Below are 57,671 nucleotides of genomic sequence, written 5' to 3' on the forward strand. Positions count from 1 at the left end.
CTCATGAACGGCATCTCAATGTCGAGTAGGCAAACATCAGGTTGTAACTGACTTATGAGAGAGAGTGCCTCCTTGCCGTCTCCGGCTTGACCGACAACCTCGATATCTTTTTCAAAATCTAGCAACAGGGCTAGCGCACCTCTTAACATTCGCTGGTCCTCAGCAATGATCACTCGGATGCTCAACTAAGCTTCACGCTCCTTTCGGTTCGTAATGACAATGGGCACACGAACGGTGAGTAGAGTACCCCTCTCAGCCGTAATTCTCATCATCCCACCAACTAAGGCAAGTCGCTCAGCCATGCCTTTCAATCCATTCTTTTCCCTTGTATATCCATGATTATCGTTTGGAACTCCAACACCGTTATCCTTAACCAACAGCCGCCATTCTCCCTCAGACTGCTCAAAGCTGACGTGACATTGTGAAGCCCGGCTGTGCTTCACGATATTCGTTACCGCTTCCCGCAAGCATAGACTGAGAATATTATGTGCAGTGTCAGGGATGCCATCAAATCGCGGATTTCCCTCGTGAGTGAGCTCGATATCTGCACTTTGCAGAATAATCTTAGCTTCGTTCAATTCTTCAGTGAGAGTGGCGGTCCGCATATCAGAGACCAATTCACGTACTTGGCGAAGGGCAGCGCGAGAGGTATTCTGAATCTCCCGAGCTTCATGCCGGGCTTGTTCAATATTGACATCAACGAGCTTCTCTACGAGCTGACTCTTTAATGTAATAAGAGACAGCGTATGACCAAGCGTATCATGTAAATCTCGTGCGATTCGCATACGTTCTTCGCCTTTGATCAGATTGTGAATCTGCTCATTGGCCTGTGCGAGCTCCTTCTCGAGCTTCTGCCGGCTGATCATGGAACGTATGCCGAATGGAGATAGAAGCATGATGATCATGAAAGGAAGTGTATATAAAAGATTGATATTCCAGATCTCATCCATATGGTAAATAAGTGGAATGGTCTCAACCAATACAAATAGTATATATGCTGTTCTAAATTTCTGTTTATCTGTGTACCAGCCGATAAAGTTAGCTGTAAAAAAGCCCATTAATAGATAAGAGCTGCTGTAACCTATGCAGAAGATAAGAATGATTAGCATTTGAAGGAGGAGCCACGGGAAGAAAGATCGTTTCCCCTCTGCAAAGTAAAGCTGCCTATAGGTCACAAAAAACAATCCTACCATGACATACCCTATATATAGCTTCCAACCTGTTTCATAAGAAATCAGATTATAGATCGGCAAACTAAGATAGACGAGCCATAAATAAGGGAAGAACCCTAAATGACGCGGAAACATATGAAATGAGTGCCTCTTCATCCACCATCATCCTTACGCAGCTTGCTGCTTTTTTCGAATATAGGTGGATATTACCATAAACAACACCAAATATCCTGCCAAAAGTAAAATGGATTTCAACTGTGGCAGGTTCCCACGGATGATCTCCCAGCCTCCGCTGGCAAAATGATAAGAGGGCAGCCATTCCCCGACCACTCGAAGGAATGAGGGCAGAATTTCCATCGGCATCCACATGCCCCCCATGATTGCAAGAGCTAAATAGATACCATTGCTAACCCCGCTCGCCGTTTCCACACGCTTCATCGCTCCTACGAGTGTTCCTACCGCAAGAAATGGGGCAGAGGCAAGCATGATCCATAGCCCGCTTGTGATCCATTGCCATGCAGGCATATGAACACCATTAATCAGGTAGCCCGCAGCAAAAATCACGATAATAGAGAGCAGATGCATGACGGATTGCCCGAACATTTTGCCGAGGAAATACACACTTCCAGGTAGAGGCGTTACTCTCATATAGACAGACCAGCCCAGAGTTCGTTCCTGTACAAGCCTAATGCCCATCGACATAATAGCTGAACCCATGACACTGAAGGTTGTCATTGATATCAAATAATGTGCTTGCCATACTGCAGCATCGGGCATGCCGCTATCGACCACCCGAGTAAAGATGAAATAGAAGAGGATCGGCATCGCGAGGGACCAAAATATAAAATACGGATTGCGTGCAATACGCAGTAGCTCCATCTTGCATTGTAATATGATCAATCGTCCTGTCATCGTTATACAGCCTCCTCTTGTCTTTGGGTCAGTTGATCAAACGCCTCATCCAGACTGCCCATCTCTACCCTTACATCACGTACAGCCATCTCCTCACGGAAAATAACACCTAAAGCCTGATCTGTATTCTCTGTCACAACATGCAGCCTGCCTTCGAGCTCAAATATCTCCAATACACCCGGGACCTGATAGAGACGCTCCATAACCAAGTTCTGACCTGCCTCCACTACAAAAGATACCGAGCGCCGCGTGAGCTTCGCTTTGATACTTTCCGGATTGCCGTCTGCGGCGACGCTACCGTTATTGAACAGAATGATTCGGTCTGCCATATCGTCCGCTTCCTGCAGATAGTGGGTGGTGAATAGGATTGTCTTGCCTTGATTAGCTAATTGCTTGACGGTTCGCCAGAACAGGCGACGAGCAGTCGTATCCAAACCAACCGTAGGTTCATCGAAGAATAACAACTCGGGATTCCCGGCTAGTGCCAGCGCGAAGCTTAGCTTCCTTTTCTGTCCACCGGACATTTTGGTAGCTCGCTTGTTCAGCTCTTCATCGGTAAGACCCGTTAGCTGAATTAGCTGCGCCATCTCCATCGGATTCGGGTAGTAGCCTCGAATGAGTGAGATAATCTCTCTGGCCTTTAGACCATCCATAACACTAACCTCTTGCAGCATGGCACCGATCTTTTCCTTCACCTGACGATCCTTCGGATCGCTGCCGAATAGCCGGATTTCACCCTCTGTAGGGTCACTGAGTCCGAGCATCATCGATATGGCTGTTGTCTTTCCTGCACCGTTGGGACCGAGAATCGCTGTAATGGAGCCTTTCTCAATGTTGAATGAGATATGATCGACTGCCTTCTTGGCTCCGTATGTTTTTGTTACGTTCACAAGCTCCGCTATATAGTCATTCCTATGTTTTGTCATGCTTTTCGCACCTCCGATTTATTCCTTGGTTCTATCTTATCGAGTGCGGCATTTCGAGATTAGTAAATGTTGTCATGAATTCGAGGTGACAATTGTCATGAAAGCGTATTGTGCCAAATGATGTTTACCAGCATGAATTACGCTTCGCTGGAGCATACTAAATTGCTGTACCAATCAGATCTTTTCTCGTTTACCATCTGTCAGATGGTGTAAGTAATAAATATGTGTATTTAGATGTCCGGTATATATCCTGATATATCACCGGGCATTTTTATAGAAACAGGGGCCGGGGATAGTAGGGGATTGGAATAGGAAAGGGGCATACAGATGAAAAAAACATGGTGGAAAGAAAGCGTAGTGTATCAGATTTACCCGAATAGCTTCAAAGATTCGAATGGTGATGGTATAGGTGATCTACGAGGTGTCATCTCCAAGTTGGATTACTTAGAATACTTGGGCGTCAATGTGATATGGATATGCCCAATTTACGAGTCACCAGGTCACGATAACGGCTATGACATCAGCGATTATTATGCGATTAAGGGTCAGTATGGGACGATGGAGGATTTCGATGAGCTGCTTGAAGAAGCGCATAAACGGGGCATGAAGATTATGATGGATCTCGTGCTGAACCATACATCAGATGAGCACCCGTGGTTCCTCGAATCACGCTCATCTAAAGACAATCCGAAGCGGGATTACTATATATGGCGCAAAGGAAAAAATGGTTTGTATCCGAACAACTGGGAATCGTATTTCAGTGGCTCGGTATGGGAATATGACGACAAGACAGACGAATTCTATATGCACCTCTATGCGAAACAACAGCCGGATTTGAACTGGGAGAACGAGGCGATGATCGAGGAATTGTACGAAATGGTTCGCTGGTGGCTCGCCAAAGGTGTGGATGGATTTCGCTTTGATGCGATTGCACATATCGTTAAGGCTGTGGGCTTGCCCGATGCGGATAACCCAGATAACCTCCCCGTTGTTCAGGCTTACCAGTTGTTCTCTAACCTCGATAAGGTACATGATATGCTCAAAAAATTGAATGAGCAGGTCTTGTTCGAATTTGACATCATGACCGTTGGAGAGACGTCAGGTCTTGGACCAGAACAGGCTCTGGATTATGTCGGTGAGGATCGCAATGAGCTGGATATGGTGTTCCAGTTCGAGCATATGTACCTTGATGCTGCCTCAGGTGGTACAGGGAAATGGGACATTCGTTCTTGGACACTGTTAGAACTGAAGAAGATCATGAGCAGCTGGCAGACTATTTTGCACGAACGAGGGTGGAATGCTAACTATTTGAGCAATCATGACCAGCCCCGTCCGGTATCCAGGTTCGGTGATGATGGAGAATACCGAGTGGAATCAGCCAAAATGCTAGCTACCTTTATGCACATGCTGCAAGGGACGCCCTATATTTATCAAGGTGAAGAGATCGGAATGACCAACGTAACATTTGACTCCATGGATGACTACCGAGATGTAGAGACACTGAACTATTATGAGCAGTCGAGACTCAGGGGCCAGTCGGAGGAAGTTACGATGAATGCCATTCACAAGAAGAGCCGAGATAATGCGCGTACACCAATGCAGTGGGATGATACACCGCATGCTGGCTTTACAGAGGGTGAACCGTGGATCAAGGTGAACAAGAACTATAAGGATATTAACGTGAAGCAGGCGCTGGCTGATCCGAACTCTATTTTTCACTATTATCGGAAATTGATCTCAATTAGGAAGCAGTGCCAAGCAATCGTGTATGGTGACTATAAACTGTTGCATCCACTAGATACGGAGATTTATGCTTTTGTTCGGTCTATAGAGAATGAGAAGCTGCTAGTCATCTTGAACTTTTTTGACAAGAGTCCCGTATTTGAGTGGCCGGAGGATTTAAGAACAGATGAGAAGAAGCTAATGATCTCGAATTATGAGCCAGCTGAGGGTGAGGATCTATACCATCTAACTTTAAGACCGTATGAGGCGAGAGTATATCTGCTAGAAGGTGACTGTATAGAGCTGTAAATGTACGGCAAAACAAAAGTTCTTAATTGTCATAAAATACACAAATATTGTAGAACAACTAAAATACTGATCATCAACTAGCTTCGTTTCTCTTTGGGGAGCGGGGCTTTTGACATATATTAATAGTAACTGCAATAGATTAGGGTTATGTGATAGTCGATGGATGCGCTATCAATCATAGGCGATTCAGAGAATGAGATGCTTTATTTATAAGGTTTTTTTGCCCCTGATCGGGTGCCCAATCCCCCTCTACCTTCTCTTGACCGATAGGGTACCTTCAATTATAGTGGGTACAGTAGGAGCATTCTATTTTAGAGGGAAAAAGGTGGCTTGTAACATGTCTGAGAACATCTACGTTGGTGTCGATTTAGGTGGTACCGCGATTAAAGTCGGAATATGCAATCAAGAGGGTCAACTACTTCAAACGTATGAAGGACCGACTGAAACATCCAAAGGCGTGGACACGGTAATCGGCAACATTGAGAAGTATGTACGTCATATTGTGGAACAATCGCCATACAGTTGGGACCAGCTTGCAGGTATAGGAGCCGGGGTTGCAGGCTTTACGAACATTCGCGAAGGAATCATTATCTTTGCACCTAACGTAGGTTTTAAGGATGTTCCAATTCGTGCGCTGCTTGAGGAACGACTTGGCAAGCCAGTCAAAATAGATAACGATGCGAACGTAGCAGCTCTAGGTGAGGCTTGGAGCGGTGCAGGACGCGGTGTTGATAATTGTGTCTGCTATACACTTGGTACAGGTGTTGGTGGCGGCATTATCGTGAACGGAAAGATATATCAAGGTTCTAATGGTATGGCTGGAGAGCTCGGACATATCACGGTTGTACCTGATTTAGAAGCTATTCAGTGTGGCTGTGGCAAAATGGGATGTCTTGAGACCGTTTCTTCGGCAACAGGCATTATTCGTATGGCCAAAGACGCTGTTGAACGTGGCGATCGTACTTCCCTAGCTCTTGTTGATAACATCGCAGCAAAAGAAGTGTTCGATGCAGCAAAAGCAGGAGATGAAGTGGCTCTACGTATCATCAAACGTGCAGCATATTACCTTGGTAAATCGATGGCATCTGTTGCGGCAGTTCTCAATCCAGAAGCTTTCATTGTTGGAGGCGGTGTCTCCAAGGCTGGCGAAATTCTGTTTAACGAAGTTCGCGCTGTGTTTAATCAACTGACCCCAGAGCCTTTGCAGCGTGGAGTGAGAATCGTACCTGCAGAACTTGGCAATGATGCTGGAGTTGTAGGTGCAGCAGGTCTACATCTACGTTCATAATATTATAATTAGTATTCGCCGCTCTTTGTATAATGAGCGGCGAAAAGATCAACCGAATGGCTATGACTTAAACTTATAAGGGAGGGGAAGCTGATGCTGGAAGCAGCGGATCGCAGCACCACAACATCAATGGCCACCCTAATCATCATTACCGGCATGTCGGGAGCCGGGAAGACCTTAGCTGTACAAAGTCTGGAAGATCTCGGCTTTTTCTGTGTCGACAATCTGCCCCCTGTACTCATTCCCAAATTCGCGGAACTGATTGAACAATCAAAGGGTAAGATTGGTAAGGTTGCATTGGTAATCGACTTGCGTGGCCGTGAATTCTTCACTGCACTATCGGAATCACTTAATTATATGAAGGATCATTTCACGATTCATAGTGAAATTCTATTCCTGGATGCGACCGATTCCGTACTCGTTCAGCGCTATAAAGAGAGTCGGCGTCGTCATCCACTCGCACCTGAAGGCATGCCACTTGATGGGATTCGTCTGGAGCGCAAAATGCTGGATGAACTCAAAAATTCGGCAACACAGGTTATTGATACGAGCAATATGAAGCCAGCTAGGCTCAAGGAAAAAATCATTTCTCGATTCACTCATTTGGAGACCAATACATTGTCAGTGAATATTACGTCTTTCGGATTTAAGTATGGCATTCCGATTGATGCTGACCTGGTATTTGATGTCCGCTTTTTGCCTAATCCTCACTATGTTGAGAATCTGCGTCCCAACACAGGACAGAACAGCGATGTGTATGAGTACGTAATGAAATGGCCTGAGACGCAGTCGTTTCTAACCAAACTGCTGGATATGCTTCATTTTCTTATTCCGCAATACCGGAAAGAAGGGAAAAGCCAAGTCATCATTGCAATCGGCTGCACCGGGGGCAAACACCGTTCCGTTGCCATTGCAGAATATCTCGGTAAGATGCTTGGTGTGAGTGAGACAGAATCGGTAACGGTCAGCCACCGTGATTCTGATCGGGATCGGCATTAATAGAGGGAAGTGATGAACGTGGCTGAGCAAGCTAGGAAGCGCCCTCGCATTGTTGTGATGGGTGGAGGAACAGGGCTGTCTGTCATGCTGCGTGGCCTGAAGGAGAAGCCCCTAGATATTACGGCAATTGTAACTGTTGCAGACGACGGGGGCAGTTCAGGGATTTTAAGAAGTGAACTGCAAATGCCTCCACCGGGAGATATTCGAAATGTACTAACAGCGCTCGCAGATGTCGAGCCGCTGTTATCTGATATATTGAAGTACCGCTTCAGCACCGGCTCAGGACTGGCGGGGCATAGCCTCGGCAATTTAATCCTGGCTGCCATGACGGATATGCACGGTGATTTTGTCACGGCGGTTAAGGAAATGAGCCGGGTTTTTGTTGTTCGCGGACAGGTGCTACCTGCCGCAGGTGAGGCGGTTATTTTACATGCTGAAATGGAAGACGGCAGCATTGTGACAGGCGAATCTAAAATTCCGGAGGCCGGGCGACGCATCAAACGGATATTCCTTGAACCTAAGAATGTGGAACCATTGCCGGAAGCTCTCGAGGCCATTCAGCAAGCCGATGCCATATTGATTGGTCCGGGTAGTCTGTATACAAGTATATTGCCCAATTTGTTAGTTCCTAAGCTTGCAGAGGCCATTGTGGCCTCGGATGCAATCAAAATGTTTGTGTGTAACGTCATGACACAACCAGGTGAAACCGATAATTACACGGTTAGCGATCATTTGCAGGCGGTATACGATCATATTGGTCTTCATTTGTTTGATTATGTCATTGTGAATGATGGTGAAATTCCGTCACAGGTTCAGGATAAGTACGCTGAAAAAGGTTCAAAACCTGTACTCCTTGATCGGGATGAAGTAGAGAGCCGCGGATACAAGCTGATTGCAGATAAGCTAGTGCTATTCCGTACGTACTTGCGGCATGATGCCGATAAGTTAAGCAATCATATTTTCCAATTGGTGCAAGATTGGATTTTACGAAAGAGGTGAGACCCTTGTCCTTTGCGGCACAAACTAAAAAAGAATTAACTATGGTTGAAGGCCAGAGCTGTTGCGAGAAAGCTGAGCTATCCGCGCTTATCCGAATGAATGGATCGGTTCAGGTTTCGAGTAAAAAAATAGTGCTGGATATTTCGACGGAAAATGCCGCGATCGCAAGGCGCATTTATTCCTTAATCAAGAAGCATTTCCAGGCACATACTGAACTTTTGGTGCGTAAAAAAATGCGTTTGAAGAAGAATAACGTATATATCGTTCGCATTCCCGCCCGCGTTCAAGAGATATTAAAGGAGCTGCGGATTGTATCCGAAGGTTTCTTGTTTCAGTCCCGGATTGATGAGGAAATTGTACGTAAGAACTGTTGTAAAAGAGCTTATCTGCGCGGAGCCTTCATGGCAGGGGGATCGGTCAATAATCCGGAGGGATCATCGTACCATCTGGAGATTGCCTCCATGTATGAGGAGCATTGCCAAGCCTTGGTGGAACTTGCAAATGAATTTCATCTGAACGCTCGCTGTATTGAGCGGAAGAAGGGATTTATTTTCTACATCAAGGAAGGGGAGAAGATCATTGAGTTCCTCAATCTGATCGGTGCGCACCAAGCGCTGTTCAAGTTCGAGGATGTTCGCATCATGCGGGATATGCGTAACTCCGTTAACCGTATTGTTAACTGTGAAACCGCCAACTTGAATAAGACGATTGGCGCTGCTGTGCGGCAGATTGAGAACATCAAGCTACTCCAGCGCGAAGTCGGTCTTGAAAGTCTACCCGATAAACTTCGTGAGGTTGCCGAGATTCGTCTTGCCCATCCGGACATGAATTTGAAGGAAGTTGGCGAAATGTTGAAGGGAACGGTTAGCAAATCAGGGGTCAATCACCGTCTTCGCAAAATTGATGAGCTTGCTGAAAAGGTCAGAAATAGGTAAGTTTTTTTTAATCTAGTGTCCTGTATGTTAAAATGGTATAATATTATAAAATAGCATCGATTTTAAAGTTTTTTGAGATTCGATAATAGGGGGTAAACTTTACATGACAAAGCACCCAGTAGTCGTTCGGTTAAAAACCGGTTTGCATGCGAGACCGGCCGCGCTTTTTGTTCAAGAAGCGAATAAATACTCATCTGAAATTTTCGTGGAAAAAGATGATAAAAAAGTTAACGCAAAAAGTATCATGGGAATTATGAGCCTTGCCATTAGTTCAGGTACCGAAGTTCACATTAGCGCTGAAGGTGCTGATGCAGAGCAAGCGGTTACTTCTTTAGTGAACTTGGTAAGCAAAGAAGAATTAGAGAACCAATAATCGCATCCAAAAAAAGTCTTGTCGTGTGCAAGGCTTTTTTTAGTTTGTCATCATTACCCACGCAAAAAGGCTCACATGGGAAGCAAATCCCGTGTGAGCCTTTTGTACGCAAAATGCGCTTCATTTCGCCTACAAAACCTTCTCTAAGAAGCTGATGGTACGCTCGTTCTTCGGATTTCCGAACAACTCTTCTGGAGGACCTTCTTCTACGATGTACCCACCATCCATAAAGATAACCCGGTCGGCCACCTCACGGGCAAAGCCCATCTCATGGGTAACGATCATCATCGTCATGCCTTCACTCGCCAGCTTCTTGATTACGCCGAGTACCTCACCGACCATTTCGGGGTCCAGTGCGGATGTTGGTTCGTCGAAGAGCATGATATCCGGATTCATCGCTAGTGCACGGGCGATAGCAACCCGCTGCTTTTGACCACCGGAGAGCTGGCTTGGGTGTGCATCGGCTTTGTCGGATAAATCGACCTGTTCTAGTAGCCGAAGTGCGGTTTGACGTGCCTCTTTTGAGGTTTGCTTCCCGAGTTCAACGGGAGCGAACATAATGTTCTTTAACACATTGAAGTGAGGGAAGAGATTGAAATGCTGAAACACCATGCCGATGTTCTCACGCACCTTGTTGATATCCGTCTTCGGATCGTTAATATCGCGATCACGAACGATAACCTTGCCTGCTGTAATGTCATCCAGTCGGTTCACGCAGCGAAGGAATGTACTCTTCCCCGATCCGGAAGGGCCGATGACACAGACGACTTCACCTTCCATGACCTGCATATCAATGCCTTTCAGTACATGATTATGACCAAAGCTCTTCTTCAGTCCCTCGATCCGAATTTTACCCATGGCTTATCTTCCTTTCCATACGGTTCGCAATTTTGGTTAGAATCGTGATCACGATCAGATACATAAGGGCAACTACGAGCCAAATATCGAAAGATGCAAATGTTCTGGCAATGACAATTTTCCCGGATTGTGTCAATTCTACCAGACCGATAACCGACAGAATCGATGTATCTTTCAGTGTGATGACGAATTGATTGATGAACGAAGGGATCATGATCCGAATGGCCTGCGGGATAATAATTTTGATCATGGCTTTACGATAAGGCACCCCTAGTGAGCGAGCAGCCTCCATCTGGCCATGGTCAACAGACTGGATCCCGCCGCGGATAATCTCCGTTACATACGCACCCGCATTGAGCGTGAGTGTCAGGACGGCTCCTAGGAATAGCGGCATCGTGAAATCAAATGCTTGTGGAATTCCGAAATAGATGAAGAAGGCCAGTACGATTAACGGGATGCCACGGAACACATCCACGAACACCGTGGCGATGCCTCGAAGCCATTTATTTCGTCCAACCTTCATGAACCCGAAGATGAGTCCTACAATACATGCAAAGAATAAAGATATGATGGTGTAGAGCAACGTTTTTCCAAGACCCGATAATAGGGATGGTAGTGAATCTATAATGAGTTCCAAGCGGCCTTGTTTCGCAGCTACCTCTGCATTTTCACCTATGTATTTCTCTAGAATCTGGTCATACTCACCACTTGCACGGAGATTGGCAAGACCGGTGTTGAATTTCTCCATCAGCTCCGTGTTCTTACCCTTACTCACAGCAAATCCGTAAGAACCGCCCAATTCTTTCTGATCTTCATTAACAAGCTTTAGGCCATTATCCTGTTTGACCCCGTAGGCAAGGACTGGATAATCGTCGAAGCAGGCAAGGGAATTGCCGGTTTTCACATCCTCGTACATTTGTACAGAATCATCAAAAGGTACGATCGTAAATCCATATTGATTAGAGATGGACTCTGCAAAACTATAGCCTTCGGTACCTGTCTTCACAGCAACCTTTTTGCCGCGTAGGTCCTCATAGCTACTTACTGCATCTTGATCGCTGCGAACAGCCATGACAACGCCTGAATCGAAATAGGAATCTGAGAAATCAAATTTCTGCTTCCTTTCGTCCGTGATGCTCATACCCGCAATGACGCCGTCCACTTGATTAGACTCCAATGCCTGAACAGCCGCATTGAATCCGAGTGGTTTAATCTCGAATTTAAAGTTCTGATCCTTCGCAATAGCCTCCATCAGATCCATGTCGATGCCGACAAAATCCCCACTTGCATCCTGGTATTCAAAAGGGGGGAATGTAATGTCAGTCCCAATCTGATATGTCTTACCAGAGGCTGGCTCTGCTAAAGCAGTTGTTGTAAAACCAGGTACGCTGGCTGCAGTTAGGATCACCAGTGACAAGGTGAATAATAATAACCTTAATGATTTCATAGTGTCCTCCTCTTCTTGAACCTTGTTCTAAGTTAGTTACCCATAATGACCACTCTGTTAACAGGAATTTCCTAATTGTGAGAGTTGCCTCACCTAGAATAGGTATAGAGATGATTAGAATTGTGCTTCAATTTCGAATGAAAATAATGAGCAAAAAAGTTGTTATCCGCACAATATCAATGCAACATTTACCAATTTATGCGCGTTAGAAAGGTAAGGCAAGCATGACAGCGATGCCAATTCGAAGGAGGTCGAGATCAAATGAATGTTTGGGCTAAACGTTTGGGGTCGGTTATGATCGCAGGGGCGCTGCTTACAGGCGGTTCCGTATGGACAGGTGCTCTGGGAGCAGGTGAGGTGTATGCAGCAGAAGCTGCGCAGCAGAATCTTATTAAGGTACTGGGTAAGGGTGAAATCTCCGTAAAGCCGGATATTGTATATCTGTCGATCGGTGTAGAATCCTATGCAGAGACAGCAAAGTCCGCTCAGAAACACAATGCTACAAAGATGGCACAAATTAATACCCTGCTCAAAAAAACTTGGAAAATTGATGACAAGGATATCAAAACTGAGCAGTTCTATGTTCAGCCAAATTATAGTTACAGCGATAAAGAAGGACGCAAAGTACAAAATTACACTGCGGCGCATTCTCTTGAAGTAACACTTCGCGATCTAAGCAAGGTGGGTGAATTGCTTGATGCTGTCGCAGAAGCTGGGGCGAATAATATCGGCAATGCAAGATTCTCTATTGAGAACCGGGATGCATTTGAGACTCAAGTAATTGAAAAAGCGATGGCAAATGCGGACTTGAAAGCACAAGCTATTGCGAAGGCTTCCAAACGCCAGCTTGGTGCTGTTGTAAGCGTTGTTCAAGATGAAGCAGCGAACCGTGAGTTGTACAGCTATGGTAATATGGATATGGCAAAAGCAGAAAGTGCTTCGATTGCTGATGCAAGCACCGCTGTAAAACCAGGGGAAATTAAGCTCATCACGCAGCTGTATGTCCAATATGAAATGAAATAGGCTAATTTGATTAGCCCATTAAATACAAGAGCCGCCTAATTTCGCAGTATATGCGAGATTAGGCGGTTTTATTTTTGGAAAGATAGGAAATTATATTAATCTTAGGTGTGTGTCCTCATATGGAGGACATATCGCACTATTTACACTTTTAACCCTGCATGGTGAAGAATACCAAAAAGCGTGACAGGATAAGGTTCCAACCTGTCGAATAACTCAGAAAAGTGTTGTGTATAGGGTCAAAACAAGGTATAGTGAATATGCAAAAAACTGTACTTGTAAAGACGCTAAGCCATACCAATGGATATGGCTTTTTTCTCTTAGCGCATCTGATGATAATTGTATGACTGTACAACATGATGTCGCAAGAATAAACACCGCGAAAACGCGGTTGCCCTTTAAGGAATACGTCGGAAGACGTTTTTCTTACTTTATAGGATAGACTACTAATATTAACCGTAAGGGGATGATGGTGCACATGATTGAACTTGTCCAAATAGAAAAACAGTTTCAGGGACAAGCGGTCGTGCATCCGCTGTCGCTCTCCATTAAGGAAGGAGAATTCCTGACTTTGCTGGGCCCCAGCGGTTGCGGCAAGACGACAATCCTCCGAATGATTGCAGGATTCGAACAGCCAACGGAAGGGGAAGTATGGCTCGCTGGTCAGAACGTGACTGATATACCGGCGAACAAGCGAGATTTGAATCTCGTGTTCCAACATTATGCCCTTTTCCCGCACATGACCGTAGAAGACAATATTGCCTTCGGATTGAAAATGAAAAAAATGCCGCGTTCTCAGATCAAGGAACGTGTAGCGGAAGCTGTGGCTATGACCCAGCTTACTCAACTTGTGGATCGTTATCCGCACCAGCTTTCGGGTGGACAGCAACAGCGTGTGGCTATTGCCCGGGCGATTGCGAATAAACCAAAAGTGCTTTTGCTGGATGAGCCGCTTGGTGCACTCGATCTTCAACTCCGCAAAAACCTGCAGTCTGAATTGAAACATCTGCAGCGTTCGCTTGGCATTACATTTGTATATGTCACTCACGATCAGGAGGAAGCGATGATGCTATCAGACCGGATCGTTATTATGAATAACGGGAAGGTGGAGCAGATCGGTACTCCACGTGAGATTTACGCTAGACCACAAACCCTGTTCGCTGCAACCTTTGTTGGAGAGAACAATATATTCTCTTCGCGCGAAGGGCTTTTTGCTGTGCGTCCTGAGAAAATCACTCCGCTTCGCGGATCAGGTGGCAAGAAGACGGGCTTGATTGAGGATGTTCAGTACTTAGGCAACGTGCATAAATTGATGGTACAGCTCGAAGACGAACCAATGAGAGTAACCATAGCGCTTGACTTTACAGATGACGAGCCTTGGGAAGTCGGTGAAAGAATCGGCCTGAACTGGGATGCGAGAGATGAGGTGGGAATCGGGTCATGAGAAAATCTAAATTCCTCCTGACTCCTGTCCTGCTGTGGCTCTCCCTGTTCCTTATTGTACCGATGCTTATTGTAGTAGCCATATCTTTTATGCAACGTGATGTGCATGGAGATATCGTATTTTCCTTCAGCTTGGAAGGATACAAGACGTTCTTCGATCCGTTATATCTCGGCATTTACTGGGATACGCTTGTTCTATCCGTGTTAACCACGGTCATTTGTCTATTCGTCAGCTATCCGCTGGCCTATTATATAGCCAACGCCTCCCCGCGTATCCAGACATGGGGGCTGATCTTAATTACCGTACCGTTCTGGATCAATTTCTTGATTCGTACGTATGCTTGGGTACTTCTACTCCGAACACAAGGGGTTGTAAATACCGTTCTTATGAATCTGGGATGGATTGATGAACCTATGCAGATGCTGTATACAAAGGGTGCTGTCCTGCTTGGGATGGTATACAACTTCATTCCGTTCATGGTGCTTCCTATTTATGTGGCACTGGAGCAGATGGACAAGCGTCTTCTCGATGCAGCAAGCGATTTAGGTGCTTCGAAGTGGAGGGCATTCCGACATGTTACCTTGCCTCAGAGCAAATCCGGTATTATGACGGGTTCCATCTTGGTATACGTATCTACAACAGGCATGTTCGTTGTTACAGATATTCTAGGCGGTGCAAAATCGGCTATGATTAGTAACATTATTCAAGCACAGTTCCTTGGTGCACGTAACTGGCCATTTGGAGCTGCCTTGTCCGTTATTTTCGTTATTACCTCGCTGGTGTTAGTAATGTTATTTAATAGGGCCATGCAAGCCCGTCACCAACGATTGAAGGAGGGGAGAGCGTGAAGAAACGAAGTCACCCCTTACTTGGGATTCACTCATTCTTGATGATGGCTTTCATCTATGTACCGATCCTTATGATCGTGATCTATTCCTTTAATGATACACGGTTGAGTGGTAACTGGGAGGGCTTTACGTTCGACTGGTATGTTTCGCTGTTCAGTAACAGAAACGTTATGGAAGCTCTCATGAACAGCTTGACCGTTGCCGTGATCTCAACGATTGTATCCACTATTCTCGGGACATTAGCGGCTTTATCACTTCGTAACCTCGGGAGAAAGAGTCGGAGTGGCATGACAGGGCTGATGTACTTACCAGTCATTATCCCAGACATTATCATGGGTCTGTCGCTGCTTGTTCTATTCACGCAGATGGATATGCCTCTAGGTAAGACAACGATTATTATCGCTCATATTACGTTCAGTTTATCTTATGTGTATGTAGTGGTAACAGCGCGGCTTGCTAATATGGGTAAGCAACTAGAAGAAGCAGCGCTGGATCTAGGAGCTTCCCGGTGGCAGACCTTCCGTCATGTAACATTGCCGCAGATCTCCCCAGGTATTATCTCTGGCGCACTGATTGCATTCACACTGTCGCTTGATGATTTCATGGTTAGTTTCTTTGTAGCTGGGCCGAGCTCAACAACGCTTCCGATTTATATCTATGCCCAGGTGAAGCGAGGGATTTCCCCGGAAATTAACGCATTATGTACATTGCTCATTTTGGTGAGCGTAACGCTGATCCTACTTGCTCAATATGTACTTAACCGGGGCAATGGTCAGAAGAAACACAAGACATTGCCGATCTAAGCGGACGAACCGTTTTTCGGATAAATTTGTTCAAAAAAATGTAAGGCGGAAAGAGAGGAGATAGTGAATTGAAAAAATCGAGATGGACCCGTCTGCTGCTGGCAGGCGTGATCGCTACAATGTCGTTAACAGCCTTGGTAGCTTGTGGCTCCGAAAAGGAAACTCTGCACATTTATAGTTGGGCGGATAACTTTGACCCAGCGGTGCTGAAGGATTTTGAGAAAGAGTTCGATGTCAAGGTGACATACGATAATTACGCGAATAATGAGGACTTGCTGGCGAAGATTAAAGTAGGCGGTAGCGGCTATGATCTAATTCAGCCTTCCGATTATATGGTAAAGACCATGATTAATATGGATTTGCTGGAGCCGCTTGATAAGAACAACATCCCGAACATCGATAATATTGCGGATACGTTTAAGAATCCGGATTTTGATCCGGGCAATAAATACTCTGTAATTTATACATCCGGTGTAACGGGAATCGCATATAACAAGAAGTATGTTAAAGAAGAGATTAAGAGTTGGAATGATCTTTGGAACCCAGCTTATAAAGGCAAAGTGCTACTCCTTGATGACAATCGTGAAATGATCGGTATGGCACTCAAGAAGGAAGGTAAATCTAACAGCACAACGAATGAAGCGGAGATTAAGACGGCTGTGGATGAGCTGAGAACTTTACTCCCGAACGTACTGGCTTTTGATACAGACAACATTAAGCAGAAGATGATTCAAGAAGAAGGCTGGATCGCAACCGTATGGTCTGGTGATGCTTCCTTTATCGCTAAGGAAAATCCAGATGTAGCTTATGTTGTACCAGAAGAAGGGGCAACCATCTTCTCGGATAACTATGCGATTCCAAAAGGCGCGAAGAACAAAGAACTGGCAGAGAAGTTTATCAACTATATGCTAGATCCAAAAGTGAGCGCTAAAAACTATGAATTCATCGGCTACAGTAATCCGAACAGTAAAGCGATGGAGTTCCATAGTGAGGAATATCGTGCAGATAAAATGATCAACCTGACAGAAGATGAACTGAAGCGCACAGAGTGGCTGGGCGATGTCGGTGAGAATCTGCAGATTTATGACCGTTTCTGGACGGAACTGAAGAGCGGAAGATAAGAACCAGCACACTTAAGGTGCTGGCTCTGAAATAGTATAGAATAGTGATAGACCCGTAGGGGGACGCTTTGAGACAAAGTGTTCCTTCGTGCGGGTCTTTTTTTATAATTTTATAACGAATCGTTGATTGAATCTTATTAGCACGGGGACATTTCGGGCCGGGGCATATTCCCGGACACAGAATCTGCTATTTTCGTGATTTGGACCGAATGTGCTATTTAAATGGACGGTAGATCCGCTATGTGGTCATATTCGTTGATTTTACAGTTCTTTTTAGCTCCATAGTGGAACCTGTGTCCGATAGATTACGAAAAAAACCTTTTGAGTGAAATAACGGATTTGGTGTCCAATAATACGCGGTATGGCGGTCTTTATTGTTCCTAATTAACAGGAATCAAAATTGTCACCACGATTGTTACCTCTCTAACTAACGTGTTCCCTATAATGGAAATGGGTAATATAGTAAATGACCTTACTTATATATGGAAGGTGGATCATAATTTATGAATTATATAATGAAATATGGTGCAGCGGTTATTGCAACAGGCGTATTTTTGGGAGGATTAGGTTTAAGTGGACAAGCAGTAGATGCCAGCACATCTAAGACTGTAAGCTCGTTAGCAGCTTCTTCAAAGAAAGTGAATTCTGATATATCGCTTAAATGGAATGGTAAAGCATTATCGCAGAAAGGAATGCTTGATCGTGGTGCCGTTTATGTGCCAGCGACGGTCATTCGAGATGTACTCGGTCTTCCTTTGAAATATGACGCCAAGAACAAGGTTTATACGCTCGGTGATGGCTACAACAAATTAAGTGCGAATGTTTATAATGCGAATGAAATTTATCTTACGGTGAATGGATATTTTGCAGGAGAGCCAGGCGGTAAGATTGTAAACGGTCGGTTGTACATCCCTTACAAAGTGCTGAATGAATACATGGGTATTCAAGGACAATGGAGTCCATCTGCGAAACTGCTAAATATGACAGCGAAAAAACAAAATCCAATCACCATTAAGACAGAAACAGTGAAGAAGAAAATCCTAAATACAACAGCGGTTGTAAATTATCCAGTCATTAGTGGTTTAGAGAATGAAGAGGCCCAGACGAAAATCAACAATGTGCTGAAAAAGAATATGGAAAATGTGTTCGACGCAGCTGAAGGAGACGTGGGCACACTCCCTCCATCCGGAAGCGATTATCCGTATGAGTTCCAAGGGGACTTTGTTGTACATTACAATGCCAATGGCTTATTAAGCATCACGACAAGTGAATACTCCTATACAGGTGGAGCGCACGGGATGACCTTCCGCAATAGCTATACGTTCTCGCTCAAGGATGGAAAGCAGTTGAAGCTTGGTGATTTCATCAACATGCAAGGCAAGAACAAGCAGAAGCTGAACAATCTTGTCCTGAACAAAATGAAAGAAGATGGCGGCTACCTTGGCGGTTTTAAAGGGGTGCCTACAGATGCTCAGTTCTATCTGAAGGATAATGCAGCTGTTCTGTATTTCTCGTTATATGAATACACAGCATACGCTTATGGTTTCCCGGAGTTTGAGCTGAAGTTGAAGGAATGGAAATAGCAGTATTTGAGACTGTGAAAAATAAGGGGCAGAAGCCAAGAAATTGGCCTCTGCCCTTGCTTTATTTCGGTCTATTTTTGACTTCGCTCGATTGAAGGTCTCATTATTTCTCCTGAACGATGGGTGTATTCTTGCTGCGGAAACGGCCGAGTGAATAACCGAGTAATCCTGCTGCGAGAGCAATCAGGGTGCACAAGAGTACAAGGGTTAGGTCCGATGGAATATTTAGAAATAATCGGAGTCCGTAAAGAGGGAAGAAATAAATAAAGGAAACGGGGAGAAGTATGATGAATGATTTTGTCAAATAACCTAATGCAAAAACTAAAATACCCGCTATCCAGTACAGGGAAAACCAGCGAACAAAATAAGATTGGCTTTTTATTCCGAGCAACAGGCCAAGCAGAAATAGTAGTATGACAGCAAAGACAGATGCAACTGTGTGTTGTATATCAGGTGTATTTCCTTTAAACGCAGGAAGCATGTTGATTATGGAAAATGGGATTGAACAGAGGGGAAGTAGTAGAATCAAGGATAATCGGTTACCCACTAGAGTCATCACTCCGATCGCAATATTATTTAAACCCAATTATATCCATAAAATACATGGGGTGTCTAAATATTTCATGCCAAAAAGGCTAACATCCGCATATCAACGGATATTAGCCTCTTATTGTTGCAAAATGTTAGATACCTTGCGGCGGCGTGCTCTCAAGAACTTGGTCGATCAGACCGTATTCCTTCGCTTCAGCAGCAGTCATGAAATAGTCACGATCCGTATCTTTCTCAATACGCTCAAGCGGTTGACCTGTGCGCTCTGCAAGAATATGGTTCAGCTTATCGCGCATCTTCAGGATGCGGCGGGCGCGGATTTCGATATCCGTTGCTTGCCCTTGAGCTCCACCAAGCGGCTGGTGAATCATAACTTCACTGTTAGGAAGCGCAAAACGTTTACCCTTAGCGCCTGCATTCAGCAGGAATGCTCCCATGGAAGCAGCCATGCCGACACAGATGGTTGACACGTCAGGTTTGATAAACTGCATTGTATCGAATATGGCCATACCAGCGGTGATTGATCCGCCAGGGCTATTGATGTAAAGGTGAATGTCCTTCTCCGGGTCCTCAGCTGTCAAGAACAGCATTTGTGCAATGATGGCATTGGCAACTACGTCATTCACGTCGGAGCCGAGGAAGATGATGCGATCTTTCAGCAATCTGGAATAGATGTCGTACGCGCGCTCACCGCGGTTGCTTTGTTCAACGACCATAGGTATGAAACTCATATAAAAAACCTCCTCATTAAATGCATTCCTCATTAAAATACTGTTACCGTATTACCCACATAATAAACAATTTCAACCATAAAGTCAAAGAAAGTCAAACTATTGGGTAAAAAAAAGAGCCGTCATGGGCACTTGTGGGTAAACAATATATAGAAGTTATGAAAATAAATGGCGCGCCCGCGAGGAATCGAACCTCGATCTCAGGCTCCGGAGGCCTACGTCATATCCATTGGACCACGGGCGCAAAATAGCAACGAAGATGATTATACCGCATCTTTTTCGAAAAGACAAGAACAGTGCCAAAGATTCTAATAAGCATGGCTGATGAGAGCGAGACAGAATCCATCTGTATATGAAGAAATTCACACCTTTTGGGAGATACTGTATATGACTTTGACAGTTGTGTATCCACTTTAAGGACAACCTCTTCCTGATGCATAAGAATGCTTAGGGTTGAGAAATATACATTCGGAACACTTGCAACCTCCATAAATATTGGTTAGAATAAGGGTGGGACTTAAAACGCTTGACTGGGACATTTTGCGACCATCGGTAGAAGGTCCAAGACGAAGTTGCAGGAGTGGAAAGCATGCGTAACTTATTAGAATTACAAGAGCAGCTTCTGCCCGATCTCATGGACATTCTCAAGCGAAGATATACGATCCTTCATCAGATCATGTTATCTGGAATGGTGGGGCGCAGGACGCTCGCGGCATCACTGTCAATGACCGAACGTGTGCTGAGGGCCGAAACGGACCTACTGAAAGCACAAGGGCTCATCGAGATTGAGACGCTTGGGATGAGGATTAGCAGTAGCGGACAGAACTTACTTGACCAGCTTGAGCCTGTCATGAATGATTTGTTCGGATTAGCTGATCTGGAGGATAAGATCCGCGAGGCTTACGGGCTGCGTAAAGTAGTGGTTGTCCCCGGTGATAGTGAGTCTTCAGCTGATGTGAAACGTGAACTTGGCAGAGCAGGTGCAAGAACATTACTTAACTATGTCAATAGCGGAGACATCATTGCTGTAACAGGTGGATCAACGCTCGCTGAAGTAGCTGAGCAGATGTCACCGCCGTCAGCTGGTCCTTTAACAGGTTCGTGGTTTGTACCTGCAAGGGGCGGTTTGGGCGAGAGTATGGAGATTCAAGCCAATACTATCGCATCTAAGATGGCGAAGAAGGTAGGAGCCGAATATCGGCTATTGCATGTACCAGATCTGTTGAGCGACGATGCCTATCAGTCACTGGTTCAGGATCACCATATCCGGGACATTGTGAATGTGATACGTCGATCATGTGTTATTGTTCACGGTATAGGAGATGCTATGGAGATGGCTCACCGCAGGAAGCTTGATGAACCTTCAATTAAGGATCTGAAAGCGGAAGGTGCGATTGCCGAATCCTTTGGCTACTATTTCAGTGAAGATGGAACAGTCGTTCATCGTATGCTTACCCTTGGGCTAAGACTTGAGGATATTATGCGGACAGAGACGATTATTGGTATCGCTGGTGGACGAAGTAAGGCTAAAGCGATACATGCCGTGCTGAAGTTCGGACACGAGGACATTCTCGTGATGGATGAGGCCGCGGCTCTCGAAATAGCGAAGAGCCTGGACTAAACGGCAGGCATGAAGAACAATGACGAAGAGCATTCGTACTAACTTTGTTGTCATGATGGGCCTCACGGTCTGTCTTGAATAAATAAAAAACTTTCACTATATGGAGGGAAATACTCATGGTTAAAGTAGGTATTAACGGATTTGGACGTATTGGACGTAACGTGTTCCGCGCAGCGCTGGACAACAAGGATGTTGAAATTGTTGCAATCAACGATTTGACAGACGTAAAAACGCTGGCACACCTTTTGAAATATGACACAACACATGGTAAATTCAACGCAACTGTAGAAGCTAAAGAAGGCGCGCTTGTTGTAAATGGCAGAGAAGTTAAAGTATTTGCAGAGCGTAACCCTGAAAATCTTCCTTGGAGCTCCGTAGGCGCTGAAATCGTTGTGGAATCTACTGGTATCTTCACAGCTAAAGAAAAAGCTGAAGCTCACTTGAAAGGTGGCGCGAAGAAAGTTATCATCTCCGCACCAGCTACTAACGAAGATATCACAATCGTTATGGGCGTTAACGAAGATAAGTATGACGCAGCTAGCCATACAGTAATCTCCAACGCTTCTTGCACAACAAACTGCTTGGCACCATTTGCTAAAGTATTGAACGACAAATTTGGTATCGTTAAAGGTATGATGAACACAATTCACTCCTACACTAACGACCAAAACGTTCTTGACCTGCCGCACAAAGACCTTCGTCGTGCTCGCGCAGCAGCTCAAAACATCATCCCAACTACAACTGGTGCAGCGAAAGCAGTATCCCTTGTATTGCCTGAATTGAAAGGCAAATTGAACGGTATGTCCATGCGTGTTCCTACGCCTAACGTTTCCGTTACAGACTTGGTTGTTGAGCTTGAGAAGAACGTTACAGTTGAAGAAGTTAACGCAGCTTTGAAAGAAGCAGCTGAAGGCGCATTGAAAGGTATCATGAACTACTCTGATGAGCCTTTGGTATCGAGCGACTACAATGGTGACCCAGCTTCTTCCACAATTGACGCATTGTCAACTATGGTAATTGGCGACAACATGGTGAAAGTCGTTTCTTGGTATGACAACGAGTGGGGCTATTCCAACCGTGTTGTTGACCTCGCTGCATACATCGCAAGCAAAGGTCTGTAATTGATCTGATACACAAATCGAAGAGGGGTTCCTTGTGGCGCTCCTCTTTGATTTTGTCTTATGGAAACGTGTCAGCTTCTTAATAAGGAAGAGTCGTTTCTACTTGTTTATATATTTTCATGCCAGAGTACTGGGAAGAATAGATAGAACCGGACTCTAAAACAAAAGAGAGAGCAGCTGCGCTGTCGGCGAGGAAATAGTTTCTTAGGAGGAACGTGGAGATGAACAAGAAAAGTGTACGTGATGTAGAAGTAAGCGGCAAACGGGTGTTTGTCCGCGTCGATTTCAATGTACCCCTTGAGGATGGAAAGATTACTGATGATACTCGGATCCGTGAAACTCTGCCGACCATTAAGTATTTGGTAGAGAAGGGCGCTAAAGTCATTTTGGCAAGCCATATGGGTCGTCCGAAAGGTCAAGTGGTTGAATCCATGCGCTTGACGCCTGCAAGCGAACGCTTGTCTGAGCTTCTTGGCAAACCTGTCGTGAAGGCAGATGAAGCAATTGGGGATGCAGTAAAAGCTCAAATTGCAAACATGAAGGACGGAGACGTTCTCGTGCTTGAAAACGTTCGTTTTTATCCGGGTGAAGAGAAGAATGATCCAGAGCTTGCGAAGCAATTCGCTGAGCTTGCCGACCTGTTCGTGAATGATGCTTTTGGTGCTGCACACCGTGCACATGCATCGACTGAAGGAATCGCGCATCATCTTCCAGCTGTATCAGGTCTTCTGATGGAGAAAGAATTGTCTGTACTTGGCAAAGCTCTTTTGAACCCAGATCGTCCATTCACAGCTATTATCGGTGGATCGAAGGTTAAAGACAAAATCGATGTGATTAATAACCTGCTTACGCTCGCTGACAACGTCATTATCGGCGGTGGACTTGCTTACACGTTCTTCAAAGCCCAAGGTCACGAGATCGGTCAATCCCTGTGTGATGATTCCAAACTGGAAACTGCACTTGGCTTTATCGAGAAAGCAAAAGAACTTGGGAAGAACTTCTACCTCCCGGTAGACATTGTGGTTTCGGATGATTTTAGTGCGGACGCTAACACGAAAATCGTTGATATCGACGGCATTCCTGCAGATTGGGAAGGCGTAGACATCGGACCGAAGACGCGTGCGAAGTATGCAGAAGTGATCAAAAACTCCAAATTGGTTGTATGGAATGGACCGATGGGCGTATTTGAAATTGAACCTTTCTCTAACGGTACTCGTGAAGTAGCACAAGCTTGTGCAGATACGGAAGCTTACACGATTATTGGCGGCGGTGATTCCGCAGCAGCAGCAGAGAAGTTCCACTTGGCAGATAAAATGAACCACATCTCTACAGGTGGCGGTGCATCTCTTGAGTTCATGGAAGGTAAAGAGCTTCCTGGTGTTGTGGCACTGAACGATAAGTAGTAAAATTTCACGTAGAAGCGCTGTTGTCCTAGGATAACAGTGGGTTCTACTTGTATAGCGTAAGTTATCGCAAAGAATCGAACCCCAAGATGGGGGTGAGTAAAGGAGTGAACTGTGTGAGAACACCTATCATAGCTGGCAACTGGAAAATGTTCAAAACTGTTCCGGAAGCTAAAGCATTCTTCGAAGAAGTAAAAGGAAAAGCGGAAGTCGAGGGCGTTGAAGCCGTGATCTGCGCGCCGTTTACGAACCTTCCAGCACTTGTTGAAGCTGCCAAAGGTACTAGCATCAAGATTGGTGCACAAAACCTACATTTTGAAGAGAATGGCGCATTCACTGGCGAAATCAGCGGCGTTATGCTGCAAGATTTAGGCGTGGATTATGTCATTATCGGACACTCCGAGCGTCGTCAATATTTTGGCGAAACGGATGAGATTGTGAACAAAAAGGTCCATGCTGCATTCCGTCATAGCCTTCTTCCAATCGTATGTGTTGGTGAGAAGCTTGAAGAGCGTGAAGCTGGACAAACTAAAAATGTATGTAAAGTACAGACAGAAGCTGCTTTTGCAGGAATTCCTGCGGATCAAGCAGTTCATGTTGTCATTGCTTACGAGCCGATCTGGGCAATTGGAACAGGTAAATCTTCTACAGCACAGGACGCTAACGAAGTAATCTCTTACATCCGTGACCTTGTGAAAGGAATGTATGGTGAAGACGTTGCTGCTCAAGTACGTATTCAATACGGCGGTAGTGTGAAGCCTGAGAATGTAGCTGAGTACATGGGACAAAGCGATATCGACGGTGCTCTCGTTGGCGGTGCTAGCTTGCAGCCGGCTTCTTATATCCAACTCGTTGAGGGGGCGAAGTAAGATGTCAGCACCCAAACCGGTAGCATTAATCATCATGGATGGATTCGGTCTGCGTAACACGTCTGAAGGCAACGCGGTCTCTCAGGCGAACAAGCCGAACTATGATCGTTATTTGAAGCAGTATCCGAATACGACATTGACAGCTTGTGGTGAAGCAGTAGGTCTTCCAGAAGGACAGATGGGTAACTCTGAAGTGGGCCATCTGAATATCGGAGCCGGCCGGATCGTTTATCAGGACCTGACTCGGATTTCGAAATCGATTCGCGAAGGTGAATTCTATGAGAATGAAACCTTGGTTGAAGCGATTCGGGCCGCTAAGAAAAACAACAAGAAGCTCCACCTGTACGGTCTTGTGTCCGACGGTGGTGTCCACAGTCATATTGAGCATATGTTCGCTATGCTGGATCTGGCGAAGAAGGAAGATATGCATGAAGTGTACATCCATGGTTTCATGGATGGCCGCGATGTGGCTCCTGACAGTGGTAAGCAGTTTGTTAAAGATCTGCTTGCTAAAATTGAGGAAGTCGGTGTCGGCAAAATTGCTACGATTTCGGGACGCTACTATGCGATGGACCGCGACAAACGCTGGGATCGTGTAGAGAAAGCTTACCGTGCGATGGTATATGGCGAAGGCCCGAAATACACAGATCCGCTGAAAGCGATCAATGAATCTTATGAGAAATCGGTTTACGATGAATTCGTAGAGCCAACTGTTATTGTAGATGATCAGGGCAATCCGGTGAGTCTGGTAGAAAGCGGAGATTCCGTTATCTTCCTGAACTATCGTCCGGACCGTGCGATTCAGCTGTCCCAGGTATTTACGAACAAAGATTTCCGTGGATTTGAACGTGGACCTAAGTTCCCACAAGGATTGCATTTTGTCTGCTTAACCTTGTTCAGCGAAACTGTGGAAGGCTTTGTTGCATACAAGCCGAAAAACCTCGACAATACGCTTGGTGAAGTTCTTGTGCAGAACAACAAGAAACAACTACGTATTGCTGAAACGGAGAAATACCCACACGTAACCTTCTTCTTCAGTGGTGGCCGTGATGTAGAACTTCCGGGTGAAACTCGGGTGCTGATCAACTCACCAAAGGTTGCTACTTATGATCTGCAGCCTGAGATGAGCGCTTATGAAGTGGCAGATGCTTGTGTGAAGGAGATCGAAGCGGATAAACACGATGCGATCATCCTGAACTTTGCGAATCCAGACATGGTTGGTCACTCCGGCATGCTGGAGCCAACGATCAAAGCAGTAGAAACAACTGACGAATGTGTTGGTAAAGTAGTGGATGCGGTTCTTGCTAAAGGCGGCGTGGTACTTATCACTGCTGACCATGGTAATGCGGATATGGTGTTTGATGAGAATGGACGGCCGTTTACAGCTCATACAACAAATCCAGTTCCGTTTATCGTGACAGACGAGAACGTAACATTACGTGAAGGTGGTATCCTAGCTGATATCGCTCCAACCATTCTAGATCTAATGCAGCTGGATAAACCGGAGGAAATGACCGGTACTTCCATGATTGCATCCCGCAAATAAATTGATTTACTATTTAAAATAAATAACTTTAAAGGAGACTACACAAATGACTGTTATTTCTGACGTTTATGCACGCGAAGTCCTTGACTCCCGTGGTAACCCGACTGTAGAAGTTGAAGTATACTTAGAATCCGGCGCAATTGGCCGTGCAATCGTACCATCCGGTGCATCCACTGGTGTTCACGAGGCTGTTGAGCTTCGCGACGACGACAAATCCCGTTACCTCGGTAAAGGTGTTCTGAAAGCTGTTGAGAACGTAAACGAAATTATCGCTCCAGAAGTGATCGGTATGGATGCTTTGGATCAACTTGGCATCGACAAGCTGATGATCAACTTGGACGGAACTCCAAACAAAGGTAAACTAGGCGCTAACGCAATCTTGGCTGTATCCATGGCTGTTGCTCGCGCAGCTGCTGACGCTCTTGACCTGCCGCTGTATGTTTACCTCGGTGGATTCAATGCAAAACAACTTCCAGTACCAATGATGAACATCGTTAACGGTGGTGCTCACGCTGACAACAACGTTGACGTTCAAGAGTTCATGGTATTGCCTGTTGGCGCTGAAAGCTTCAAAGAAGCACTTCGTATGGGCGCTGAAATCTTCCACAACCTTAAATCCGTACTTAAAGGTAAAGGTTTGAACACTGCAGTTGGTGACGAAGGTGGATTCGCTCCTAACTTCACTTCCAACGAAGATGCATTGTCTTCCATTATCGAAGCGATCGAAAAAGCTGGCTACAAGCCAGGCGAAGATGTATTCCTCGGTATGGACGTAGCTTCCACTGAGTTCTTCAAAGATGGTAAGTATGTTCTTGAAGGCGAAGGCAAATCCTTCACGCCTGCAGAGTTCGTTGACCTGCTTGCTTCTTGGGTTGATAAATACCCAATTATCACAATCGAAGACGGATGCTCCGAAGACGATTGGGATGGTTGGAAATTGCTCACTGAGAAATTGGGTGACAAAATTCAACTCGTTGGTGACGACTTGTTCGTTACGAACACTGAGCGTTTGGAAAGAGGTATCAATGAAAACATTGGTAACTCCATCCTAATCAAAGTTAACCAAATCGGTACATTGACTGAAACATTCGATGCGATCGAAATGGCTAAACGCGCTGGATACACAGCTGTTATCTCTCACCGTTCTGGTGAATCCGAAGATAGCACAATCGCTGATATCGCAGTTGCTACAAACGCTGGTCAGATCAAAACTGGTGCACCATCCCGTACTGACCGTGTTGCGAAATACAACCAATTGCTTCGCATCGAAGATCAATTGGGTGAACTGGCTCAATACAACGGCTTGAAGTCTTTCTACAACTTGAAGCAAAAATAATTGAGATAGATGAAAGCCCAGCTCCTGTAATAGGGAGCTGGGCTTTTTTGCGTTGTCATGGGAGAAAACCTCAAAGGCTGCACACTATTGGTGGCTGCGTTGGCGGTGCGTGAATCGTCTCCGGTCGCTGTTAAAATCGGGAAACTGGAATGGAATAGTCTAAGGATGTTTCCCGATTTTAAATGCGAACGCGATGCTCCTCCGACCGATTCACGCACCTATTGCAGTGGAGAGGAGTGCAGCCCCTTTCGGGTGTCTCATGGGAGCGCAAAAGAAGCCCAGCTCTCTGTGGAATACATGAGCTGGGCTTTTTGGGGAGAAAGGGAGAAGGTCAAGGGCAAAGGTCTAGAGAGAATTATTTCCCGAGAAATCCACCCTCTGACCGAATCACCTGCCCGGTGATCCACTGTGAATCATCGCTCACTAAGAGGCTAATCCCTCTAGCGGCATCTTCCGGCAAGCCGATTCGTCCCATGGGGAACATGGGTAGGAAGTGTTCCTTCATCTCTTCGGTGATCCAGCCGGAATCTGTCGGCCCGGGGTCGAAACCGTTCACTGTAATATGGAGCGGAGCTAGTCCTACCGAGAGGGGCTCGATCAAACCAATCAAGGCGCCTTTGGTCATAATATATGCCAGGTTGTCTGGGTCAGGTCCTTTTGAAACCATGAATATTATCCGCCCAGGCGTGCCTTGAGGTTGGTGCTGTTCAAATCTTCTAGCGAACGCTGTACTGAGTAAGATCGTTCCACGATTGTTCACTTGGTAGTGTTGATCTAACAATCGCATATCAAGGCTCTTGAAATTAGAAGGTGCGCAGTAAGTGGCATTATTAATAAGGATCGTGGCGTGTCCGAGTGTCTTTTCCACCTGATCCATCATAAGTGAAGGCATGTCAGGGTTCGTCAGATCTGCCTCCATATGAGCTGCTCTTACTCCTAAACGCTCTAATTCTTCACACAATTGCTCAGGCCAATCCCTTTGCCCACCGTTCCCTTCCGTTTCATCAAACGCATGCCAATGTGTGAAGAAAATATCTATACCAAGGTTTGCGAGTGACCGACAGATGGCGGTTCCAATTCCCTTAGATCGGCTTGCGCCGGTAACGATTGCTATTTTGTTTCTTCTTTTGTTCATTTATTAATTCCTCCATTCATGAATAGGAGGATATGCAGGTAATGATCTAAGAGATGCGTATTTTTATGAATCAAAGACGTATAAACGTTGTTATTCGCAATGATTGGTGTATGCGTTCACCCCTGCGTATCCGTAAGGTAAAAGATATGAATACCAAAAAATATAGCAGATTTCGCTATACTCAGCATTCTATCGAATTGAAGAATCCCTACAGAATAATCCACATGACAGGTTCAAGGCTCCTTTATTCGCATCTCTCAATTGATCATAACGATCATCCTTGTGATGATCAATGTTTATTTAACAGCTCTAGCGTGATACTAGCTCATCATCTCAGTTCCATAGGGAATTCAGATTTATCAGAAATAGGACAACAATAAAAAAAGGCTGCATCTTTCACTCCAATAAGTAAAAGATGCAGCCCTCTCATCAGCAACCTTATTTCAGCACGCCATCAGCTTTCATTTCCTTCAGTAGCTTCTCCGCAAGCTTCAGGTAGTTATCCCATGCTGTATTGCGAGTAGTGTAGCCAGACTTGCCATAATCACCTGTGTTCTCGATTGCCGGAAGACCGGACAAGTCAAGCATGTCTTGTGTTTTCAATACTTTCGCTTTCAGCTCATCCATCTGCACGTTGAAGCCGATACGGGAAGGTTCATCATAATCTACACTTTCATACTTGGATTGTCTGTAGAACTGCTTCAGCTTTGGATCTTCGATCTCATCAGGTGTATCTGCAAAAATCTCATCATATCGAAGGTCTGTAATCTTGCCGTCTTTTACAACCACTTGTAAACGGCCTGTTAAACCGCCGCCTAAAACTTCCGCGATACCGTAGTATTTTTCGTTAGACGCCTTCTCTAGAGTGGGTGCAAGCTTCTCAGCCATAGGCACCATGGATTGTAAAACACTGTTGGAAGCACCGGATACAGTGTCTACTTCACCCGTAATGCGTTGTTCTGCCAGCATCTGCTCTTCCGCTTTTAGCACACCTTGAATCCAAGCTGCTCCTTTTGCCTCACCCATGGTAAAATTGTATGCGGACCAGCGTTTCGATACATTCTGGTAATAACGGTTGTAGTAGTTGGGGCGTGTCATTTCGTTAAATTCAATATGAACAAGCTTGTCTTTATCTTTGACTACCTCCAAAGTGCCTAAATGCCCCTGTCTAAAACGCTCTTCTGTCTTGTAGTAGTCTCCTTTAATAAGCCCAAGTTTCGGTTGAGCACTCCAATCGAGTTTTGTCATCTCTACTTCTTTTATAGAAGAACCGGTAGTGGAGTCAGTCTGCTCTGTATTCTTACCTGCATTAGCGTCTGCGCCAGCATTTGTTTCTGTTTTCTTCGGTTCAGCATCTGCTTTATCTGCTGTGTTAGAGCAACCTGTAAACATTGCAATAGTCATAAGTGCTGCAAGCATGGTGATGACAAACTTTATACGTTTCGATTTCATTCCTTGGATGTCCCCTCTGTTGTGTATATTGTGTCAAAAAATCTGCTGCTGAATGGAATCATGATTGTGACTATTGGATGTTTTCGGTGTCAAAATTTATGTATGCCCAATCAGTATCATTACTGTACCTTACATCTTCAAACTAGTAAGTGATTTTTTTCACAAAACAATAAATGCAGAAAATACTGCACGATCAGGAGTGATTTTATAAGAAAAGATGCGCATCAATTTAACAATCCCATGTTTTAGCATGGTTTTTTATGATTTCAATCATTCGAACCATTGATGGAGAAAGCCATTTATCTTTATGGTAAGTCAAGTAGGTTGATATAGACGAGTGTTGTTGTGGAAAAAGTTCCCCTCTCAGTTTATTTCCTTCTAATTCTTCTTTAACTGAAAAATAAGGGACCAGAGAAACGCCTAAACCATACTTCACGCATTGTTTTATAGCTTCTAAACTTTGGAATTCTATACTTTCTCTTATATCTAAATTATGAGTGCGGATGAATTCATCAAAAACTGATTTATAACTACATCTTAATTCGGAGTACAGTGCTGTATGAGATAGACCTTCATTTAGAGAGCTAATTAACACCATTTTTTCTCTTATCAGTCTTTCTGAGTAGAGTTCTTTTTGCATCCAACCATCTTTCTCCAATAATAATGCAATGTCAATTTCCCCACTTTTTAGACTTTTTGTCACGTCAAAATTCTCAAGTGATTTTAACACTAGCTTTACTTTAGGGTAGCTTGTTTTATATTGGAGAAGAATGGATGGAACTCGACAAATTGTTAAAGATTCAGAGATTCCTAAAGTTAACACTCCCTGTGGTTCTTTATCTATAGTTAATGACTGATTATACAGTTCTGTGATTTCTGTGGCGTACGTCAAAAATTCTTTACCATATTGAGTTAATATAACTTTTTTTCCTATTCGATCAAATAAGGGTCTGCCTAACTCCCTCTCTAGTTCTTTGATGTGAGTAGTAATGGAGGATTGAGCATAACCAAGATGTTCTGCTGCTTTATTGAATCCTCCTTTTTCAACGATCGTTTTAAATGTAATTAGATGTCGAATTTCCATATATAGATCTTTCTCCCTATGTTCAATTTTATTGAATTAAATGATCAGATATATCTATTTTACTAAATTGATAAAGGTGTGTAACCTAATATCAAGTAGTCAATATTCCAATGCGAGATAAAGACTTTATTTTTTATATAACAGCAGGAGGTAATGATCATGTCAGATACAAAGAAGTTATTTGAACCCTTTAATATAGGACGGATTACTTTAAAGAACCGAGTAGGTGTGGCTCCAATGACACGTATTAGTGCTACTGAAAAAGGATTAGTTACAGATAGAATGGTTAAATACTACAGATCATTTGCTGACGGTGGGTTTGGACTTATTATTACTGAAGGTACTTATATTGATGATAAGTATAGTCAAACATATCAGTTTCAACCAGGAATTGCTTATGAGGAGCAGGCACAAGAGTGGAAAAGAGTTGTTGATGCTGTTCACTCCCAAGATACAAAAATATTTATGCAGTTACAACATACTGGACCATTATCCCAAGGTAATCGTTTCGTTAATGAGACAATCGCGCCTTCATCTGTTCAACCTAAGGGCGAGCAACTTAAATTTTATTTGGGTGAAGGAGCTTTTAGATTACCTAGAGAAATAACAAAGGAAGAAATAGTTGATGTTAAGAAAAGTTTTGTCGATGCTGCTAAACGAGCTAAATCAATTGGTTTTGACGGCATAGAACTACATGGAGCAAATGGTTACTTATTAGATGCTTTTCTAACAGAACATACTAACAAACGTAATGATGAATATGGTGGTACTACAGAGAATAGAGTTAGGTTATTAGTAGAAATAATACAGGATGTTAGAGAAGCTGTCGGAGAGAACTTTACGGTTGGTATTAGAATCTCACAATCAAAAGTAAATGATTACGCATATAAGTGGTCAGCCAAAGAACATGATGCAAAAACTATCTTTGGAGCACTGGGAAAATCGGGGCTTGATTTTATTCATGTAACAGAGTTTGAAGCATGGAAGCCCGCATTCGACACAGGAAAAGATTCCCTCGCAGTACTTGCCAAAAAGTATAGTCAATTACCCATTATCGTAAATGGACAGTTAGAGAAACCAGAAAGGGCTTCTAAAATGATTAATAATGGTGATGCTGATATGGTTACTCTAGGAAAAGGAGCACTAGCTAATCATGATTGGGTAAAGAAAGTAAAAAATGGTGAGCCTTTAAAAGAGTTTGATAAAGAAAAAGTATTACACCCCGTTGCGGATATTAAAGATTTTGAATTGTAATTATATACTGCTAATGTTGTGATAGTAAATGAGATCAAGTAGAAGATAATAAATAAAAAGTACATCACTGCAGCAGTGATGTACTTTTTATTTATTATAAGGTGTGACATGAAAAATAATAAGTTCTCTAGTCTAAATCAGTATGAACCTCTTGAACGTGATTGCATAACTGGTCGTTTACGCCAGAACAAAGACAGCGCGATCTTAGCACACCATAACGAAAATGCTAGAAATAACAATGACCAGAGAAACGCAGGCACCATAGTAGACCTTGCTAGGTTCGCTGCATCCCCAGCACCGCTTGGTTGAGAAATTGCATATACCAGAAGTGAGAAAGGGCCCATAACCGACTCTTCCAGCGAGAGAAACGCCAGTAAAAGATAGTATGCATTCCGAATTCGTGTTCCTAGGAAATAGAAGACGAGTGTAATCACAACAAAGATTGTAAGCCATAGTAAACCATAGCCATTACGTACGAATAACAGAATCATGAGCACGGCGATTCCCGAGATCGCGAGCAATCCCTCTCCTTGTTTTCGTTTGGCATAGCCGTAGAACATGAGCACCGCAAATAATGACGCAGACATATAACCGGAGAGGGATACAAGTGTTGTTCTCCAGCCGGATTCAAGGACTGACAAGGTTGTACCGCTATGATCGGGATTCAGTGCAATGCTGAGTACGCGTCCGGATAGGAGCAAAGTCGTAACCGCGTGTCCGAGTTCATGAATCATGGTATCCATAATTCTGAACCAGGAGGAGAAGGGAATGAACCGGGTTAGGATTGCTGCCCCTAATAGATACAATATGGTTTTGAGCCACTTATTCATCGTACAACTCCTTTTCACTATAAAGCCTCTCTTCAATGGATGAGTGGAGACCTATCCTCGTAATTGGGCTGTCTTTAATAGGTTAAAGCTGGTTGTTCATAAGCAGCAGACAGCAGCCCTTTTCCTATGCTAAAATGGAACATATGTTCTTTGGTTACACGATATAACGGTTTCTAATAGTATAGATGCACAGTAAGAACTTGTAAAAGAACGGCTCAGCCAATAGGCGGGAATGGTATAATTGGTGGAATGATGGAGGTGCGAATTCATGGATCATATCAAGAAAAATAATAAAAGCAATATCGATCTTATTCAGCATACCATCGTACGTGACAATGATATTCGGTTCGCTGAATTCGAGCTGGGCGGTGAGGAGAGGAATATGCCTCTTCCAGCAAGAAATCCTGAAATAGATAGTAATGAAGGTCGAAGTGGAAGCGTCGATATGAAGCAAGAGAAGCGGTCTTTTGCGGAGCTTTCCACGGCTGATCTTAACTTTAGGGATGCGAAAGAACCTTCTGGGTCGATTACAGCGAAAAATTCTTCCGAGACATATGAGCATGAAGGGTACCAAAACTCTTCTGCTCCGTCCACCTCAGTAACCCCATCCTATGATGGCGTACGTTACTATTCCCGAGAACAGCAATTTGCCATGAGAGCCCGTGAGCTGGCGTGGCATGTGGAGCTGGAGCATCCATTTGTACCTTTTAAGAGTTATTGGCCTACCTACGATAATATGACTTCAGCACAGTATAAATGGTATTTCTATTGGCGTGAGGAGGTACGCTCAGGTCGTTATCCTGACAGTGATTTATCGTATTTGTTTCTATATATGTATGAGCTAATTAACGGGATTGGGTGGAGTAATCCAGCTCAAGGCTATCAACTGCTATGTAACGTTTGGAAGGCTTATAGGGAGCGATATTCTAAGCTGGACACCTATGCGAGAGAATGGTTGTTCGATTTCTCGTTGATACATGGCTTGGACATGCCGGTAACGGATACCTATAAAGGGATTCCGCGCAGCTTATCCAGTGAGCTGAAGGAGCTGGAGTGGCTGCGTAGATTATCTGCTCAGCCGATCCTGCTGAACTGGGACTTGCTCTCTGATCTGATGGACTATGAGCCTGACAAGAGTCGATTCTATCAGGAAGGTGGGCGTAAAGACATGAAGACGTATGGCCCGAAGGTGGTCGCCCTTGTCGATGCGTATCTTGGGAGAACGAGAGGCCAGCGTCTTATTGAACTATTCCGCCCTAGGGAGAAGAAGTCTGAAAGATACGTATTCCGTAGCGCTGTATATGACTATGATATATATGGACGTACGGCTACCGTTATGACGTTACCGATCAGCGAGCATCCGCCTCTTCGTCATTATATAACGCAGCTCATTCGGATGATGGAGAATAAACTGCGTGAACTTCGTGGATTCAAGGGAAGACTTCGTGGAATTGAAGTTGAGCCGGAAATCGAGGAGCTGGTAGCACGCTTCTTGAAGAAAGAGATACAGCCAGCCAGCGATGATTCCAAGGAGAAGGCCGCACAGCCAGAGGTGCAGATCGATGCTGCAAAGTTACGACGTATTCAGCAGGAGTCGGATGATGTTCGTGACATGCTGTTGATCGATGAATCGGAGACCTTAACGAAGTCGACAACGGGAGCAGAAGTCAGCGCGGCATTACAACGACAGACAGGAGCATCATCCGCATCTTCGGGTAATTCGGCGAGGTCTGCCCAATCTGTGAAGAAGACACAGAGGCGGGATGTGCCACTTCAGATGGATATTTTTGAGCTTGGTGAAGCGGTACAAGCTGTACAAGCTGAGTTAGCCCCTACAGAAGTTGACGGGTTATCTACTCTGAATGAAGACAAGGAATCAGAACTGCTGGACACTAAGGCTGAGGAGGTCCCAACCTTCACCGTAGATAACAAGAACTCCACGCCGATGGATGTACCATCTCCTGCGGGGATCATCTGGCATACGGAGCATCTGGATGAAGAGTGGGGAGAATTGGCTTCGCAACTTAGTCCAGTACATCTTGAAGTATTGTACGCGCTGAAATCAGGTCCGGACATGACCGCACTTCAAGCAGTTGCCGAAGGTGCAGGCTCAATGCCAGCCCTGCTAATTGATGAAATTAATGAGGCCGCGATGGAAACGATCGGCGATCTATTGATCGACGGCGAGACTCTCGTGGATGAATATATAACCATGCTTGATCAATTGATGAGGTGATCAAACGATGAAAGAACTGAAGATACCGAAGCGCCTAACCACCGCGCTGGTCAACTCACTGACGGCTGGGGTGGTCCCCCGAGTAGGACTTGAACATATTGCAGTCGGCCGTAAGCCAGAAGTCGAAGCTATATTGCGCGATATGGACAACATTGCGGAAGGCGGAGCGGCTTTTAAATTGATTACGGGCCGCTATGGCAGCGGAAAAAGCTTCCTTCTGCAGGTCATCCGTAACTATGCAATGGACCGTGATTTTGTAGTAGCAGATGCGGATCTGTCACCTGAACGTAGACTGGTTGGTACGAAGGGCCAAGGGCTTGCTACTTATCGTGAGCTCATGACCCATCTCTCAACGCGCACGCGTCCTGATGGTGGCGCGCTAGAGACGATTCTACAGAAGTGGATCGCAGCGATTCAACAGGAGATGATGCAAGAGACAGGGCTTCGTCCGGGTGATGCTGCGCTGAACGAGCAGGTAGAGCTGCGAATTTATGCAGTCACGAGCAGTATGCAGAATCTCGTACACGGATTCGATTTCGCGAAGGTGCTTGCAGCATACTGGAACAGCTATAAGTTAGGTGATGATGACCGTAAGCAGGCTGCTTTGCGCTGGCTACGGGGTGAATATCCGACAAAGACGGAGGCGCGTAAAGACCTTGGTGTCGGCGTTATTATCGACGATGACAGCTGGTATGACTATATTAAGCTGTGGTCAGAGTTCACAGCGGCAATCGGTTATAAAGGATTGCTATTATTCATTGACGAAGGCGTGAACCTGTATAAGATTACGAACTCCATCTCACGTCAGAGCAACTATGAGAAGCTGCTGACAATATTCAATGATACGATGCAAGGCAAGGCAGAGCATCTAGGTATATTTATGGGCGGCACGCCTCAATTCGTAGAAGATGAGCGGCGTGGACTATTCAGCTATGATGCCCTACGTTCTCGCCTGATTGATGGCCGTTATGGTAACAGTGGACTGAAGACGTATACCTCTCCAATCTTGAAGCTGGATATGCTCTCTTATGAGGAAATCCTCATCCTGCTGCAAAAGCTTAGAGATATTCATGCTCTGCATTTTCAATACCCTGCCATGCTCACAGACGAGCAACTGATCGCATTCATGCAGCAGGCAGTTTCGCGCTTGGGAGCGGAGGAACTGCTGACGACCCGTGAAGTCGTGCGTGATTTTATGGACCTTTTACACACACTGCATCAGCATCCAGATACTACTTTTGAGCAATTACTCGGTAAAATGGCATCGCCGGAATTACCTGCTTCAAAGGACGGGGCTGCAAAACCAGATGATGCGGATGACATGGGTGACTTCTTGGCGGAGTTTGAACTATGAGTGCGAACCCATTCGCTAGACTAGCGCCATTTATACAGGAGTTTATATACCGCAAACAATGGGACACGCTTCGCGAAGCGCAGGTTGATGCTTGCAGGGTGCTATTCGATACATCAAGTCACCTACTCATTGCTTCGGGCACAGCGTCTGGTAAGACGGAAGCTGCATTCTTCCCTGCGCTTACAGAGCTGTATGAACGTCCCTCATCCTCAGTTGGGATTCTGTATATCGGCCCGCTGAAGGCATTGATCAACGATCAGTTTGAACGGATTCAGGAGCTGCTGCGAGAAGGTGAGGTTCCCGTCTGGCACTGGCATGGAGATGTATCGCAAGCGGAGAAGACGAAGCTGATGCAAAAGCCTTCCGGTGTTCTCCAGATTACACCAGAGTCTCTTGAGGGTCTGCTCATGAATCGACCAAATGCGATACCAGCACTGTTTCAGGACCTGCGGTATGTGATCATTGACGAGGTCCATGCATTTATGGGGGCAGACCGGGGAATTCAGGTGCTCAGTCAGCTGACGCGGATCGAACGGATGGCCTCATGCACTCCTCGGCGAATCGGCCTATCAGCGACACTCAGCGATTATGAGACAGCAGCGGGCTGGCTTGCTGCCGGGACGCGTTATCCGGTTGAAGTTGTGTCGCCTCAGGGCGGCCGAAAGCTGCGAATTAGTGTGGAGCATTTCTCGTTCCCCGATGCGAGGGATGAGAAGCAGGCAGAGCAGCTGGAGCACGCGCAGAAGGCGTACTATGACTTTGTATACAATCATACCCACCTGAAAAAAGCACTCATCTTCACCAATTCCCGTTCGAACGCGGAGCTTACAACACTGGAGATGCGGCGAATTGCCGCGAAGCGGCAGCAGCCAGATGTCTTCCATGTCCATCATGGAAGCATCTCCGCCATGCTGCGTGAAGAGACAGAGGCAGCGCTTCGAAGCGGCCCTGGTCCAGCGGTTGCTGCGGCTACGCTTACTCTTGAGCTTGGCATTGACCTCGGGGAGCTGGAGCGAGTGATCCAGCTCGGAGCGCCATATAGCTGCTCTAGCTTTGTGCAGCGTCTCGGCCGATCAGGACGACGAGGGCAAGCGTCGGAGATGCTCTTCTTGTGCCCGGAAGAAGAGGACGAAGAGGCACAGCTTCCGGCTCGAATGCCATGGACGCTGCTGCGGGCCATTGCAGTCATTGAGCTGTATGTGCGGGACAAGTGGGTTGAGCCGCTGCAGCTTCGAGACAAACCCATGGGGCTCTTATATCATCAGACGATGAGTATTCTAAAAAGCATGGGAGAAGCTGAGCCTGCAGAGCTGGCAAGAGCGGTACTTACACTTCCTGCATTCCGAGGGATTGAACCAGATGAATATCGGATCTTTCTGAATTACCTTTTGCAGACAGACCATATTCAGCGTACTGATGAAGGTCCTCTGATTATCGGCTTGACGGGCGAAAGAATCGTGAATAATTTCCGTTTCTATGCTGTCTTTAAAGACGATGAGGAGCATGTTGTATATAACGGTTCGGAGGAGATTGGTTCGATTACAACGGTTCCCCCGCCTGGATACTGCTTCTCGCTTGCAGGTAAGCTGTGGAAGGTGGAGGAAGTGGATACGAAGCATAAAGCGCTATATGTTAAGTCATCGAAGGGCAAGGTCGATACCCTTTGGCTTGGTGCAGGTGGTGACGTACATACACGTATTCTTCGCAAAATGCGCGAGATTTTGGCAGATAACACGCTCTATCCTTACTTGGCACCCGGAGCCGTGAACCGATTGGAGAGGGCCCGGCGTCTGGCCCGCGAGAGTGGACTCTTGAAGTGCGCTGTCATTCCGGCAGGAGGCGACTCCATGTTTATTTTGCCTTGGGCAGGCAGTAAGCAGTTCCGTACACTAGAGCGTCTGCTTAAGCATAACCTGACGAAGCGTCTGGCGCTCCGTTCGGTCGTGCCGATGGAACCTTATTATATGGTTGTTGCGGGGAAGACGGATGCGGATCAGCTAATGCATGAGATCATGTCTGAGCTAAATGAGTGTGAATCGGTAGGGCCAGAGGCATTGCTGGATGCGAATGAAGCTCCTTATCTCGGAAAATATGACGAGTTTGTAGCGCCTGAATTGATCCGTAAAGCCTTCGCTATAGACGGGCTTGATCTGGAAGGTCTAACTGCGGTATTGAAATCAGAGTAAAACTATAAATTAGAGCACGGTCCTTATGACTGTGCTCTTTTTGTGCTGTTATCGATAAGCTAACTTGCTCTTTTTACACCGAAAAACGATTGAATCGAGCAAAATTGGTTAAAAACTTATGTGCTATTAATATTTGATCAATAAATGGGTTGGGGTGAAGTGAAAGTGATTGGAAAACTATTGAAGAACACCGTTTTTACTGTTTCAGCAGTCATCATTGCTGTTCTTGCAATACTTGGAGCCATTGTACCGCAAGCATTCGAGAACGCTGCTTCGTTCTTGTTTGATTTTACGACTAATAATTTCGGCTGGTTCTACCTGCTAGCTATATTTGTTATCATTGTGTTTCTAATCTGGGTGGCTGCTAGTAAATACGGCTCTATCCGTCTGGGCGGTGATAAGGAGAAGCCGGAATATTCCTTTTTCACATGGATTGGGATGCTGTTCTCAGCTGGTTTTGGTGTAGGTCTTGTATTCTGGGGTGTAGCCGAGCCGATGAGCCACTTCTTTACTACACCTTTTGCTGGAGTTGAGACTCAAAGTGTGGAATCTGCACGAATCGCAATGGGGTATTCATTCTTCCACTGGGGAATTAGCCAATGGGCTATATTTGCATTGGTCGGGCTTGTTATCGCGTTTCTTCAGTTCCGCAAGAAGAAGGATGGGCTTGTATCCACAGCACTTGAACCTGTGGTCGGCAAAAAAACGGTAGTAAAGAACACGATTAATATTCTGGCTGTTGTTGCAACGGTCATGGGGATAGCTACTTCCATCGGATTAGGTGTCATGCAGATGGGTGGAGGGCTGGAGTCGGTTGCAGGTATCAGGAACACTTCACTTGTTCAACTCGGCTTGTTAGCATTCATCTTCATTGCTTATATGATTTCATCCACCTCTGGGCTTGATCGAGGGATTAAATATTTAAGTAACCTCAATCTAGCTATGGCACTATGTTTCCTCGTATTTGTATTGACCATGGGGCCAACTGTGTTCATTATGGAGTCCTTTACGCTGGCCCTGGGGGATTACTTCACCAACTTTATTCAGTACAGCTTACGTCTACAGCCTTATGCCGAAGGGACTTGGGTTAGAGACTGGACGATATTTTACTGGGCATGGGCCATTGCATGGTCCCCTTATGTAGGAGCGTTTATAGCGAGAGTATCCAAAGGAAGAACCATTCGGGAATTTATTATGGGAGTTATGATTGTTCCACCACTCATTGCATGTCTCTGGATTGCTGCATTTGGTGGAACAGCGCTCTGGTTCGATCTGCATGAAAGCACGGGAATTGCGGCAGCTGTTAATGCGGATGTCACGACAGCACTGTTCAGTATGCTTGACCAATTACCACTATCAACGTTAATGTCTGTACTCTCAATTCTGCTGATTCTAACATTCCTCGTTACTTCTGCGGATTCTGCAACGTATATTCTGTCCAGTATGACAACAAAAGGGGATTTGAATCCGCCCATGCTTGCCAAAATTGTCTGGGGCGTGTTGATGGCCGCTATTGCAGGTGTGTTACTATTCACCGGAGGACTAGAGGCGCTGCAGACCGCTTCTCTGATTGCAGCCTTACCATTCACCGTGCTGCTTTTACTGCTTATTGTAGCCATGGGGAAATTGCTGCGTCGTGAACCTATACCGATACGAAAGGCTGATCTGAAACGGTTCCAGCGACTTGAAGAGGCTTCGAATAAGGATAAGGTGAATGATGTGACGAATTAAGTTATAGCGATTTACAATTTATTAGGTACTATGCTTATGCTGGAATGATAAAGGGAGCACTCGGGTGCTCCCTTTTGTTATGTCCGGTTATAGTTAAAAGTAAGCTGCCCCTCGATTGGATAACGATATGGAATCAGGGTCCTTCTGCAATGATGAGCTTGGTGTTTGTTTTTCTGAACTTCTGGATCATATTCTTATTCAGATTTGCATCGGTGACAAGGACGTCAATCTTATCAAGTGAGGCGATCGATACGGTAACATCCTTACCAAATTTGGTACTGTCTGCGGCCACGTAGATTTCTTTCGACATGTCGATGATCTTTTTGCGGGTGATGGCTTCCTCTAGGTTATAGTCGGAAATTCCCTTCTCTACGGTAATGCCACTTGCGCACAGAAAGGCCTTCAAAATATTTAATTGGTCAAAGTTAAAGATATAATCATAGGCTACGACAGATTGCTCGTTCAGCCTGATTTTACCCCCGATGATCACCAGCTCGACACTGCTGTTCATGAGTTCATTAACTACGGGAATGGAATTCGTAACTACCGTTAGGTTCTTGAAATGTTTAATATACTTAGCGATTTGATAGGTGGTTGAGCCACTATCCAGATAGATGCAGTCACCATCTTGAATAAATTCTGTACACTTAAGTGCGATTCTTTCTTTTTCCTCCAGATGACTAACCATCCGCTCGTCCATCGATGATTCAGCAAACTTCGATTCTACGAGTTTAACCCCACCATAGATTTTCTCGATCTTCTCTTGCTTGGTCAGAGTATTTAGATCTCGGCGCAGCGTATCAACGGAGATATTCAGTTCTTCGGTCAACTCTGAGATTTTCAGAACTTTCTTCAGCTTGAGGAGATCCATAATCTTCTGTTGCCTCTCAAGTGGAAACATACAATCACCCATTCCATGTTGTCATCTGTTGGCTGATATTTCAATCCTAGTGTACTCATAGCCACGCTTACATTCAATAGTCTCCCCTCCTTCATCCATTCATTTCGTTCTTATCACAGATAAAGTTGGTCAAGAGTTAGCTATAAGTTGGTAATCATATATGCATAATTTACGCAGAATTTACATGGAGAGAGATTCGCTTTTACACTTCGACTTTATACTGAGGATGTGTTTAAGGGGGGTGCAACGTTTGCTAAAGCTGCAAAACATACGCAAACAATTCGATGACAAAGTCGTTCTGGAGGATATTGATCTTGTCATCAATACAGGAGAAATCGTTTCTCTACTCGGTCCGAGCGGAAGCGGGAAGACAACATTACTCAATATTATTCTCGGATTAACGAAGCTCGATGGTGGATCCATTATTTTTAACAATCAGGATTTGAGTAGGGTCCCAATGAAGGATCGTGGATTTAATATCGTATTTCAGGACTATGCACTGTTCCCTAACCTGAGCGCTTACGAAAATATCGTATATGCCCTCAAGAATAAGAAGGGTCTGGTGACAGAGAAAGAGGTTCAAGAGTATATCGACTTTTTGGAGCTCACACCTCATTTGAATAAGAAGATTGGGGAGCTATCTGGTGGGCAGAAGCAAAGAGTAGCCTTGGCAAGGACGCTAGTAACGAAGCCCCGAATCTTACTGCTGGATGAGCCGCTAAGCGCTCTTGATGGTGTCATTAAGGAATCGATTAAACAGCGCATCCAGTCTATTGCTAGAGAGTTCAAGCTGACAACGATTATCGTGACGCATGATCCGGAAGAAGCACTGACCTTGTCGGACAAAATTCTAATTATTAACCAGGGCCATATTTCACAATACGGAACACCGAGGGAAATCATCAATCAGCCGAGTAACGATTTTGTGAAGGAATTCATTATCGGTCAGCTACAGATTAAGAGGCACAATATTTATAACTTATTCGGTGAGCAATATGCGTAAGGTGAAGCCCGAAATGCGAGTGATGTACTCACTCATCCTACTGATTTTTGCAGGTTTTCTGCTCGTACCTCTGGCTATCTTGTTCTTTCGATCTTTGCAGACGAGTCAGGGATTTGGTCTCTCGAATTATCTGACCATTCTCTCGAAACCGGAGTTACTTGTTGCCATTGGTAACAGTGTGAAGGTATCAACGGTGACAGCTGTAATCACGACGATTCTAGCATTTACATTAGCGTACGCGATTCACTGCACCAAAATTTATACTCCGATTAAAACCTTGCTACGAACCGGAATCGTTGTTCCAATGCTGCTACCAACCATTACTTATGGGTTCGCGATTATGTATTCCTTCGGGAATCAAGGGCTCATCACCAAAATCGTAGGGCAGAATGTATTCGAAATTTATGGCTTTAATGGACTGCTGATCGGCTATGTGATCTATACGTTGCCGCCAGCCTTCCTCTTAATTCATAACGCATTTAAGTACATTGATAAGAAATTTATTATTGTCTCTAAGTTGATGGGGGACGGAACGCTGAGAAGCTTCAAAAATACCGTGGCTCGGCCGTTATCCGGTTCTCTAGGGGGTGCATTCGTTCTTTCCTTTATCCTAAGCTTTACGGATTTCGGGATACCTGCTTCAGTTGGTGGTACATACTCCGTCGTAGCGACACAGCTCTATCAGGTCATGCTAGGTTCAATACCGGATTTCAATAACGGTGCGGTCATCGCGGTACTGATGCTGATCCCTGCTGTATTCGGGATATGGCTGCTTGGTTATCTCGAGAAGCTGAACTTCCATTATGACAAAACAAGCGAAGTGGAGCTACCGGAGCATAAAGTCAGAGATGTGAGCCTGGGTATGGTATCAAGCATCATTCTACTAGCTATGCTGTCCATATTCGTGGTTATGTTCATTGCGCCTTGGATGAATAGCTATCCTTACGATCTGACATTCACCTTCAAGCATGTGGTCAATGTGTTCCAATCGAGTGATTTATCCGGTGTTTACAAAAATTCATTGTGGGTTGCTGCTCTCACTGCTGTCTTCGGGACATTGATCGCGTACAGCTCAGCACTTCTGAATGTGAGGACTTCCTTGAAGTCGAGATCCTCGCTAGATGTGATATCCATGATGACCAACACCATACCCGGTATGGTGCTCGGGATATCATACCTGCTGCTCTTTAACGGTAGCAGTCTCAAGGGCACATTCGCCATTATTGTACTCTGCAACATCGTTCACTTCTTCACGACACCATATCTCATGGCGAAGAATTCACTCTCCAAAATGAATCCCTCCTGGGAGACGACAGGAGAACTGCTTGGAGATAGTTGGCTGAAGACAGTAAGACGTGTCATCTTACCGAATTCAGCTTCGACGGTGATTGAGATGATCAGCTACTTCTTCATCAATGCGATGGTAACCGTCAGCGGGATTATTTTTCTGGTCTCGGCCCAGACATCGCTAGTCTCTAGCAAAATCAAAGAGCTTCAGCATTTTGCGAAGTTTAATGAAATTTTTGTCTTGTCGATGCTGATCTTCTTCACGAATCTGATCATCAAGGTTGGATGTGATTATGCGCAGAAGAGGAGCTCTGTAAATCGCTAACAAGAAAAGATATTTCTGATCGAAGGAATTAGCTTCAACGGAGCATGCGGAATTATTCTGGAGAAACGGAGTGGTCACCTACAAGTTTTCCACAGGAAAACTGCATCGGAAGCATGTGCTTTGTCATTGGATTTCAACAATTAAACAATCATTCGAAGAAATCCAAAGACAACAGTGATCGGAAGAATAATCCGCATGCGAAGAGATGCATTACTGAAGTTCAGCCTCAAATACAACCACTAAAGGAGATGAATTCAATGTTTAAGACGATGAAGGGTATGTTGTTAACTTTACTGGCTGCAAGTCTGGTACTTACGATGGTCGGATGCAGTGGCAAGGCGGCGGGATCTGACAAGGTGGTCATTTATACGAATGCCGACGAAGAAGCGGTCAGTGCCATGGAGACTTCGCTAAAAAATGGAGGTTTTGAAGGCCAGTATGTCCTTCAGTCCCTCGGAACGTCCGAACTGGGCGGTAAATTGATTGCTGAAGGAAGTAAGATTGAAGCCGATCTCGTGACGATGAGTTCTTACTTCCTCGAAAGTGCACAGAGTAAGAATGCTATGTTCAAAGATCTTGAATTTGAAACGGGTGCTATCGATTCCTACCCTGCCTATTATGCACCAGTGCTTGGTAATACGGGTTCAATCTTTGTAAACACTGAGGTGCTCAAAGAGAAAGGGCTACCTGTTCCAACATCTATCAACGATTTGACGAAACCGGAATACAAAGGTCTGGTATCGATTCCTAACATTATGGATTCTTCAACAGCGTGGCTATTAGTTCAATCCGTGATTAGTCAGTATGGAGAAGATGGAGCAAATGACGTATTTAAAAATCTGATCGCAAATGTAGGACCTCACCTCGAAAGCTCTGGATCTGGTCCGATTAAGAAAGTTCAGGCGGGTGAAGTGGCTGCTGGCTTCGGTCTTCGTCACCAAGCCGTTAAAGCGAAGGAATCAGGCGCACCCATCGACTTTATCGATCCTTCGGAAGGAAACTTCTCGCTTACAGAAGCTGTCGCTGTTGTGAACAAGGATAACGAAACAACAAAATTAGCTATGAAAATGGCGGAGACAATCATTAAAGATGCAAGGGCAGAACTGATTAAGAGTTATCCGGTTGCTCTTTATGAAGGTGAGACGGTATCGGATGTGAACAAGCCGGCACATGCCATGAATTTTGAGAGCCCATTGACTGTGGAGCTGCTTAAGCAGCATCAGGACATTTTCAATGCAGCGAAGTAAGGAAGGTCAGTGGATACCACAGACATTTTGAGGAGGAGCGTGAAGCTATGAATACCTATAAACTTTTAACTCCTGGACCGCTCACGACATCGAGCACGGTAAAAGAGGAAATGCTCTATGATCGCTGTACCTGGGATGATGATTATAAAGGCATTACGCAAAAAATAAGAGCGCAGCTTCTAGAAATTGCAGGTGCGAACGAAGAGGAGTATACGGTCGTACTTATGCAGGGCAGCGGTACTTTTGCAGTGGAATCTGTGTTAACCTCTACCGTATCAGACGAGGATAAGTTGCTTATTATTACGAATGGCGCATATGGCGAGCGTATGGTTAAGATGGCAAGTTATCTGGGACTGAATTATACAGAATATAACGTAGAGTACAATGGATATCCGGTTGAAGAAGAACTAAGAGCGATCTTGAATGAGGATCAGGATATTACGCATATTGCGATGGTACATTGTGAGACGACCACAGGGATCTTGAATCCACTTAAAATGATCTCAAAGCTCTCCACGGCATATGGAACAACACTAATTATCGATGCAATGAGCAGTTTTGGTGGTATTGAGATCGATGTATCAGCGCTGGGAATTGACTATCTTGTTAGCAGTGCGAACAAATGTATTCAGGGTGTTCCCGGGTTTGGATTTGTGATTGCCAAGCTGGATAAATTGGAGGCTTGTGAAGGCATAGCGCGCAGTTTGTCGCTGGATTTATATGATCAATGGAAAGAGATGCATAAGTCCGGAAAATGGCGCTACACCTCACCTACACACGTCGTTGCTGCCTTCTCGAAAGCACTGGATGAGCTGGACGAAGAAGGCGGCGTATCCGCAAGATTTGCGAGATATCAGCACAATAATCAGTTGCTCAGGGAGCGATTGGCACAGTTAGGTATTCATGCATACATCTCGGATGAGAGGCAGTCGCCGATTATTACAACATTTTTATTTCCGAGCGAAGGGTTCAGCTTTGATGCGTTCTATGCGTATGTAAAAGAAAGAGGGTATGTTATTTATCCAGGTAAGCTGACGGATGTGGATACGTTCCGAATTGGGAATATCGGTGAGATCTATGAGGAAGACATTAATACACTGTGCAATGTTATAGAACAATACATGGGAGTGGTGAGCGTATGAACAAAATCGAAGGTGTAATCTTGGATTGGGCAGGTACTGCGGTTGATTTTGGATGTTTTGCCCCTGTGAACGTGTTCGTGGATATTTTCAAAAATGCGGGTATCGAAGTGACGATGGACGAAGCTAGAGCGCCTATGGGTATGCTGAAGATTGACCACATTCGAGCGATGCTCTCCATGCCAAGAGTATCAGCTTTGTGGGAAGAGAAGTACGGAAGAGCATTTACTGAATCGGATGTAGAGCATCTTTACGCTGAATTTGAGCCTGCGCTGATGGCATCTTTATCCGAGTATACCGATCCGATCCCGGGTGTCATTGAGACGGTAGAAGAACTGCGTAATCAAGGATTGAGGATAGGATCAACAACGGGATACACGAACACGATGATGGAGGTGGTTGTATCCAATGCTCAGGATAAGGGCTATAGTCCAGACTGTTATTTTACACCGGATGATACGAACTCTTGCGGGCGACCTTACCCATTCATGATCTATAGAAACATGGAACAGCTTAAGCTATCGGCAGCATGGAAGGTCGTGAAGGTAGGCGATACGACTTCGGATATTCATGAAGGTGTAAATGCAGGTGTATGGTCTGTGGGTGTAGCCGTTGGCAGCTCCGAGATGGGGCTGACCTTAGAGGAATTGAGTGCATTGTCGGCAGGTGAACAGGAAGCTGCGATTGCAAGAACAGAGAAGTCTTTTGTCGCGAGTGGTGCTGATTTCACGATTAGAACGATGCGTGAGCTTCCTGGATTAATTGATCGTATTAATGAGAGAATTGCGGCTGGACAGCGGCCTGGTCATGTTCAATTGCAACTAAAATAATGAGTACACAAGTGATCGCTGAGAGAAATCGCGGCGATTTTGCTATATAGGAGTATTCTCCAGCATATGGTAAAATAAGCAAGCGGAGTCGGCATAGGTGCCGCCTCTTTGCAGCCAATCCCATTAGCTGAGGTGAGAAGAGATGAGTAGAGTTCAGAAGAGAAAGAACGAGTTAGAGCGTATTATTTTTGTTGGCCGAACGTATGAAGAGTATATGCAGATGTTTGATCTTGGATTGCAGGAGCTAACAGGTAAGAACATTCTTGACTGTCCGGCAGGGGCGTGCTCGTTCACCGCGATTGGAAGTGGGAAGGGACTGAATATCACGGCATGTGATATTGCATATGATCATCCTATTGACGATCTAGAGCACAAAGGGCTACAGGATACCGAGCATGCGATCGAAACGATGGAAAGAGCAAAGGATATATTCATCTGGGACTTTTATGAGAATGTACAGGGACTTAGAGGGCATCGTGATCAGGCACTTCGCGACTGCTTGAAGGATATGAGGGAGCGTCCTGATCGGTATGTAGCTGCGACAATTCCAGAGCTTCCATTCAGAGATGGGCAGTTTGATTTGGTTCTCTCCGCGCATTTTCTGTTCATGTACGGGGATCGACTGGATTATGGATTTCATCGTGATGCGTTACGTGAGCTGCTGCGCGTGACAACAGATGAGCTTCGAATCTTCCCACTCGTAGATCTATCGGGTTCGAGGTATGAGTATCTAGATCAGATCATCGCTGAACTGCAGACAGAAGGATTGCAGATTGAGGAACGGCGTGTTCCGTATGAGTTCTTTAGAAATGCTAATTCCATGCTCTGTATAAGGAAGAGTTAGCGACTCTATATATAGAAAAGGCACAGACCTTAGAAAGACTAGGGTCTGTGCCTTTTTGAAATTTAGATACATTATTGATTGAAGTAAGGGCCAATTCCTGAGGATTGATTCAGCTGCAATAATTGAGAAACGGTCACGAATTGGTAACCTTGTTTCTTTAATGATTCGAGCACTTCAGGCAGTGCATCTGCCGTGGAAGGATGGATATCATGCATGAGAACAATAGAGCCTGGTTTGATATGATTTGCAATTTCTTTTTTCACGGCTTGGGCGTTTCGACTTTTCCAATCCAGTGAATCAACAGACCATAGAATGATAGGTGTATTTTGATCTTTTGTTACTTTTTTTACAGCGTCATTAATTGCACCATAAGGTGGACGAAACAGTGTAGGCTTTCTTCCAATCGCACCCTCAATACGTTCTGACGCCGTGGTTAGTTGCTTACGGACTTCGCTTAAACTCATATTTGCCAGATTCGGGTGGCTTTCAGAATGACTTGCGATCTCATGGCCGGCTTCGGATACTTTTTTTGCTATTTTCGGATAGTACTCGACCTGTACACCGAGCATGAAGAATGTAGCTTTTGCATTATACTTTTCTAACGTTTTTAATACTCGAGGTGTTACCTTCGGGTGTGGTCCGTCATCAAATGTAAGTGCCACATATTTTCCTTTAGGATCTAATGGAGCCGGTTGTGGGATAGGATCTTCTTTCGCTTCCTCATCCTTCTGAGAGATATTTAATGTATCCATAAGATCTTTATTCAAGTAATCCCGTAGAGATGTTAAGGGGATGTCCACTTCGATGGTTCCTGCAGCACCAGCTGCTACCTCAAATTTATCAAAGTATAGGCTAAATGCTTCATTACTGATAGACCATTTCCATTTTGAAGTATTGCTCAAGACTTCGTTCAGGAAATCATCGAATACATAATCTGCGACATCCTTTTGTTTCTTTAGATGTTCCTTTACATAGGAACTGATATAATCAATTGCACTTTTATTTAACGTCATAATTTCGGATAAAGGTATAATCTTGTTCTCCGTTGTATTGATATTAAATGCTTTCATCGATGCATTTCCGTTGGCTCCACCGGTGATTTGATAGGAAGTGAACACTAAACTGTACATATGATCATTGATTTTATTCGTATCCACTGTGATATTTAGCTCAGCACGGCGATCGCCGTAAAGCACTTCTTTATTTAACTCTACATCGTGTAGAAATTGTTCTTCTTGGTCATTAATCCACTTTTGAATAGGAGTATTTAGTTCCTTGGTACTGGCGAGAGGACTGCTGATAGACAAGATGTAATGTTTGGATTCTTTGGTTCGCGTTTCAATGTTTAGTCCAGGGTAAGTACTAGATGTAACTTTGATAGTCTCAATATCGTCGTTGTTTCCAGCTGTCACATCTTGCATAATGAGGTTAATTCCGATGATTGCACCAGCCAATAAAAGAACGGCAAATAGCCAAATCGGCCAACGCAATTTTCTTTTTCTTCTGTTCACTTCAAATCATCCCTTAATTTTTTCTAGTCATAAGCTTTAGGCCACTATTAATCGTACTATATATCGCCTATCATTTCAGACGTTAAAATATGGAAATTAATATAACGAAAATATCCTTAACCCGTCCGTGAGACAGGCTAAGGATATTTGATGTGTTTTGTGAAGATTGGCTAGTCTGGGGCGGGGTCATTTCAGCTTGGCTTGGAGGTAAGCGCGAAGTTCCCCGGCGAAATAACCAAGCATAAAGGTAACCATCATGACTAGGAACAGATAATACGTCTTCATGGGTGCCAAGCCGAATGAGATAAATACATCGGAGAGCCAGAAATTATAAGCGAAACTAACACCTAGTACGAGTAGGGCTGGAAAAGTGAGAATGATACGCTTCATGAGAGAGCTTTCTTTGCTTGCCGTAGATTTCATTGTACCTCCTTGAGAACAGTCGTTATATACATAACGTTTCGAAGGAGGAAGGGTTACGGTGGTAAGAGGCAGGGCTACGCTAACTAAGCTAGCACCTTACGGAATTCTTCCATCAGCAGCGGTACGATGTCGAACAAGTCTCCTACAATTCCATAGTCGGCTACCTTGAAGATTGGCGCTTCCGGATCCTTGTTAATTGCGATAATGACACGCGATTGACTCATGCCAGCGAGGTGCTGAATTGCACCGCTAATGCCGCAGGCAATATAGATCTCGGGCGTTACCACTTTGCCGGTCTGCCCGATCTGCAGCGCATAATCGCAATATCCGGCATCGCATGCGCCGCGTGATGCACCTACTGCGCCGCCGAGCAGATCTGCTAGATCTTCGAGCGGCTTGAAGCCGTCGGCGCTTTTCACGCCGCGTCCACCGGAGATAACGATCTTGGCTTCAGCAAGATCGATTTGGCCTGTAGTTTTGCGAACGACATTTTTCACAACGGAGCGAAGGGAGGGAGCTGGATAAGGGATGTCTACGATGCTAGGATCCCCGTCACTTGGCACAGGTGCCGCTGCTGCGATATTGTTCGGACGGATAGTCACAACCCATGGTCCGGACTGGAACGTACGCTTCTCGAACACTTTGCCTGCATATAGGGGGCGGGTAAAGGAGGCTTCGCCATCGTTAATCTCAATGGCTGTAATGTCGGAAATCTGACCAGCATTCAGAGCTGCTGCTGTTAACGGTGCAAGATCTCGCCCTATAGCCGTGTGACCGAATAGTACAACATCCGGCTGTGCTTCATGTAATGCAGCTTGAACTGCTGCCATATAGGCATCCGGAGAGTAGTGCTCCAGATCATCATGTTCGATGGTATAGATGGTATCCACCCCGTAAGGAAGGAAGGCAGAAGCGGCTTCTGCAATATTCGGTCCTACGAGTAAGATGCGAATGAGATCACCGTTTTTTGAGAGTATGCGGGCTGCACTAAGTGTTTCCAAGGCGACCTGCCGCAACTGTCCTCCGCGACATTCGGCGTACACCAGTAGGGTTCTGCTCATAACATGACCTCCCAGATTATAAATGAATGAGTCCATCAATCAAGTCAAAGGGGGTCCTTGTAAGAGGATGGCATGACGGACGGCCCCTAAGCCATACAATCAGAGTAAGTACATGGATAATGAAGCGCATATCACCGGATTCAGAAGTATGATATTAGACTTTGTTATCGGGTTAGATAACCTTAGACTGTGTACGAAGCAAGGATACGAGCTCATGTGCCATCTCTGCCGAAGTACCTTTTAGAATCTGTCCAGCGCTCCGTTCGGGTGGAAGAAATAGTTCTGACTGCTTCGTTGCAGCGATAACATCGTTCTCCGTGATGCCTAGGTCATCTAGCGTAAGTGTTTGGAAAGGCTTCTTCTTCGCTTTCATAATGCCGGGCAGGGAAGGATAGCGCGGTTCGTTGAGGCCTTGCTGAGCGGTGAATAGTGCTGGAAGGGAGAGTTCAATTACTTCAAGGTCACCCTCGGCATCCCGGTGAACTTCAGCTGTACCACCGCTGATAGAAAGCTTCGTGATAGAGCCTGTATGCGGGATACCGAGTAGACCGGCTAAGCGGACGGCAACTTGGCTGGCTCCTCGATCGACAGAGAAGTTACCGCCAAGAATGAGATCGGTCTGTTTGTTCGACAAATACGCATATAGCACTTTGGAGACGGCGTACTCGTCATCAGGTATACGTTCGTCAGAGATAAGAACTGCATCATCTGCGCCCATCGCAAGTGCGGTTCGCAGCGCTTCTGCAGTTCGAGCTGGTCCGACAGCGAGTATGGTCACACTCCCGCCGTGCTCATCGCGCAATTTAACGGCTTCCTCAACCGCATACTCATCGTATGGATTAATGATGAATTTCACGCCATCCTCGGCGATCGAACCATGATCGATCACAATTTTTTCTTCCGTATCAAATGTCTGCTTGAGTAATACGACAATCTTCATCAGATTTCACTCTCCCTTCAATTTGAACATCGAATGCTAATCCATGCTGCTTACTTCGCTCCAGTTGAATTGCCTACTCCTCACTCCTTGCTGGAAATGCCGTGCAGGAAGAAGCCCAGTGTATCATCAACCTGATCGCTTAACGGATACTTGGAGCCTGAGATCAGCCAGGAGGTTACGGCTTCATCCATAGATCCGAAGATGAGGTTACGTACCAGCTTAATATTTAGGCTAGGGCGAAAACAGCCTTCCTCCACACCTTGTTTCAGAATATTCTCGATGAGCACAATATATGGCTTTAGCGCACTTCCAATTTCTTTTCGCAGTTCCAGATCGCTCTGCCGCAGCTCAATCTGTGTAACATAAGCCAGCTCAGGATGGCCCTCAAGCTCAGTAAAGTGGATATAACAGACCTTACGCAGTGCTTCTACAGGGTCAGTAATACCTTCCACGCTCTGGTGGAACTTCTTAACCAGTTCTCCGAGCTTTTCTTGAAACAGGTGGATTAGGATATCCTCCTTACGTTTGAAGTAGAGATAGATTGTTCCATCGGCCACGCCAGCAGCTTTCGCAATCTTCGATACCTGAGAGCGGTGATAGCCATGCTCGGCGAACACTTTCAGGGCGCCCTGGAGTATAAGTTGGTATTTCTCATTTTTTTTAGTGGTCAATATGCTCACCCCGGTGTTAGTATACGTTTAAATTTTATGAATGAATACTCATTCATTTTCTGTTCTCATCATAAAATACGTCATAACCATTGTCAATGCAGTACTTGAAAGCGCTTTATATGTTGTCCTATTTTTGTGGCGAGCTTTGATGGTTGGAACACAGATTATGAAGAGTAAGGGGTTGATAAGGATGATTTGGCAGATCATTAATGCGCTGCTCTTCGCCTTGATCACCGGCTGGGCAGTCTACATGTTCGCTACGGTTGTGTATCGAAGGTATTTGTACATCCGTGTAGGACAGTCTGTGGATCTAGACCGAGAAATGAAGGAGCGACTACGCCAATTTATCATTCAGGTGTTCGGACAGAGCAAGCTGTTCAAGGACCGTAAGAGTGGAATCATGCACTTTGTTGTATTTTACGGATTTATTATTTTACAGTTCGGAGCTCTCGATATTATCTGGAAGGGACTAACCGGTCGCAATCTGCCGATTCCGGGTCACGAAATGTTTATTCTGATGCAGGAAATAACAGTGACGCTCATTCTTCTTGCAATAGGGTACGCAGCATACAGACGGTATGGAGAGAAGTTAAAGCGGTTGAAGCGGGGGTGGAAGCCAAGTATCGTGGTCTTCTTCATTGTCTCACTTATGGCATCTGTTCTGCTGACAATGGCTTTTGAGAGACTGAAGGAGGGACTGCCTGCATCTAGTTTGGCACCCATCTCAACGTCCATTGCCGCCCTGTTTACTTGGATGCCGAACATCTGGGTAACCACTAGCTATTACTTGTTCTGGTGGATTCACCTCATCATTCTTCTTTCGTTTCTCGTTTATGTTCCACAGTCGAAGCACTTTCATCTCATTACAGCACCGATTAACATCCTTGTCCGAAGAACAGAGCCAGCAGGCCGATTAAGCAAGCTTAATCTGGAGGATGAGGAAGCAGAGGAATTTGGCGTTGGTAAGATCGAGGATTTCACCCAAAAGCAACTACTGGATCTCTATGCTTGCGTGGAGTGCGGACGTTGTACGAATGTATGCCCTGCATCCAATACCGGCAAGCTGCTCTCGCCGATGCACATGATTGTGAAGCTTCGGGACCATCTGACGGAAAAAGGCTCCGTACTTACCTCGAGGTCCCCTTGGGTACCTGCTAAAGTGTTTGGCAATTCGGGCATACACCGGATGGAGGTAGCGGATGAATCTCTTGCCGATTGGAAGGGTGAGGGCATAACGGACATCAGCTCAACGATGGCTATTCAGAAGCGTGCTTGGCATCAGGTAGAAGGCGTGAGTCCTCAAGATGTGGAGCTGCTCGGCGGGGTCATGACCGAGGAAGAGATTTGGGCATGTACGACATGTCGTAATTGCGAGGATCAGTGCCCTGTAGCCAATGAGCATGTGGACAAAATTATCGATCTCAGACGTCATTTGGTGCTGATGCAAGGCAGCGTGCCACAGGAAGGACAGCGGGCAATGATGAACATCGAGCGCCAAGGCAATCCTTGGGGCATCAGCCGCAGTGACCGGAGTAAATGGGTAACGGAAATTGATCCAGGCGGAACCCTGGGGCTACAAATACCGACGGTGAAGGAAAATCCAGACTTTGAATACCTCTTCTTTGTCGGTTCCATGGGCTCGTATGACAACCGTAGTCGCAAGATCACACGTGCATTCGTAAGGCTAATGAACGAAGCGGGCGTGAGCTTTGCGATTCTCGGCAATGAAGAGAAGAATTCGGGTGATACACCGCGCCGGATGGGGAACGAACTATTATTCCAGCAGCTGTGCACAGAGAATATTGCGACATTCCAAAAGTATAACGTCAGCCAAATTATCACCGCCTGTCCACACACCTTCAATACGCTAAAAAATGAATATTCGGAGTTTGGCCTTACCGCAGAAGTCATCCACCACACCGAGTTGTTAGATAAGTTGGTGAAAGAAGGGCGACTCACACCAGCCTATGAGGTTCCAGAGACGATTACGTATCATGATTCTTGTTATCTTGGACGTTATAACAACGTCTACGACCAGCCGCGGGATGTGCTGCGGGCCATACCTGGCGTCAAGCTGAAAGAGATGGAACGCAGTCGTGAGAACGGCATGTGCTGCGGTGCTGGCGGCGGGCGGATGTGGATGGAGGAGGACGAAGGAAAAAGGGTGAATCTAGCCCGGACCGAGCAGGCTTTGGCAGTGTCCCCGACTCTGATCAGTTCAGCTTGTCCCTACTGCCTGACAATGCTGGAAGATGGAACGAAGGAGAAGGAAGTAGAGGGAAGTGTGAAGACGAAGGACATCGCGGAAATTCTGGAGTTATCGGTATTCGGTCCATCACCAAACCAAGAAGGGGAGGTTGTAATGAAATGAGTAAGCCTTTAACGAACAAAGGAATTACTGGTTCTGGTGACTTAAGTAGGAATAGGACCATTACCAAGGCTGCCGTTATCGGCTCGGGTGTCATGGGTTCGGGGATTGCCGCCCACCTTGCGAATGCAGGCATTCCTTGTCTCTTACTCGATATCGTCCCGAGATCATTAACCTCAGATGAAGAAAAAGCCGGGCTTACCCTAGAGCATCCTAAGGTGCGTAACCGTCTCGCCGCTACAGCCGTGGTGGGATTGACAAAGGCCAGTACAGCACCGCTGTATACAACGGATTTCGTCAAGCGGATTACACCGGGGAACACCGAGGATCATCTGAATCAGCTCAAAGAGGTGGACTGGATTATTGAGGTGGTTACGGAGCGGCTGGAGATCAAGAAGAGCATTCTCTCCCTTATTGATAGCGTGCGTAAGGAAGGCGCAATTGTCAGCACAAACACTTCCGGTATTTCCGTTAATGAAATGGCAGAGGATTGCAGTGAGGGATTTCGTCGTCATTTTCTGGGTACACATTTTTTCAACCCACCACGTCATATGAAGCTGTTAGAGATTATCCCGGGCCATGATACTGATCCGGAGATTACAGCCTTTATGTCAGAGTTCTGCGAGAAACGGCTTGGCAAGGGTGTTGTGCTGGCAAAAGATACACCGAATTTTATCTCCAACCGGATCGGTACGTATGGTCTACTCATCACACTTCAAGAAATGATCGAGAACGGATATACGGTAGAGGAAGTGGATGCTGCAACGGGTCCTGTGCTCGGGCGCCCGAAGAGCGCGACATTCCGAACGCTCGATCTGGTTGGCATAGATACCTTCGTACACGTAGCGAGAAATGTGTATGATAGCGTACCAGAAGGGGCAGAGAAGGATGCATTTACCGTTCCAGAGGTGATGAAAGAGCTAGTATCCCGGGGGTGGATCGGAGAGAAAGGCGGTCAAGGTTTCTACAAAAAAGTGAAGGGTGAGCATGGCAGCAAAATTTTATCACTCCATGTCTCTTCAATGGAGTACAAAGCTAGCGCCAAGATAAGCTCTCCTTCCTTGGATGCAGCTAAAGCTTCCAAGGGCGCTCGTAACAAAATCAAGGCATTCCTCGGCACAGAGGACCGATACTCGGAACTGGCGTGGAATGTGCTGAAGCAAGTGCTGGTGTACGCTGCGGAGAAACTCGGTGAAATCGCGGATTCCATTGAAGATATCGACAATGCGATGAAGTGGGGCTTTAACTGGGAGCTGGGACCCTTTGAAACATGGGATTTGATCGGCTTGCCGGCATCTGTACAGCGTATGGAAGCAGAAGGAATGACCGTTCCAGCATGGGTCAAGGACTGGATTGCTGCTGGAAACGAGTCTTTCTACCAACAGAAGGATGGAAGGTTATTTCATTATCTAAAGGGTGAGTACACCGGAATCGAGGAGAAGCCAGAGATCATCTCCTTGCAGACGCTGAAAGGTCAGAACAAGATCATTCGTTCGAATACAGGTGCGAATCTGATTGATCTTGGAGATGGTGTTGCCTGTCTTGAGTTCACCTCGCCTAACAATGCGATAGGGGCAGACATTCTGGTGATGATTCAGCAGAGTGTGGAGGAGGTCCTTGCTAATTACCGGGGACTCGTCATCGCTAATGAGGGACGAAATTTCTGTGTGGGTGCAAATCTGATGCTCATGCTGATGGAAGCCCAGAGCGGGGATTGGGACGAAGTAGATGATATTATCCGCTTGTTCCAGGGTAGCATGATGAAGCTGAAAGGGCTTGCGAAGCCTGTGGTGGCAGCTCCACACCGGATGGTGCTGGGCGGCGGTGTAGAAGCTTGTTTACCTGCGGATCGAATGGTGTTCTCAGCTGAAACGTATTTTGGACTCGTAGAGACCGGTGTAGGTTTAATTCCTGCGGGTGGGGG

General features: G+C 45.4%; 49 protein-coding genes and 1 tRNA gene (2 of these 50 cut by a window edge). 31 read left to right on the forward strand and 19 right to left on the reverse strand.

Going from position 1 to position 57,671, the window contains the following annotated elements; translation table 11 throughout:
- The 4 genes in view from ACK8P5_RS01385 to ACK8P5_RS01400 are tightly spaced (at most 12 nt apart) and all read right to left on the reverse strand, a layout consistent with a single transcriptional unit that may run on beyond the window.
- A protein-coding gene (locus ACK8P5_RS01385; RefSeq protein WP_422659221.1) for a response regulator transcription factor crosses the window boundary here: on the reverse strand, window positions 1–185 show its 5' portion. It extends 421 nt beyond the left edge of the window; 185 of the gene's 606 nt are visible here — the first part of the coding sequence; it begins with the start codon at window positions 183–185; the stop codon falls past the left edge of the window.
- On the reverse strand, window positions 186–1,328 hold the full coding sequence (locus ACK8P5_RS01390) for a sensor histidine kinase (RefSeq protein WP_422659222.1): 1,143 nt from the start codon (window positions 1,326–1,328) through the stop codon (window positions 186–188).
- A 12-nt stretch (window positions 1,329–1,340) separates the two neighbouring features.
- Complete coding sequence (locus ACK8P5_RS01395) at window positions 1,341–2,084, reverse strand: ABC transporter permease (protein ID WP_422659223.1); 744 nt, start codon at window positions 2,082–2,084, stop codon at window positions 1,341–1,343.
- 2 nt (window positions 2,085–2,086) lie between these two features.
- Entirely contained in the window at window positions 2,087–3,010 is a 924-nt protein-coding gene (locus ACK8P5_RS01400) for an ABC transporter ATP-binding protein (protein ID WP_422659224.1), read from the reverse strand.
- Window positions 3,011–3,337: 327 nt separating this feature from the next.
- Here ACK8P5_RS01400 and ACK8P5_RS01405 point away from each other — a divergent pair, with 327 nt between their 5' ends.
- From ACK8P5_RS01405 to ACK8P5_RS01430, 6 genes are all read left to right on the forward strand, one after another.
- A complete protein-coding gene (locus tag ACK8P5_RS01405) occupies window positions 3,338–5,041 on the forward strand; it encodes a glycoside hydrolase family 13 protein (protein ID WP_422659225.1) in 1,704 nt (567 codons plus the stop codon).
- A 337-nt stretch (window positions 5,042–5,378) separates the two neighbouring features.
- Window positions 5,379–6,329: an ROK family glucokinase gene (locus ACK8P5_RS01410; protein WP_422659226.1), complete on the forward strand. Its 951-nt coding sequence runs from the start codon at window positions 5,379–5,381 to the stop codon at window positions 6,327–6,329.
- A 93-nt stretch (window positions 6,330–6,422) separates the two neighbouring features.
- Window positions 6,423–7,328, forward strand: a complete 906-nt coding sequence (rapZ, locus tag ACK8P5_RS01415) for an RNase adapter RapZ (RefSeq protein WP_422659227.1) — start codon at window positions 6,423–6,425, stop codon at window positions 7,326–7,328.
- Window positions 7,329–7,340: 12 nt separating this feature from the next.
- Window positions 7,341–8,327, forward strand: a complete 987-nt coding sequence (locus ACK8P5_RS01420) for a gluconeogenesis factor YvcK family protein (protein WP_422659228.1) — start codon at window positions 7,341–7,343, stop codon at window positions 8,325–8,327.
- A 5-nt stretch (window positions 8,328–8,332) separates the two neighbouring features.
- Entirely contained in the window at window positions 8,333–9,262 is a 930-nt protein-coding gene (whiA, locus tag ACK8P5_RS01425) for a DNA-binding protein WhiA (protein WP_422659229.1), read from the forward strand.
- A gap of 103 nt (window positions 9,263–9,365) precedes the next feature.
- The gene (locus ACK8P5_RS01430; RefSeq protein ID WP_007133000.1) at window positions 9,366–9,635 is read left to right on the forward strand and encodes an HPr family phosphocarrier protein; all 270 of its coding nucleotides are present in this window, start codon (window positions 9,366–9,368) and stop codon (window positions 9,633–9,635) included.
- Between the two features lie 129 nt (window positions 9,636–9,764).
- Here ACK8P5_RS01430 and ACK8P5_RS01435 read toward each other — a convergent pair whose 3' ends face one another.
- Both ACK8P5_RS01435 and ACK8P5_RS01440 read right to left on the reverse strand, forming a co-directional pair.
- Window positions 9,765–10,493 carry an amino acid ABC transporter ATP-binding protein gene (locus ACK8P5_RS01435; RefSeq protein WP_422659230.1) on the reverse strand — a complete coding sequence of 243 codons (729 nt, stop codon included), beginning with the start codon at window positions 10,491–10,493 and terminating at the stop codon, window positions 9,765–9,767.
- Window positions 10,486–11,940, reverse strand: coding sequence for an amino acid ABC transporter substrate-binding protein/permease (locus ACK8P5_RS01440; protein ID WP_422659231.1), 1,455 nt, complete (start codon window positions 11,938–11,940; stop codon window positions 10,486–10,488). The genes ACK8P5_RS01435 and ACK8P5_RS01440 overlap by 8 nt, the downstream gene beginning before the upstream one ends.
- Before the next feature lie 261 nt (window positions 11,941–12,201).
- Between ACK8P5_RS01440 and ACK8P5_RS01445 the strand changes: the two genes are divergently transcribed.
- The 6 genes from ACK8P5_RS01445 to ACK8P5_RS01470 all read left to right on the forward strand — a co-directional run bounded on the left by ACK8P5_RS01445 (window position 12,202) and on the right by ACK8P5_RS01470 (window position 18,759).
- Complete coding sequence (locus ACK8P5_RS01445) at window positions 12,202–12,963, forward strand: SIMPL domain-containing protein (protein ID WP_422659232.1); 762 nt, start codon at window positions 12,202–12,204, stop codon at window positions 12,961–12,963.
- Window positions 12,964–13,438: 475 nt separating this feature from the next.
- Window positions 13,439–14,404 carry an ABC transporter ATP-binding protein gene (locus ACK8P5_RS01450; protein WP_422659233.1) on the forward strand — a complete coding sequence of 322 codons (966 nt, stop codon included), beginning with the start codon at window positions 13,439–13,441 and terminating at the stop codon, window positions 14,402–14,404.
- Complete coding sequence (locus ACK8P5_RS01455; protein ID WP_422659234.1) at window positions 14,401–15,252, forward strand: ABC transporter permease; 852 nt, start codon at window positions 14,401–14,403, stop codon at window positions 15,250–15,252. The genes ACK8P5_RS01450 and ACK8P5_RS01455 overlap by 4 nt, the downstream gene beginning before the upstream one ends.
- Window positions 15,249–16,055 (forward strand): ABC transporter permease, encoded by an 807-nt coding sequence (locus ACK8P5_RS01460; RefSeq protein ID WP_422659235.1) that lies wholly within the window; start codon window positions 15,249–15,251, stop codon window positions 16,053–16,055. Before ACK8P5_RS01455 ends, ACK8P5_RS01460 begins: the two co-directional genes overlap by 4 nt.
- A 68-nt stretch (window positions 16,056–16,123) precedes the next feature.
- Entirely contained in the window at window positions 16,124–17,176 is a 1,053-nt protein-coding gene (locus ACK8P5_RS01465; RefSeq protein ID WP_422659236.1) for an ABC transporter substrate-binding protein, read from the forward strand.
- A 503-nt stretch (window positions 17,177–17,679) separates the two neighbouring features.
- Window positions 17,680–18,759, forward strand: a complete 1,080-nt coding sequence (locus ACK8P5_RS01470; RefSeq protein ID WP_422659237.1) for a PdaC/SigV domain-containing protein — start codon at window positions 17,680–17,682, stop codon at window positions 18,757–18,759.
- Between the two features lie 103 nt (window positions 18,760–18,862).
- Here ACK8P5_RS01470 and ACK8P5_RS01475 read toward each other — a convergent pair whose 3' ends face one another.
- The 3 genes from ACK8P5_RS01475 to ACK8P5_RS01485 form a co-directional block, all read right to left on the reverse strand.
- Window positions 18,863–19,345: a hypothetical protein gene (locus tag ACK8P5_RS01475; protein WP_422659238.1), complete on the reverse strand. Its 483-nt coding sequence runs from the start codon at window positions 19,343–19,345 to the stop codon at window positions 18,863–18,865.
- A 97-nt stretch (window positions 19,346–19,442) separates the two neighbouring features.
- Window positions 19,443–20,039, reverse strand: a complete 597-nt coding sequence (gene clpP / locus ACK8P5_RS01480) for an ATP-dependent Clp endopeptidase proteolytic subunit ClpP (protein ID WP_422659239.1) — start codon at window positions 20,037–20,039, stop codon at window positions 19,443–19,445.
- Between the two features lie 169 nt (window positions 20,040–20,208).
- Window positions 20,209–20,283 (reverse strand) — tRNA-Arg (locus ACK8P5_RS01485).
- A gap of 345 nt (window positions 20,284–20,628) precedes the next feature.
- Here ACK8P5_RS01485 and ACK8P5_RS01490 point away from each other — a divergent pair.
- The 6 genes from ACK8P5_RS01490 to eno all read left to right on the forward strand — a co-directional run bounded on the left by ACK8P5_RS01490 (window position 20,629) and on the right by eno (window position 27,935).
- Window positions 20,629–21,660 (forward strand): sugar-binding transcriptional regulator, encoded by a 1,032-nt coding sequence (locus ACK8P5_RS01490; RefSeq protein WP_422659240.1) that lies wholly within the window; start codon window positions 20,629–20,631, stop codon window positions 21,658–21,660.
- A 116-nt stretch (window positions 21,661–21,776) separates the two neighbouring features.
- A complete protein-coding gene (gene gap / locus ACK8P5_RS01495; protein WP_422659241.1) occupies window positions 21,777–22,781 on the forward strand; it encodes a type I glyceraldehyde-3-phosphate dehydrogenase in 1,005 nt (334 codons plus the stop codon).
- A gap of 221 nt (window positions 22,782–23,002) precedes the next feature.
- Window positions 23,003–24,184 carry a phosphoglycerate kinase gene (locus tag ACK8P5_RS01500; protein WP_422659242.1) on the forward strand — a complete coding sequence of 394 codons (1,182 nt, stop codon included), beginning with the start codon at window positions 23,003–23,005 and terminating at the stop codon, window positions 24,182–24,184.
- A 116-nt stretch (window positions 24,185–24,300) separates the two neighbouring features.
- Window positions 24,301–25,053, forward strand: a complete 753-nt coding sequence (gene tpiA, locus ACK8P5_RS01505) for a triose-phosphate isomerase (RefSeq protein ID WP_422659243.1) — start codon at window positions 24,301–24,303, stop codon at window positions 25,051–25,053.
- 1 nt (window position 25,054) lies between these two features.
- Entirely contained in the window at window positions 25,055–26,599 is a 1,545-nt protein-coding gene (gene gpmI / locus ACK8P5_RS01510; RefSeq protein ID WP_422659244.1) for a 2,3-bisphosphoglycerate-independent phosphoglycerate mutase, read from the forward strand.
- A 46-nt stretch (window positions 26,600–26,645) separates the two neighbouring features.
- On the forward strand, window positions 26,646–27,935 hold the full coding sequence (gene eno / locus ACK8P5_RS01515; protein ID WP_422659245.1) for a phosphopyruvate hydratase: 1,290 nt from the start codon (window positions 26,646–26,648) through the stop codon (window positions 27,933–27,935).
- A gap of 355 nt (window positions 27,936–28,290) precedes the next feature.
- Here the strand turns inward: eno and ACK8P5_RS01520 are convergent, their stop codons facing one another.
- The 3 genes from ACK8P5_RS01520 to ACK8P5_RS01530 all read right to left on the reverse strand — a co-directional run bounded on the left by ACK8P5_RS01520 (window position 28,291) and on the right by ACK8P5_RS01530 (window position 31,606).
- A complete protein-coding gene (locus ACK8P5_RS01520; RefSeq protein ID WP_422659246.1) occupies window positions 28,291–29,070 on the reverse strand; it encodes an SDR family oxidoreductase in 780 nt (259 codons plus the stop codon).
- Between the two features lie 438 nt (window positions 29,071–29,508).
- Window positions 29,509–30,522 (reverse strand): hypothetical protein, encoded by a 1,014-nt coding sequence (locus ACK8P5_RS01525; protein WP_422659247.1) that lies wholly within the window; start codon window positions 30,520–30,522, stop codon window positions 29,509–29,511.
- A gap of 229 nt (window positions 30,523–30,751) precedes the next feature.
- Window positions 30,752–31,606, reverse strand: a complete 855-nt coding sequence (locus ACK8P5_RS01530) for a LysR family transcriptional regulator (RefSeq protein WP_422659248.1) — start codon at window positions 31,604–31,606, stop codon at window positions 30,752–30,754.
- Between the two features lie 159 nt (window positions 31,607–31,765).
- Between ACK8P5_RS01530 and ACK8P5_RS01535 the strand changes: the two genes are divergently transcribed.
- Complete coding sequence (locus ACK8P5_RS01535) at window positions 31,766–32,860, forward strand: NADH:flavin oxidoreductase (protein WP_422659249.1); 1,095 nt, start codon at window positions 31,766–31,768, stop codon at window positions 32,858–32,860.
- Window positions 32,861–32,997: 137 nt separating this feature from the next.
- On the opposite strand, the gene ACK8P5_RS01540 is transcribed toward ACK8P5_RS01535, so the two are convergent.
- Window positions 32,998–33,690, reverse strand: coding sequence for a M50 family metallopeptidase (locus ACK8P5_RS01540; RefSeq protein ID WP_422659250.1), 693 nt, complete (start codon window positions 33,688–33,690; stop codon window positions 32,998–33,000).
- A 268-nt stretch (window positions 33,691–33,958) separates the two neighbouring features.
- Between ACK8P5_RS01540 and ACK8P5_RS01545 the strand changes: the two genes are divergently transcribed.
- From ACK8P5_RS01545 to ACK8P5_RS01560, 4 genes are all read left to right on the forward strand, one after another.
- The gene (locus tag ACK8P5_RS01545; RefSeq protein WP_422659251.1) at window positions 33,959–35,926 is read left to right on the forward strand and encodes a TerB N-terminal domain-containing protein; all 1,968 of its coding nucleotides are present in this window, start codon (window positions 33,959–33,961) and stop codon (window positions 35,924–35,926) included.
- Window positions 35,927–35,933: 7 nt separating this feature from the next.
- Window positions 35,934–37,280: an ATP-binding protein gene (locus ACK8P5_RS01550; protein ID WP_422659252.1), complete on the forward strand. Its 1,347-nt coding sequence runs from the start codon at window positions 35,934–35,936 to the stop codon at window positions 37,278–37,280.
- The gene (locus tag ACK8P5_RS01555; RefSeq protein ID WP_422659253.1) at window positions 37,277–39,466 is read left to right on the forward strand and encodes a DEAD/DEAH box helicase; all 2,190 of its coding nucleotides are present in this window, start codon (window positions 37,277–37,279) and stop codon (window positions 39,464–39,466) included. Before ACK8P5_RS01550 ends, ACK8P5_RS01555 begins: the two co-directional genes overlap by 4 nt.
- Window positions 39,467–39,610: 144 nt before the next feature.
- Window positions 39,611–41,197 (forward strand): BCCT family transporter, encoded by a 1,587-nt coding sequence (locus tag ACK8P5_RS01560; protein ID WP_422659254.1) that lies wholly within the window; start codon window positions 39,611–39,613, stop codon window positions 41,195–41,197.
- 133 nt (window positions 41,198–41,330) lie between these two features.
- Here the strand turns inward: ACK8P5_RS01560 and ACK8P5_RS01565 are convergent, their stop codons facing one another.
- Window positions 41,331–42,098, reverse strand: a complete 768-nt coding sequence (locus ACK8P5_RS01565) for a DeoR/GlpR family DNA-binding transcription regulator (protein ID WP_422659255.1) — start codon at window positions 42,096–42,098, stop codon at window positions 41,331–41,333.
- A gap of 250 nt (window positions 42,099–42,348) precedes the next feature.
- On the opposite strand from ACK8P5_RS01565, the gene ACK8P5_RS01570 reads away from it, so the two are divergent.
- The 6 genes from ACK8P5_RS01570 to ACK8P5_RS01595 all read left to right on the forward strand — a co-directional run bounded on the left by ACK8P5_RS01570 (window position 42,349) and on the right by ACK8P5_RS01595 (window position 48,773).
- The gene (locus ACK8P5_RS01570) at window positions 42,349–43,101 is read left to right on the forward strand and encodes an ABC transporter ATP-binding protein (RefSeq protein WP_422659256.1); all 753 of its coding nucleotides are present in this window, start codon (window positions 42,349–42,351) and stop codon (window positions 43,099–43,101) included.
- Window positions 43,094–44,713, forward strand: a complete 1,620-nt coding sequence (locus ACK8P5_RS01575) for an ABC transporter permease subunit (RefSeq protein WP_422659257.1) — start codon at window positions 43,094–43,096, stop codon at window positions 44,711–44,713. The genes ACK8P5_RS01570 and ACK8P5_RS01575 overlap by 8 nt, the downstream gene beginning before the upstream one ends.
- 257 nt (window positions 44,714–44,970) lie before the next feature.
- Window positions 44,971–45,960, forward strand: a complete 990-nt coding sequence (locus ACK8P5_RS01580) for an extracellular solute-binding protein (protein WP_422661337.1) — start codon at window positions 44,971–44,973, stop codon at window positions 45,958–45,960.
- A gap of 47 nt (window positions 45,961–46,007) precedes the next feature.
- Window positions 46,008–47,102 (forward strand): 2-aminoethylphosphonate--pyruvate transaminase, encoded by a 1,095-nt coding sequence (gene phnW / locus ACK8P5_RS01585; protein WP_422659258.1) that lies wholly within the window; start codon window positions 46,008–46,010, stop codon window positions 47,100–47,102.
- Complete coding sequence (gene phnX, locus ACK8P5_RS01590; protein WP_422659259.1) at window positions 47,099–47,929, forward strand: phosphonoacetaldehyde hydrolase; 831 nt, start codon at window positions 47,099–47,101, stop codon at window positions 47,927–47,929. Before phnW ends, phnX begins: the two co-directional genes overlap by 4 nt.
- Window positions 47,930–48,071: 142 nt before the next feature.
- The gene (locus tag ACK8P5_RS01595; RefSeq protein ID WP_422659260.1) at window positions 48,072–48,773 is read left to right on the forward strand and encodes a methyltransferase domain-containing protein; all 702 of its coding nucleotides are present in this window, start codon (window positions 48,072–48,074) and stop codon (window positions 48,771–48,773) included.
- 71 nt (window positions 48,774–48,844) lie between these two features.
- Here ACK8P5_RS01595 and ACK8P5_RS01600 read toward each other — a convergent pair whose 3' ends face one another.
- The 5 genes from ACK8P5_RS01600 to ACK8P5_RS01620 form a co-directional block, all read right to left on the reverse strand.
- Window positions 48,845–50,284 carry a polysaccharide deacetylase family protein gene (locus ACK8P5_RS01600; RefSeq protein WP_422659261.1) on the reverse strand — a complete coding sequence of 480 codons (1,440 nt, stop codon included), beginning with the start codon at window positions 50,282–50,284 and terminating at the stop codon, window positions 48,845–48,847.
- A gap of 186 nt (window positions 50,285–50,470) precedes the next feature.
- Complete coding sequence (locus tag ACK8P5_RS01605) at window positions 50,471–50,707, reverse strand: hypothetical protein (RefSeq protein WP_422659262.1); 237 nt, start codon at window positions 50,705–50,707, stop codon at window positions 50,471–50,473.
- Between the two features lie 83 nt (window positions 50,708–50,790).
- The gene (locus ACK8P5_RS01610; protein ID WP_422659263.1) at window positions 50,791–51,768 is read right to left on the reverse strand and encodes an electron transfer flavoprotein subunit alpha/FixB family protein; all 978 of its coding nucleotides are present in this window, start codon (window positions 51,766–51,768) and stop codon (window positions 50,791–50,793) included.
- A 172-nt stretch (window positions 51,769–51,940) separates the two neighbouring features.
- Window positions 51,941–52,708: an electron transfer flavoprotein subunit beta/FixA family protein gene (locus ACK8P5_RS01615; RefSeq protein ID WP_422659264.1), complete on the reverse strand. Its 768-nt coding sequence runs from the start codon at window positions 52,706–52,708 to the stop codon at window positions 51,941–51,943.
- An 80-nt stretch (window positions 52,709–52,788) separates the two neighbouring features.
- Complete coding sequence (locus ACK8P5_RS01620) at window positions 52,789–53,379, reverse strand: TetR/AcrR family transcriptional regulator (protein ID WP_422659265.1); 591 nt, start codon at window positions 53,377–53,379, stop codon at window positions 52,789–52,791.
- Between the two features lie 190 nt (window positions 53,380–53,569).
- Here ACK8P5_RS01620 and ACK8P5_RS01625 point away from each other — a divergent pair, with 190 nt between their 5' ends.
- Both ACK8P5_RS01625 and ACK8P5_RS01630 read left to right on the forward strand, forming a co-directional pair.
- The gene (locus ACK8P5_RS01625; protein ID WP_422659266.1) at window positions 53,570–55,750 is read left to right on the forward strand and encodes a (Fe-S)-binding protein; all 2,181 of its coding nucleotides are present in this window, start codon (window positions 53,570–53,572) and stop codon (window positions 55,748–55,750) included.
- A protein-coding gene (locus ACK8P5_RS01630; RefSeq protein ID WP_422659267.1) for a 3-hydroxyacyl-CoA dehydrogenase NAD-binding domain-containing protein crosses the window boundary here: on the forward strand, window positions 55,747–57,671 show its 5' portion. 523 nt of this gene lie beyond the right edge of the window; 1,925 of the gene's 2,448 nt are visible here — the first part of the coding sequence; it begins with the start codon at window positions 55,747–55,749; its stop codon lies off the right edge, out of view. The genes ACK8P5_RS01625 and ACK8P5_RS01630 overlap by 4 nt, the downstream gene beginning before the upstream one ends.

Source organism: Paenibacillus sp. EC2-1 (assembly GCF_049311625.1).
In the GTDB taxonomy this organism is placed as follows: Bacteria; Bacillota; Bacilli; order Paenibacillales; family Paenibacillaceae; genus Paenibacillus_AQ.

Bases quoted from the DNA above. Each gene is read 5' to 3' on its own strand.
- ACK8P5_RS01390 (WP_422659222.1), bottom strand. From the start codon at position 1,328: ATGAAGAGGCACTCATTTCATATGTTTCCGCGTCATTTAGGGTTCTTC.
- ACK8P5_RS01395 (WP_422659223.1), bottom strand. From the start codon at position 2,084: ATGACAGGACGATTGATCATATTACAATGCAAGATGGAGCTACTGCGT.
- ACK8P5_RS01400 (WP_422659224.1), bottom strand. From the start codon at position 3,010: ATGACAAAACATAGGAATGACTATATAGCGGAGCTTGTGAACGTAACA.
- ACK8P5_RS01405 (WP_422659225.1), top strand. From the start codon at position 3,338: ATGAAAAAAACATGGTGGAAAGAAAGCGTAGTGTATCAGATTTACCCG.
- ACK8P5_RS01410 (WP_422659226.1), top strand. From the start codon at position 5,379: ATGTCTGAGAACATCTACGTTGGTGTCGATTTAGGTGGTACCGCGATT.
- rapZ (WP_422659227.1), top strand. From the start codon at position 6,423: ATGCTGGAAGCAGCGGATCGCAGCACCACAACATCAATGGCCACCCTA.
- ACK8P5_RS01420 (WP_422659228.1), top strand. From the start codon at position 7,341: ATGAACGTGGCTGAGCAAGCTAGGAAGCGCCCTCGCATTGTTGTGATG.
- ACK8P5_RS01430 (WP_007133000.1), top strand. From the start codon at position 9,366: ATGACAAAGCACCCAGTAGTCGTTCGGTTAAAAACCGGTTTGCATGCG.
- ACK8P5_RS01435 (WP_422659230.1), bottom strand. From the start codon at position 10,493: ATGGGTAAAATTCGGATCGAGGGACTGAAGAAGAGCTTTGGTCATAAT.
- ACK8P5_RS01440 (WP_422659231.1), bottom strand. From the start codon at position 11,940: ATGAAATCATTAAGGTTATTATTATTCACCTTGTCACTGGTGATCCTA.
- ACK8P5_RS01445 (WP_422659232.1), top strand. From the start codon at position 12,202: ATGAATGTTTGGGCTAAACGTTTGGGGTCGGTTATGATCGCAGGGGCG.
- ACK8P5_RS01450 (WP_422659233.1), top strand. From the start codon at position 13,439: ATGATTGAACTTGTCCAAATAGAAAAACAGTTTCAGGGACAAGCGGTC.
- ACK8P5_RS01455 (WP_422659234.1), top strand. From the start codon at position 14,401: ATGAGAAAATCTAAATTCCTCCTGACTCCTGTCCTGCTGTGGCTCTCC.
- ACK8P5_RS01470 (WP_422659237.1), top strand. From the start codon at position 17,680: ATGAATTATATAATGAAATATGGTGCAGCGGTTATTGCAACAGGCGTA.
- clpP (WP_422659239.1), bottom strand. From the start codon at position 20,039: ATGAGTTTCATACCTATGGTCGTTGAACAAAGCAACCGCGGTGAGCGC.
- ACK8P5_RS01490 (WP_422659240.1), top strand. From the start codon at position 20,629: ATGCGTAACTTATTAGAATTACAAGAGCAGCTTCTGCCCGATCTCATG.
- gap (WP_422659241.1), top strand. From the start codon at position 21,777: ATGGTTAAAGTAGGTATTAACGGATTTGGACGTATTGGACGTAACGTG.
- ACK8P5_RS01500 (WP_422659242.1), top strand. From the start codon at position 23,003: ATGAACAAGAAAAGTGTACGTGATGTAGAAGTAAGCGGCAAACGGGTG.
- gpmI (WP_422659244.1), top strand. From the start codon at position 25,055: ATGTCAGCACCCAAACCGGTAGCATTAATCATCATGGATGGATTCGGT.
- eno (WP_422659245.1), top strand. From the start codon at position 26,646: ATGACTGTTATTTCTGACGTTTATGCACGCGAAGTCCTTGACTCCCGT.
- ACK8P5_RS01520 (WP_422659246.1), bottom strand. From the start codon at position 29,070: ATGAACAAAAGAAGAAACAAAATAGCAATCGTTACCGGCGCAAGCCGA.
- ACK8P5_RS01525 (WP_422659247.1), bottom strand. From the start codon at position 30,522: ATGAAATCGAAACGTATAAAGTTTGTCATCACCATGCTTGCAGCACTT.
- ACK8P5_RS01530 (WP_422659248.1), bottom strand. From the start codon at position 31,606: ATGGAAATTCGACATCTAATTACATTTAAAACGATCGTTGAAAAAGGA.
- ACK8P5_RS01535 (WP_422659249.1), top strand. From the start codon at position 31,766: ATGTCAGATACAAAGAAGTTATTTGAACCCTTTAATATAGGACGGATT.
- ACK8P5_RS01540 (WP_422659250.1), bottom strand. From the start codon at position 33,690: ATGAATAAGTGGCTCAAAACCATATTGTATCTATTAGGGGCAGCAATC.
- ACK8P5_RS01545 (WP_422659251.1), top strand. From the start codon at position 33,959: ATGGATCATATCAAGAAAAATAATAAAAGCAATATCGATCTTATTCAG.
- ACK8P5_RS01550 (WP_422659252.1), top strand. From the start codon at position 35,934: ATGAAAGAACTGAAGATACCGAAGCGCCTAACCACCGCGCTGGTCAAC.
- ACK8P5_RS01555 (WP_422659253.1), top strand. From the start codon at position 37,277: ATGAGTGCGAACCCATTCGCTAGACTAGCGCCATTTATACAGGAGTTT.
- ACK8P5_RS01560 (WP_422659254.1), top strand. From the start codon at position 39,611: ATGGGTTGGGGTGAAGTGAAAGTGATTGGAAAACTATTGAAGAACACC.
- ACK8P5_RS01565 (WP_422659255.1), bottom strand. From the start codon at position 42,098: ATGTTTCCACTTGAGAGGCAACAGAAGATTATGGATCTCCTCAAGCTG.
- ACK8P5_RS01575 (WP_422659257.1), top strand. From the start codon at position 43,094: ATGCGTAAGGTGAAGCCCGAAATGCGAGTGATGTACTCACTCATCCTA.
- ACK8P5_RS01580 (WP_422661337.1), top strand. From the start codon at position 44,971: ATGTTTAAGACGATGAAGGGTATGTTGTTAACTTTACTGGCTGCAAGT.
- phnW (WP_422659258.1), top strand. From the start codon at position 46,008: ATGAATACCTATAAACTTTTAACTCCTGGACCGCTCACGACATCGAGC.
- phnX (WP_422659259.1), top strand. From the start codon at position 47,099: ATGAACAAAATCGAAGGTGTAATCTTGGATTGGGCAGGTACTGCGGTT.
- ACK8P5_RS01595 (WP_422659260.1), top strand. From the start codon at position 48,072: ATGAGTAGAGTTCAGAAGAGAAAGAACGAGTTAGAGCGTATTATTTTT.
- ACK8P5_RS01605 (WP_422659262.1), bottom strand. From the start codon at position 50,707: ATGAAATCTACGGCAAGCAAAGAAAGCTCTCTCATGAAGCGTATCATT.
- ACK8P5_RS01610 (WP_422659263.1), bottom strand. From the start codon at position 51,768: ATGAGCAGAACCCTACTGGTGTACGCCGAATGTCGCGGAGGACAGTTG.
- ACK8P5_RS01615 (WP_422659264.1), bottom strand. From the start codon at position 52,708: ATGAAGATTGTCGTATTACTCAAGCAGACATTTGATACGGAAGAAAAA.
- ACK8P5_RS01625 (WP_422659266.1), top strand. From the start codon at position 53,570: ATGATTTGGCAGATCATTAATGCGCTGCTCTTCGCCTTGATCACCGGC.